The organism is Mucilaginibacter sp. SJ, from assembly GCF_028993635.1.
Classification (GTDB): Bacteria; Bacteroidota; Bacteroidia; order Sphingobacteriales; family Sphingobacteriaceae; genus Mucilaginibacter.
The window spans coordinates 57672-115342 of the sequence record NZ_CP118631.1; the positions used below are offsets into that span (position 1 = coordinate 57672).

Here is a 57671-nt window from a genome sequence, read left to right on the forward strand (position 1 = left end):
ATTAAAATCGCTTTCTTTAAAAGCCTCTACAGTTTTATCATTCCGATCATATCCAACAACAACGCCTTCTTTTAAGGCCAGCAGGTTGCAGGAGTCTGTCCACTGTTCACGGGCATCAAAGGGGAAGGTGTTGTTGCCCGAGTAAATAAACTTGGTTTTTACACCGCTTTTGAGGTCGTTCTCGCTGATGTCAGAAAGCAGGTCCTCAATACAACCAAATAGCCTTGGTTTTTCATCTTTTTCAAACTGTACAATTTCCGCCCGTTCTTTTTGTTTTTTATCGGCAAACCATGATATCGGCTCGCGTTCTTCAATGGGGGCTTCGGCCACCGCAAGCGAGCGGAGTAGTACCCAGGTATCGCGCTTTACCTGCGTAAAAACAGTATCGATATGCATATAATCACGCTTGTTTGGAATTTTTACGATGGTTACCTTCTTCACTACATCGTGCTCAAACAGGAGCCTGATCGCTTCATTAGCACCGCTGACAGATGTCCGCTCGCTGCAGCCAATCACTAAATGATCAGGACTTACCATCATCACATCGCCGCCTTCTAAAGTTGTGCGGCCTTCAGCATCTTCGCCCGGGCGTAAAAAATGCTGCGCGGTTTCAGGAATCTCCAAAATATTATCGCGGTAAGCTTCAAACAGCGGATGATTGAAAAATATGTAACGCATCAGCAAAGTTTCGCGGAAACGGGCTTTCTTTGCCGGCTTGTTGAGCAGCATATGATTATTAACCGCTATACCCAAATCCCTCGAAAAAATAAGATTGGGGATAGGGGCAAAGATCATTTCTTCGGTTGTTAACGAACCCGAAATAAAGATCTTGGCCAGCTCAACCGGGTCAGTATCGGTAAGCTGCCGTTGTAAACGGTAATTGCAGCTTTCAACCGCGCATACAGCAGCTACCAGTTTTTTACGGATATCCGGCTGCTGTAAAATATCGGCCAGCAGGGTTTGGATCTCGATAACCTTATCTGATGAATGGAAGCCTGCATTATCGGGTTTAAAAAACGAACGGCGCGTTGCTTCATCATCAATTTGATGCAGCTTGCCTTTTATTTTATCCGGGTCAAGAAAATAGAGCAACAGCTTTACGTAGTAATCGTATTCATTCCTGCGTACCGTATCCAGGTGAATTATATCTTCAAAAAGCCAGTCCTGCGCCTTTGAAGGCACAACTTTGCCCAAACCGCTATCCGGACTATGAATAAGCAAAGTGCGGAGTGTACCAATTTCGGAGGTTACATCTATTTTAAAATCGGAGTTGGTTATTGTCATAAAACACTATAATCGTAACACAAATCTATCAGAAATTAAATTACAAAACGGGCTTACCCGGCAAAATTAGGCCGGGTAATATTTGCCTGTTCTTTTAATTCAATATAAAACGTTTTATGTGTTGATTATATGTTGCTGCTTTCTAATCGGCAATCTCCCGGTAAGTGTTCCTTTCCATGCTTACGTTTAGCCTTTGCAACATAGCCTTCATATCAAAGCCCTGTTGCTGATATAGCTGCTGCACTGCTTCTTTAGCCTTTTGCAAAACATCCTCATTTTGCCAAATGGCAGTTGTAATGCAAATGAGGTTGCCTTGCTCATCATAACGTTCAAAAGCCCTGTCTTCAGTAAAGCCCTCAAGTTTTTTAATAAAATCCCTGTTGACTTTCATACGTTCTTTAAATTCCTGTTCAGCTGTTGCGGGAACAATAAATTGATCTATAAATATCTGTTTCATGATTATCCTTGTTTTTCTTCAAAAATCGGGATAATGGAAGCTCAATACTTGTAAAAAATCATTGATTTACCAGGCTTGCGGTATTTTAAAGAAATCGGTGGGGTTTAACCCTGTAAACAGTTTAAATTCCTTATTGAAATGCGGCTGATCAAAGTACCCGGCTTCTAAAGCTACCTGGCTGAGCGAACCGTTTTTAGGTTTACTATCAACTATCGACCTGATCTTAATGATATTGGAAAACTGCTTTGGCGAAGTACCAACCACTCGCCTGAAGCGTTTTTCAAATGCATCCTGGCTTATATAATGTGTATCGGCAAGGTCCTTAATTTTGATCATGCCTTTTGATAAGCGGACCTTTTGCAGGGCAGATATGATCAACTGGTCCTGTTTGTGGCTTTCAATATGTTTAAGCAGAAATTGTTCGGTGATGATTACCCGTTGCTGATTATTGGCAGCTTCTGCCAGTTGTTCTTCAATTAACACTAATTCACACCGGTCAATAAAGTTATCAAGCGGCAGAGTTGTTTCAAACAATTCATGAAGCGGATTTTTAAAAAACGCTGTCGCTCCGGCTGCTTTAAATAAAACCAGCATATTGCCTGTGCCTGATGCGTAATTAATTAGCCTGGGCGATTTTTTTAAGCCGGTGATCAAAGAAGAGGGAAGTTTACCGCTATGTGCCTCGGTAATATCGCTAATCTTGCCACCGTACCTGAACGCCATTACCAGCGATGTATCGGGCAAAATACGATTGACCAGATCATTTGCAGTCTCGATAAAAACGTATTGCCGTATAAAAGGCTTTAGTATTTCGCCGGGCGTAAAGCGTTCAATATGCATTTAACTAAGATACAGAATTTGTTGATCAGAAAATTCCCGCCCGGCACGGTTCAGGATTGTATCAATACGGATCAACGTCGGGCTGTACAATACTGCCCGTGCTAAGTTTGGTTGTATAATACTGAGTGATCACATCCCTTAAAACAGTTTTTGCTTTTATGATAGAGATCCCATCCTTCTCAAATTTGAGCATAATGCTTTTAATGTAATAATTGCGGATCCTGCTGATGAGCGGTTGCTCCGGGCCAATCACCCGCTCTCCAAAATGCTCCCGGAGCCGCGCGCCGAGGTACTCTGCCTGGTTATGGAGTACATCAGGATTTTTATGTTTGATATCGAGGTTAATGATGCGGTAGAAGGGAGGGTATTTAAAGCCCTTCCGCTCTTCCATCTCGGTAAAATATAGATCGGCGTAGTTGTTATCGATCACCTGCTTTAACACCCGGTGATAAATATCATAGGTTTGCACAACTACTTTGCCCTGCTTGCCCCGCCGGCCGGCCCTGCCGCTTACCTGTGCAAGTAGCTGATAACCACGCTCGTTTGCCCTATAGTCAGGGAATTTCAGCAAGCTATCGGCGTTAATAATACCAATCAGTGTCACATCTGAAAAATCAAGCCCTTTGGCCACCATCTGGGTACCAACCAGGATATCTATTCTTTTTTCTTCCAGATCGTTAAGGATAGTTTGCAGGGAGTTCCGTGAACGTGTAGTATCCAGGTCCATTCGGGCAATCCGGGCTTCGGGCAGTAAAACGCTCAGTTCATCTTCAATTTTTTCGGTACCGAAGCCTTTATATTCCAGGTGGGTAGATCCGCAGGCGGGGCAAATGGATGGCGTATCTTCCTTGTAACCGCAGTAGTGGCAATGCAGCTTGCCGCTGCTTTTATGATAAGTAAGGCTTACATCGCAGTTGATACATTTAGGAGTATAAGCACATACTTTGCACATCAGGATGGGGGCATATCCACGGCGGTTTTGGAATAAAATTACCTGCTCTTTATTTTCAAGTGCCTGTTTGATGCCCTCCATCAGCACACTGGTAAAGTGCGACTGGATAGTTTTTTGTTTGGTTTCATGAGCTATGCTCACCACCTGCACATCGGGCAGCTCAACGCCGCCAAAGCGTTCGGTGAGCTCTGCAAAACCGTATTTGTGAGTGCGGGCGTTATAGTAGCTTTCAAAGGATGGCGTGGCCGAACCCAAAAGCACTTTACCCTGGTGCATGTTAGCCAAAAAAATCGAGGTGTCGCGTGCGTTGTAGCGCGGCGCCGGATCAAATTGCTTATATGATGTTTCGTGTTCTTCATCAACGATGATCAATCCCAGATCGGCAAAAGGTAAAAACACGGACGACCGCGCGCCGAGCACAATCTTATACTCTCCGCTTAAAACTTTCTGCCAAACCTCCACCCGCTCATTGTCATTAAAACGCGAATGATAAACACCGATATCCGCACCAAAATACATCCGTAGCCTTTCAATAATATGTGTTGTTAGGGCTATTTCAGGCAAAAGGTAAAGTACCTGTCTGCCGCTGCGTACAATCTCTTCTATCAGCCTTACATATAATTGTGTTTTGCCTGATGAGGTTACGCCATGCAACAGCGTTACATCTTTTTCTTTAAACTGCCCGCGGATACTTTGAAGTACCTCTTTTTGCTGTTCGCTCAATTCAAAGTTGTTGCCTTCTTCTCCCTCTTCAAAATGCAGGCGGCTAACGCTCCTGTCTTCCGAAAAGAAGATCTCTTTTTCAATGAGCGATTTAATGCTTGACTCACCTGCACCGCTCTCTTCAATAAGTTCGTTTTTGGTGATGTTTTTTTGATGACGGGAAAGCTTGATGTAAGCTAATAGGGCATCGGCCTGTTTAGGCGCGCGCTTTTCCAATATCGGGAATAGCTCCCGCAGATTATCCTGGTTGTTATAAACCGGGTTAAGCGTAATAAAAGTGCGTTTGCGGGGCTTATAACGTTCGTTCACCTCTTCGGATATGTTGATGATGTTTTTTTCAAACATCAGCTTCAATATCGGCATTACAGTTTTCTGCCCCAAAAGCTTGGTAATATCACTTATAGTAAGCTCCGGCTGAATTTCGAGAGCTTCAACAATTAAAAATTCCTTATCATGAAGCGTGGCTTTATCTATCTCATATTCCCGGTTAAGCATAATGCGGGTTTCGCTGGCCAGTTTCAGTGCCGATGGCAGCGCGGCGTTCATAACTTCGCCTATGTTGCACATATAGTAATCTGCCAGCCATTGCCAAAATTCAAGCTGTTTAAGGGTTACAACCGGCCGGTCATCCAAGATCTCGATGATATATTTGGCCTCGTACTTTTCGGGGGCCAGTTTGCCTATCTCTTTAACAATAGCTGTATAAAGCTTGCTTTTACCGAACTGCACCACTACTCTTTTGCCAATAGCAATAGCATCATTTTGCTCATAAGGAACCCGGTAGGTGTAGTTTTTTGAAATAGCCAATGGCAAAATCACTTCGGCAAAAAGTGTTTCACGATCGGTATGTTCAATTTCGGCAAACTCTAACATTGTTTATTATTTGTTGCGGATAGCAGCTAATGCCAGCATCAGCCAGCCCAAAATGAACAACGAACCACCAATGGGTGTAATTGGCCCCATGGCTATAAGCCAGTTCCAGCCAAGCAGATCGCGGCATGATAACAGGTACAGCGAGCCTGAAAAGAATATAATGCCGAAAGTGAACAGGTAGTAAGCTGCTGATATTAAGCCACCACTCTTTTCCCGCGCAAAAACTGCTAAAAAAAGCAAAGCAAATACATGATAGAAGTTGTATTGTACAGCAGTATGCCAAACCTCAAGCTGGGCCGGAGCAAGCAATGCTTTTAAACCGTGGGCTCCAAAAGCGCCGGTTATAACGGCCAGCATACCAAAAAACGAAGCGGTAATAATTATTTGTTTGTTCATGCGATATAAAAAGCTAAGTTAACCAATTGAAAGTATTACTTTAACGCCGTGGGGTAAAATTCTATATTTGCTGTACGCCCCCTGCTATGAAACGACTGATAGTAACCACTATATTTTTGATTATAGCTACCGTGCTGGTAACGGTGTTATATTTTAAAAATTTAAGTCCGCCGGGAGTGCGTACCGGACAGGTTATGCGTGCCATTCCTGATAATGCGGTGGCAGTATTTGAGTTCGGTAATGAAAAGGGATTTTATGATATTTTTGCCGGCAACCAGCTACTGAGCACATTTGTTGGCCCTGGCAAATTACATGAACTTGATACCTTACGCAAGTTGCTCATTGCTTCTCCGCAGCTTGATCAGTTTTTTACAGGTCAAAACATTTTCGTTTCCCTTCATCCAACAAATAATGATGATATAGACTTGCTGGTAACCACTTCGGCATCAAAAGCTTTTTCGGCAAATATGTTTAATCATTTAACAGGCAGTGCCAAAAGCGCTTTACAAATAGCACCTATGCAAATAGCGACAAGCCAGGGTTATAATATATATGTCAAGCCACTCAACAAACATTTTTACCTCATTAAAACCGGCGACAATATATTTTCGGGCAGTTTTTCAAAGGATTTGGTTGATCATAGCGCCATCTATCAGCAGGATAAAGGCCATAATGGCTTTGTACCGTTGCCTGAGCAGCAAAACGCCAATTCACTTGCCAATCTTTATATTAATTACAACCAGCTTAACCCGTTTTTTGATCAGCTGTTCCTTAATAAAACTACCGATATTTTTAAGAGCTTTAGAATGCTGCCGGCCTATGCGGCATTAAACTTAAATTATAAAAGCGATGCTTTGATGTTTAACGGGTTCACCACCAAGCGAAATAATGCAACCAGTTATTTAAATATTTTTTCGGCCCAGCAACCTGTCGAGAATCATTTAAAAGATATTTTCCCGGCTACAACTGCCTACAGCACAAGCTTCGCCGTTTCAGATCCTAAAAAGTTTGAGGCCGACCTTTCACAATGGCATGATAAAGCGGGAGTGGGCGGGGAAAAGAATGAACTTTTGAACAAGGTAAAATCAGAAGCAGGGCTGTTTGTAAAACCTGAGTTTGAAAAGCTGCTCGGTAACGAGTTCGCGATAGTTACCACGCGGTACTTTGAAAAATTTGCCATCATTTCTGTTAAAGATGGCTCAAAGCTTTTTCCGGTGATGATGAACATCAGTAATATGGTTACTGATAAAGTTGGCCAGTTTAATTATGAAAAACTGCCTTTCTTTTTATTGGGCGATGCATTCAGCGTTTTTCGGAAACCTTACTTTATGATCATTGATAATTATCTCATACTTGCCACATCGGTATCCGAGTTAGAAAGTTATAACGACACCTACTTCAATCGCAAATTCATAGGCAAAGCCGATCAGTATACCCAGTTTGATAACTTGCTGGCCGAAAGGAGCAATGTGGCCTTCTTCATTAACTTTAAAAACATGCAGCCTGTATTAAAGCGCGATTTAAAAAAGCCTTTTTACGATGCTTTTGAAAACAGCGACCCTGGTTGGAAAAATTATTATGGTGCAGCCTTCCAGCTCACCGCATCCGACAAAAACTTTTATACCAATTTTTGTATGCGCCTGAATGTTCCGGATACAAGTACAGTAAAAAAATAAATTTATTTACGTTTACACAACAATACCCGCCCAATTTCGTAGAACATTACAAATAGCAATTTGTAAAAATTTTACAGACAATCAGCTTTGAGTTCTTTTCTTTAAAAAAATTCGGGGCAAGATATGTGGGCCAATTATGAATAAGATCTTCTTTACTATTCTCTTCTTTATCTTTTATTCTTTATCCGTATCGGCTCAACAGTTTTCGCAGTATAATACCGGCACCCTTTATGATTCATTTGAAAATCCTTCACAAAGAGCCTTTATCCCTGATTCGAGCCGGGAAATAGCATTCAATTTTTTCATCCCTAATTTCGATGCTAATTTTTATATAACCGGCGATATACAACGGCCGCTAAAAAGCCGCGCATTTGCAAAGCCTTCGTATTATAATACCTCATCGCTTCGCATCGGCCAAAATGCTTTAAATCATTTCAATGCCAATGCCAATGCCTATGCAGTAATGGTTAAACTTTTCACCAGCTTAAATGGTAATGTTGAAATGGGCTTTTCGGCTCAAACTAAGGTAGAAAGTAAAGGCCTGGTCTCCGATGAATCTATAGCTTTTCTTGATGGCCCATCAAATTTTTCGCAAGACCATTATGATAATATATTCAATAACCATTATAGGGTGCAGATGTATGACCAGTTAAGTTATATCTACCGGGAGCAGGTTAGTAAACAACTCTCCTTAGGCTTTAAGCTGGGCTACCTGTCTGGTATTCAATATAACAAAATAGATGTGGAGGAGTCGAGCCTGCAAATTAACCGCGACCCGGCGAATCCTGACAATGACAATGCCGACGTTTATATGAGGGGACGGTATTACAGGAGCTATGTGCCCGGCAGACTAAACGGGCGCGACTTTTTACCAACGTTTCGCAACCCAGGTGCGGCGATATCAATGGGTGCAACTTACCGAACAGAGGATGGGATCCTGATACAAGGTAACATAAAAGACCTTGGCTTTATTCACTGGAATAAGCGCTCAACCATTACTGATTTTAATAACACAACAAACATAACAGATATTACATCCCAGCATCGTGATGAAAATATATATAATGCCGTATATGACTTGTTCAGGAGCAACGGAGCAGTTACCTCATTTAATACAAAAACCAATGCCAAAGCCGAATTGAGTGTATCCAAAAGCTACTGGCTTGATGATGAAAAAAAAATCAGGTACTTCCCAACAGTTGTAGCCCAAAAAGAAATGTTCTTTTCCGGTTTTACCGGTGCAATGGTTAACTCGGTACAAAAAAACAATCTGATAGCTACCTTAACGGCCACTTATGACGACTATAAATTATTTAATCTCGGCGCTCAAATCATGGTAAAATCGCCCAATGTAGAGTTTTTTATAGGTTCCGAACGCTTACTAAATACAGGTCGCCTTACCTTGGCCGCTTTAAATAATACCAATCAAATAAATCACGTAGGCAATTATAGTGGGGCAGATATCTTCCTGGGTTTTTCACTGAAATTTGGACGGGTAATTGAACATCCCATGAACTCCAGCTATATCCCAATGGGCGAAAAAGGATTTTTGGGCCGTTTATTTGGCCGTATTTTTAAAACCAATAATTAAAGCGCTTTTTTTCCGGCTATAAAATCCTTAAGGTAGTAAGGCTCATAATAAGCTACATCTTCAAATGCGCCATCAGCAAATTTTTGAGCTGCTTTTTGGGTAAGATATGTTGCCGAGTTTACAAAATCATCCAAAAACAAAGCATTTGGGCTTTCACTTAAAACAGCTTTGCATTTTTCGGCACCATCACCAAAAAACAAGATCTGATGATCTTTCAAATAGTTGGCAAAGCTGTTTCCCTCTATGATATCGGCAGCTGTTTCACGCACCCTGTTGCCGGCTGCATCAAATAGTGCTGTGTAAACCTCCATTCGGCGGGCATCTATCATCGGGCATAACAGCGTATTGCCATAGGCAGCAAATCCCGCGCTGTTAATAACACCATAAGCCATAGCTTCAAGTGTTTCAATTGCTATCAGAGGCTTATCAAGGGCGAAGCACAATCCTTTGGCGGTAGATACGCCTATCCGTAAACCGGTGTATGACCCCGGACCGCTGCTCACAGCAATAGCATCAAGCTCGTTATAACTTACTCCCTGGTTATTCAGTAATTCATCGATATATAAAGTAATAACTTCAGCATGGATATTACGGGCGTTTATTTGCTTAAAGTCCAAAACCTTGCCATCGCGGGCAAGTGCTACCGAGCAGGATGTTGTTGCTGTTTCTATTTGAAGTATAAGGCTCATATTATAAATTTATGGTACCGGATCATGCCCATGACCACCCCAGGGATTACAACTGGCAATGCGCTTTATGGTTAACCAGCCACCTTTAAAAGCACCATGCTTCCTGATGGCTTCAATACCGTATTGCGAGCAGGTAGGTGTATACCGGCAGGATGCAGCCGAAAGCGGCGATATAAAATATTGGTAAAATTTGATCAGGATGATGAAAATTCCCCCAACTATTGCTTTTAAAAACCTGGCGATTGTATCCATAAGCCCATTCATGTTAATTAGCTGTGACGGGTATTGCAGCAGTTAACTCACCTGAAAGCTGGGCAAGCATCCTCAGCATTTTTTTTTCGATGAAAAGGTATGGTTCAATTTCTTTGCCTACATAGCCTACCGAAACAATTATCTTTTTATCCGCTTGCTGCAGAATATCATAAAGATGCTGCTGTTTGTGCAGCCTGTACGCTTCGCGCATCAGTCGTTTTACCAAATTACGGTCAATGGCATGCTTATAACGCTTTTTAGGAACGGAAAAAAGAATTTGTGCAGGATAGGGCTGTGGCTCGGGATTGACAAGCCAGGATACCCGGAAGGGATAACATAAAAAAGAAGAACCGTTATGAAAAAGCTTGTCAATAAGCCTTTTGTTACATAACCGTTCTTCTTTTTTAAAAGTATACATAGTTGCCATTTTTGAACCGAAGGATAAAGCAGATAAGCGGTTCCAAACCCTTATAAATAGGGTAGGGCAACCTCAATTATGCTTTGTGCCTGCCTTCGTCAGAAACAGTTAACCTTTTTCTGCCTTTAGCTCTTCTGGCTGCTAATACTCTCCTACCGTTAGCAGTTGACATGCGTTCACGGAAACCGTGTTTATTTCTTCTTTTTCTTTGAGAAGGCTGAAACGTTCTTTTCATGGCTATATTTTATTCTATTCGTCTTTTTAAAACAAGAGCGCAAATGTAGTTATTTTATTTAATAATTCAAACACTATTTTTCTTATTTATAATAACATGTGTACTGCCGCCCGGCAGCCGCAAATCAGCAGCCCTTTTTTCGGAAAACTAATTGTACGCGCAATAATTAAATTCGAAATCCTGTTCGTTATCTGAACGAAATAACAGCGGCAAGCTATCATTCCAAATCAAATTAAATAAAAAGTTAAATTTAACATTAATTATTTGTTACAGATTCAGATTTTGCAACAAGGTGACCCGCGAACTATGGCATTTACTAAAAAACGCTAAATAAACAGTTCTGAATAATTAACAAAGTGTAAATTCAATAGCTTATCCTAACAAATGAAATTAATCCTCTCCGTAATATTCATATTTCTATCGTCTGTTACTATAGCGCAGGAGCTGCCTGCAACCCATTATAAAATTTACAGCACATCGGCGCAAAAGATCATCACGGCCGACGATATTGTTAATGACATGGGCAATGCCGATGTGCTTTTCTTTGGTGAGGAGCATAATGATTCAACGGCGCACTACCTGGAGTTTAGCTTGTTAAAAAAGCTTTCGGAAAAATATCCGCAAAAAACAGCGCTTTCCATGGAGATGTTTCAAACTGACTGTCAGCTGGTGCTGAATGAATATCTCGCGGGGCTTATTCGCGAAAAAAACCTCGTAACAGATGCGCACACCTGGCCAAACTATAAGGATTACAAACCGCTTATTGAACTTGCCAAATCCAACCACCTGCCGGTGATAGCAGCCAATGCCCCAACCCGCTATACCAACATGGTTACACGCGACGGACTTGATGCTTTAAAGCAGCTTGATGCCCAGGCTAAAAGCTATCTTGCGCCACTGCCAATTGATACCGCTACCGGAGCTTATTATGATAAATTTGCTAAAATAATGGGAGGTCATGCCTCAATGCCGGGCATGCAGATCTACCAATCGCAAAGCCTTTGGGATGCTACGATGGGCTGGTCGATAGCGAAATTTCTGAAAAGCCACTCCGGTTTTAAAGTATTACAGCTCAACGGCGGTTTTCACAGTGAGGAGAAACTGGGCGCGGTAGCCCAACTTAAAAAATACGCACCCAAATTACGTGTGCTTAACATAGCAACCTACATGGATGATAGCTTTGACAAGCCCGACTGGAGCAAATTAGCCGGCATGGCCGACTATATCATTTTAACTGATCCTAAGCTGCCCAAAACTTTTTGATAGTTCATGGTTGATAGTTCATAGATCATGGTCGATAGTTCATAGTTGATGGACCATAGTTCATGGTTTTTGTGCTATATGGCTATGTATGAACCATTAACTATTTCCTAACTATCAATCATGGTTACCAAATTTTATGGTTCGCGGTTTTTCTTATAGCTATGAACTATGAACCATCGACTATGAACCATCAACTATGAACCATCAACCATCAACTATGAACTAAATTCCATTAAGCTTTCTTAGCCAGTAAATCGCGGATTTCGGTAAGTAAAACTTCTTCTTTAGTTGGTTCAGGCGGGGCGGCCGGGGCTGCTTCTTCTTTTTTCTTCAACGAGTTGATAGCCTTAACAATTAAAAAGATACAAAAAGCAACTATAAGAAAGTCGATCACGTTGTTGATGAACAAGCCATAATTGATGGCTGTTTCCGGTGTTTTATCAACGGCCGGCTTAAGTACATACTTTAAATCTTTAAAATCAATACCCCCGGTTGCCATGCCAATAGGCGGCATAATAATATCTGCAACCAGCGAGGTAACAATTTTACCAAAAGCGGCGCCAATGATAACACCTACAGCAAGGTCAACCACGTTGCCCCGCATTGCAAATTCTTTGAACTCTTTTACTATTGCCATAAATTAAAGTTTGGTTACTTAAAGTTAATAATATTACTTAAACTATCTATTTATGTAGATTTTTTGTTCGCCCTAAAACAATTAGCATGCCTGAAACATTTAACAACTTTAAAGCAGATACCTCAAGTAATTTTTAGTTAATATTAATTTGATGTATTTTTGGCTACATCTTAATTATGCTTAAACAGAACCTTCAACAAAAACTTTTACAAAAACTTTCGCCCCAGCAAATACAATTTATAAAATTGCTGCAGGTGCCTACTGTTTCGCTTGATACCCGGATAAAAGAAGAACTGGAAGAAAACCCCGCACTTGAAGATCTGAGCCTAACCAACCTAAACGAACCCGAAGAACAATATCCCGACCGTGACCCCGACGAAGATAATTATAACAATGACGAGGAAAAGGGCGAGATGGATGAATTTAATATTGACGACTACCTGCAGGAAGATAACGTAAATGATTACGGATCACGCTATGATCAAAATGGTGATGACGAGGATGAGCGTAAAGAGATCCCTATTGCTGTGCAAAGCTCATTTTTTGAAAGTTTGCAAGCCCAGTTAGACCTGCTTCCCCTGAGTGATAAAGATTTCATGATCGGCAAGCAGATCATAGGCAGCCTTGACGATGACGGCTATCTGCGCCGCCCCATCATGTCGCTAACCGACGACCTTGCATTTTCACAAAATGTATTGGCTGAAGATGACGAAGTAGAAGAGATGCTCAGGGTGATCCAGGGCTTTGACCCTCCCGGTGTGGGCGCGCGCAGCTTACAGGAATGCCTGCTGATCCAGCTTCGCAAAAAAGATGCAAGCGACCCGATCGTAAAAAAAGCCATACAGGTTGTTGAACATTATTTGGATGAGTTTACCCGTAAACATTACGATAAGCTTGAAAAATCATTGAATATGAACTCGGCTGAGTTGCGTGCGGTGGTTAATGAGATCTTAAAACTCAATCCCAAACCCGGCGACTCAAACGAGATCAACACTAAGCAAATGCAGGTGATCCCTGATTTTCATATCACTAACAATGATGGCGTACTCATCCTTACCCTCAATTCAAAAAACGCGCCCGAACTTAGGGTAAGCCGCTCATACCAGGAAATGTTTCAGCATTATGACAAGGCTTCCCAAAAGGATAAAAAACTGAAGGAAGCAGTGCAATTTGTAAAGCAAAAGCTTGATTCGGCCAAGTGGTTTATTGATGCTATTAAACAGCGCCAGCAAACGCTGCTTAAAACCATGAATGCCATTATGCAGTACCAGTACGAGTTTTTCCTTACAGGTGATGATAAAAACCTGAAGCCAATGATCCTGAAAGACATTGCCGACCGTATTGGCATGGATATTTCAACGGTATCCCGTGTAGCCAACTCCAAGTATGTACAAACAGAGTTTGGTACCTTCCTGCTGAAATCTTTCTTCTCTGAAGCCATCCAAACCGAGAGCGGTGAGGAAGTATCCAATAAAGAGGTTAAAAAGATTTTGGAAGAGCATATCGGCAAAGAGGATAAACGTCACCCGCTTGCTGATGAAAAATTGACCGAGATTCTTAAAGACGCCGGCTACAACATAGCCCGTCGTACCGTAGCCAAATACCGCGAACAAATGAACATCCCGGTGGCAAGGTTGAGGAAGGAGTTGTAATTAAATTGTGGGCTGTCACCCTGAGCTTGTCGAAGGGTTGCGCGCAGAGGCCCTGCCCACCATGCTTCGACGGGCTCAGCATGACACCCATCTTTTTTATAGGTACGAACCATTTTTATAAAAAGTAAAACGCCCTAAGAACAGAGTCCTTAAGGCGTTTTTAATATCAGCAATTTCAAAGCTTACACATTCACAGCGCAAAGCTCGCGAACTTTAGCTACTACAAAATCAACTTCTTCTTTTGTATTATACTTTGAGAACGAGAAACGTACCGATGGCCTTGAAGAGCTGGCCCCGATAGCAGTTAATACATGCGAACCAATATCGCTGCCCGAACTGCAAGCACTACCACCCGAAGCAGAAATACCGGCAATATCAAGGTTAAACAGCAGCATATCGCTCATTTCCATCTCGGGGAAAGCCACGTTCAATACTGTATATAAACTTTTTTCGGGGTCGGTTTCGCCGTTAAAGCTTACACCGGGTACGTTTGCAACCAGTTGCTCCATCATGTATGATTTTAAACCCTGAATATGGTTTTTGTGCTGTTCCATTTCGCCGTAAGCAAGTTCAAGCGCTTTGGCCAAACCAACTATACCATAAATATTTTCGGTACCGCCGCGCATGTTGCGTTCCTGGGCGCCACCGTAAATAAATGGTTTTATTTTGATTTTATGATTTATATGCAGGAAACCTACTCCCTTAGGGCCATGCAATTTATGACCGGCACATACCACAAAGTGAGCTTTAAGCTTGCTCAGGTCATGCTGGTAATGGCCCATGGTTTGCACAGTATCGCAATGATAAATGGCATTGTATGCTTCGCACAGGTCACCAATACGTTCCATGTCCGACAGGGTGCCTATTTCGTTATTGGCATGCATTAATGAAACAAAACTGCGTTCATTTTCTTTCAATAATGTTTCCAGGTGATGATAATCGATAACACCCCTGCTGTCTATGTTTACCAGGCTCAATTTAATAATGCCCGATTTTTCCATTGCTTCCAGCGTGTGGAGCACTGCGTGATGCTCGGTGGGGCTGGTGATGGCGTGGGTAATTTTGTGATCAATGATACCGCACCTGATAGCCGTATTATCGGCCTCTGTACCGCTTGATGTAAAAAAGATTTCGGCGGGAGAGGTGTGCAGCAAACCGGCAATTGTTTTCCGCGAACGCTCAATTAAAGTACGGGCTTCCCTGCCGTGGGCATGTATTGACGACGGATTACCAAACTGGCTTTCCATCACCTTATACATCTCCTTCATCACATCCGGATCAAGCGGCGTAGTGGCGGCATTATCAAAATAAACGCGCATTTTTTTTAAATTTATAAATTAATGGATCAGTAAATCAAAACACATGCCCGGTAATTATATATAAGCAAGCAACCAACGGTATTTACCGCCGGTTGCCTGCTATTTTTAATACCAGTAAAATTAACCTTTCAGTTGTAAGATCTCCTTAATATCGATGATGATCTTATTGGCCAAACCGTTTGCCACGGTTTCAGAATTACCTTCAGAGTAGATCCTGATAATGGGCTCGGTGTTTGACCTCCGCAAATGTACCCATTCTTTATCAAATTCTATTTTCAGGCCATCAATTGTTGAGTGGGGTTGCTTGATGTATTTTTCTTCAACTTTCGCCAAAAGGGCGTCTATATCCATTTCGGGCGTTAAAGTGATCTTGTTTTTTGAAATAAAATAACCCGGATATGACGCGCGCAAACTCGAAACCGACTTACCATATTTGGCCAGATGTGTTAAAAACAACGCGATACCAACTAAAGCGTCACGACCGTAATGTAACTCAGGGTAGATAACCCCGCCATTACCTTCGCCGCCAATAACAGCGTTGACTTCTTTCATTTTGTTAACCACGTTAACCTCTCCAACCGCAGCCGCATGATATTCGCCGCCCGCTTTTTCAGTTACGTCGCGCAGCGCACGGGTTGATGATAGGTTAGATACCGTGTTGCCCACATTGTTTTTCAAAACATAGTCGGCTACGGCAACCAGCGTATATTCTTCGCCAAACATGTTCCCATCTTCGCAAACAAAGCAAAGGCGGTCTACATCCGGATCAACAGCAATACCCAAATCGGCGCGTTTACCCACAACCTCTTTTGATAAAGCTATCAGGTTTTCAGGAAGCGGCTCAGGATTATGCGGGAAATTGCCATCTGGCTCACAATATAATTCGTGAACGGTTTCAACCCCTAAAGCTTTCAACAAGGCCGGTACAAAAATGCCGCCTGTTGAGTTTACGCAATCTATTACTACTTTAAAGTTGGCTTTCTTTATCGCCTCAACATCAACCAGCGGCAAGGCCAGTACAAGGTCGATGTGTTTTTGAAGCCAGGTGTCATCATGAGTAACTTTACCCAGATCGTTTACATCAGCATAATTAAAGTCGCTGTATTCGGCAATTGTTAGTACTTCTTTGCCATCGGAATCACTGATGAACTCGCCATCGGCATTGAGCAGTTTAAGCGCGTTCCATTGTTTGGGGTTGTGGCTTGCGGTAAGGATTATACCACCCGCTGCCTGCTCACCGGTAACGGCAACCTCAACAGTTGGCGTAGTTGATAAACCAAGATCAATAACATCAATCCCCAAACCCTGTAGCGTGCCAATTACAAGATTGTTCACCATAGCACCCGATAAACGGGCATCGCGGCCTACTACAATCTTTTTAATCCCTGATTTTTTTACAGCCCATGATCCGTAGGCCGAAGTAAATTTTACAATATCAAGCGGTGTTAAACCATCGCCAACAGCACCGCCTATGGTGCCGCGTATTCCTGAAATAGATTTTATTAATGTCAAAATGCGAAGTTTTTGGTGTGGTAAAAGTAAAAAATATAAGCTACAAATGATATTGTTTTAAGGATTTACGCAAACGCTTGCATATAAGGTTACGGTTAATTTATTGTTTTTTAATACGGTGCAGGGTGGTTTCAATTGTCATCCCTACGCATTATTTTATGCTTAACGGGATAATGCTGCTGCTAAGTATTAAAATTTAAAGGATTTTTTAAGCTATTTGATAACTTTGGAAATTACAGCAAACAAACACCTATAGTAAAAAACAATGCCCAACTATCTTTTAAACCTCGACCGGCATTTATTTTATTTCATTAATCATGACCTGTCCAATTCATTTTTCGACTGGATCATGCCCTTGTTGCGTAACCCCAAATTCTGGATCCCCCTGTATATTTTCATTATCATTTTTTGTTTATGGCGATATAAAAAAACAGGCGCTGTCATTATAGTGCTGCTGGCGGCATCGGCAGGCGTTGCTGATTTCACCAGCGGGGTTATTATCAAGCACAATATTCAGCGGCTTCGCCCTTGCCGTGATCCGGTTGTATCTGCAACCGATATCAGCCGTGTGCCCTGTGGTAGCGGGTATAGTTTCCCATCAACCCACGCCACCGATCATTTTGCCATGGCGATATTCCTTGGCTTTGTGTTTTTCAGAAAATGGAGGTGGATATGGCTTTGGGCGATACTTTGGGCAGGCAGCATTTGCTTTGCACAGGTATATGTGGGGGTGCATTTCCCGGTAGATGTATTGTGCGGTGCTTTATATGGGGCCTTTGTTGGATGGCTGTTTTCATTATTGTTTAAAAAATTACAACCTGCCTTTTAATGGGATATTGGAAAATTCTGCTGCTTTTTTTTGCTGCCTTTTTTGGCGGTACTTCTGTATTTTTATTTAAAGGCGATAACCACAAAACGCTGAAGCTGGTGCTGTCGTTCAGCGGGGCTTACCTGTTTGGTATTACCGTTTTGCACCTGATTCCCGATGCTTACCACGGTAATGATAACTACGTTGGCGTATTCATATTGGTCGGCTTCCTGTTCCAGATTGTGCTTGAACAATTTTCGGACGGGATTGAGCACGGCCACATGCACAAACATCCGCATGATATGGCAGTTTTCCCAATTGGCATCATGGCAAGTCTCTGCCTGCACGCTTTTTTGGAGGGAATGCCGCTTGCTCAGGGCAACCAGGACCAATTAGTTTACGGCATTGCCTTACATCATATCCCGGCGGCATTCGCACTGGCTACAGTGTTGCTCACTAACAAACAAGGTAAAAACAAAACCATACTTTTTGTGGCGGTATTCGCGGTAATGGCCCCGGCAGGATATTTTTTCAGCGATGCGTTAAGCAGCGGAAACATCGGTAACCTGCAACATTATTTTAACAGGATCATGGGCGTTGTTATCGGCATCTTCCTGCATATCTCCACCACTATCCTCTTTGAATCGAGTGCTGATCACCGTTTCAATATGCGTAAAATGATGGCGGTATTGGCGGGTGTGACCATTGCGCTGCTGGGGTTTTTGAAAGAGTTGTAGGTTATTTATCCTATTACTTTATGTAAAATTAATTTCTGGATAAATTTTCTATTTTTCCAGTTCCAGGCCCCAGTCTTTCCCTTTATCAACCGCAGGTACTCCCTTATCCATCCAAACCGGCGTTGGCGCGCCTTTTAAAAAGTGATCGAAGAATTGCTGCTCACGTATAGTAATGTCTTTGCGGTTTTGGCGTAGCACCAGGTTATGAGCCTCGCCATTGTATTGCAGTAACCAAACAGGTTTACCTAAACGGCGTAGAGCTGTAAACATTTCAATTCCCTGGTACCAGGGCACAGCGCCGTCGGCATCGTTACTCATGATCATTACCGGTGTTTTTACTTTAGGTAACTGAAACAAGGGCGAGTTTTCGATATACAGCTCGGGCTTTTCCCAAAGTGTGGCGCCAATTCGGCTTTGTGATTTTTCGTATTGGAATTGCCTGTTCAGTCCCGATTCCCAGCGGATCCCCCCATAGGCCGAAGTCATGTTAGCTACCGGCGCGCCTGCCCAGGCTGCCGCGTACATATTTGTTTGGGTAATGAGGTAAGCCACCTGGTAACCGCCCCAGCTTTGGCCCTGTAAGCCAATATGTGCAGCATCAACCCATGTGTTTTTCTTTAAAGCATCAACACCCGAATTTACAAACTCGACCGCAGATGCCCCGGGATGACCGGTTTGATAGCTGATATCAGGCGCGAACACAAGATAACCGTTGCTTACAAAAAATGAGATGGGCAGGCGGGAAGGGGTAGGAGCAGGTGCAATGTAATTATAAAGCCCGTCAGAAAGTTTCTCATAAAAATAAACTATCATCGGGTACTTTTTGGCCGGGTCAAAATCTTCGGGTTTATACAGGATCCCTTGCGACTGATAGCCTTTAGGTGTCGTCCACCTCACAAGCTCGGCAGTGCCCCAGTTATAATCATTTTGTTGTAGGTTGATGCTGCTCAGCTTGATCTCTTTCTTCAAATCAGATGAAAAGTACAAATCAGGCGACTGTTTATAGCTTGCTTTGGTGTAGATGTAAGCTTCGGCATTTTTAGCTTTCAGCAGGTTATCATAACTCATGGAGGCGATGACCATTTTTTCGGGTTGATTGTTCGCTTCAGGAAGTTTTTGAAAATATCCCCATTGCCTGGTTTCTTCGTTTTGGGTTAACAGCCACATAGGCTCTTTCAGGGGGATGAATTTTTGCTCCGGGTCTGTTTGATCATACCTGATGATCAGTTTGTTTTTGCGCCCGATGCCTTTGGTGAAGTTAAACGCGTCGCCCGTTGCCGGGTCAAAACGCCATATGTCGTACCGGTCATAAATAAATACAGCCTTGTCTCCTGCTAACCAGCCTGCCACACCGTAAGCTGAAGGATACCCTGGCACGTCGTTCAGTTCGTCGCCCATTCTGGTGCCGGTCGCTTTGCTCAGGTTTATTTTTTGCCCGGTTGCAATGGTATAACAGTACCAGGCCTGATCTTTGAGATCAAACCACAGCACATAATTGCCCTGCGGCGAGATATAATAACGGCCCAAAGAGGCATTAATAAACCTGTGATTGCCGCTCCGGGTATCAATTAAAATGGCTTGTTGTTTGGTGCCGCCTTCCCACTGGGCCGACACGCGGGCTCCGGTATCTGTAAGTCCTAATACATAGCGGGCATCTTTATTTTCGGCAGTTAATATTTCTGGGATGGCCTTGCTACCTAATTGAATAATTTTGGCGTTCGTTTCTTCAGGTTTTATGACAGCAAGATAGCTACGCTTTAGCTCGGTTTGCAGGTTTTTGAGCTGCTGGGGCTGCAGGTAATCATCTTTGTAGTTCCAGATATCCAGCTTGGCTACCTCAAAATCAACAAGGGTGGTATCGGCAGGCTTGGGGATAGGCGCAGTGCCAAAGAAAAGGCTATTGCCGCTTTTGCTAAAGCTTACTTTGCCGTCGCCACTTACCGCCCAGTTATCGGGTATGCCTGCAGATCCGGCAGCGGCAATAACTTCCGCGCTATCTTTTGCCGTATTGTAGTAATAAAGCTTAAAGGGTTTTACCAGTGTTTTTTCCGGATTTTTCTCGGCAGTAAAAGCTATCTGGCGCCCGGCATCATCAATACTGATATTATGGTAATTCCCTCTGCCGGTGCTTAACCGTTTGACCGCGTTTTTTTCCAAATCAAATAGATACAGACCAGATACAGTCTCTTTTTGTTTAGCCGGCGCTGTTACAGCAAACGCAATCCATTTTCCATTTTTACTGACCTGGTATTCTGTAACATATTTAAAAGAGCGTTCGGCGGCGGTTTTTAACTTTTTAATAGTTAAATCTGCACCTTCATGTGTAGGCGGGGCTACAGTTGCAGCTATCGCTTTTTTTGTGGTATCGCCTGATGCTGGTTTTTTAAGCGTATCGGCTGTTGCCAGGTAGGCAATAACAGCTGCATCTTCGGCTATTTTAAATGAACGGATAGCCGGGACTTTCCTTACGGATAATGATCCTAAAGTAATTATACCTAATGTATCTTTAGGGAAATCGGCCTGCTTTTTCTTCTTTATTTTGGCCTGCCTGGTATCCTTATAAAAAGGCCGGATAAGGCATACAGCAAATTTTGAATCGCTGCTTATCTTAATTGTGTCAGCTCTCGGAATTTTTACCAAAGTAGCGTTCCTGGCGTCTTTTATAATCAGTTCAGCATCGCCCTGCTGCGGCTTTATGACGTAACCTATCCATTTACCATCATTGCTGATGCGTTGCCCTGCTATACTTTGCCATCCGTCAAACACAGTATGGTCTAAAGGTTTTTTAGCTGTTTTTTGAGCAGATACATGAAACCCAATAGCTAATAACAGGCAGGCTGATAGTAAAAGTTTACGCATACAGGAAAGATGTCAAACCTAAATATGCTGAAAACTTATGGTTAAAAGAAATTAGTTACTGTAAAGTTACAATTGATGTGAAAGGTGAAAGGTGAAAGGTGAAAGGTGAAAGGTGAAAGGTGAAAGGAATTATGTTAAATAACCAAAAACAACCTTTGGCCTTTTAGCTTTCGCCTTTCACCTCAAAAATTAGCACATCGCCTTGTTCAAGGCGCGGATCGCCTCATCGAAATCTTCGCGGGCTATCAAAAACTGGATGTTCACCATTCTTAATGCAAAGCCGCAGCTTTTGATGTTGATCCCTTTTTGGGCCAATGCTGTTGCGGATTTTGCCAGTAAACCCGGCTGATCCATGTTGGAACCTATCAGGCAAACCATCGCCATTTTTTCCACAGCAACTTTTTCGTAATTATCTTCCAGTTCTCCAATCAGTTTTTTATTGTAGTCCTTCTCCCATATCACGATAGAAATGCTGTTGGCGCTGGTGGCCTTAAAGCTATAGCTAACGCCAAACTTGTAAAACAGCTGCATGATATGAAAATCGGTACCTACGTTACCAACCATTGAGGGGTCATAAATATCGATCATGATCACCTTATCGGTGCCGGTGATTACCTCGACACGCTTTTTATCACAAATATATTCGCGGGTTATTAACGTACCGGGATGTTCCGGCTGAAAGGTATTCTTGATTCGCAGGTCGATATCATTTATTTCAAGCGGTTTTGACGCTTTAGGGTGGATAGCCTCCATGCCCACGTCGGCCAGCTGATCGGCAACATCATAGTTGGTGTTACCTACCGGGAAACAGTTTTCAACGCCAACCAACTGAGGGTCGGCAGTGCAAAGGTGGTATTCTTTGTGAATAATGGCTTCCTGCGGCTGTACAGCAACGGCAATTTTACTGAAAGTAACTTCCGAATAGCCGCGGTCGAACTCGCGCATAATACCTTCGGTACCTTTGGCATAGCCGGTAACAATGGTAATGGTTTTTGAAAAATCAATATGGGCAAGGTCTTTCTTAATGCGTTGATCAATGGTTAATGCACGGTGGTCGTGAAAACCGCTCAGGTCGACCAAAGTAGCATTGATACCCATATTTTGCAGGATATTGGTAAAGTTAAATGCCGAATGGCTTTCACCTATAGATGCCAGGATCTCTCTCGCGGCCTGTAAAATACCTTCTTTACCTACATACCCTGATGCCAGAATATTAGCCAGGTTCTCCAGATAGGTTTGAGCATCGTTGATCCTTGTTTCAATGTACTTATCGGCTTCGGCTATGTTCAAACCAAGGCTTTCATAGGTTTTATTGATCTGCTTTAGGCGCGTAATCAATTGTTTTAACGGCGTATGGAAGTCCTTATAATTGGCAAGCTTGTGATATACGCCCGGCGCGCCTGTCTTTTTGTTTTCGAGCAGGAGGTTGGTTACCCCTGAAAATGCCGATACTACAAATATGCGGTTGTAAAGTTGTTCCCCGCTGCGTTCAAACAGGATAATGTTTTTGATCACATCACCCAAAGCGGTCATGGATGTACCGCCAATTTTTTCTACTGTTAACATTTTATATTGAAAGATCAGCAGTCAAATACCATAACCATACCAATTGTTGTAGCTATTTATTAATTGGTTGAATGTAAATAGCTTGTATCTGAACTGCTTTTTTAAAAATAACTCATTTTGATATACGCTATCAAAACGATTGAAATATAATGATTAAAAGCTTTGAGCCTTCGGCCTTAGGCTTTTCGCTTAATTAACTATCCTTTTTATACAAATCACCTGCTTTTTCGGCCGAAAGGCGGATGCCCTTGATCATGGCCGAGCTGAAACCGTGGTGCTCCATTTCATTTAAGCCGGCAATGGTACAGCCGCTTGGTGAGGTTACCTTATCAATTTCCTGCTCGGGGTGCGATGCCAGTTGTAGTAACAAGTCGGCCGCTCCCTTGGCTGTTTGGGCTGCCATCTTTAAGGCGTCATGCGCATGAAAGCCAATCTCTGTTCCGCCTTGTGAAGCAGCGCGGATCGACCTTAAAAAGAAAGCGATACCACAGGCACAAAGAGCCGTGGCCGAGGTCATCAATTCTTCATTGATCTGGATAGTTACACCAACCGTATCAAACAATGATTTGGTCATGTTGATATTTTTATTGGTGCCGTTATCTGTAGCGATACAGGTCATGGAGTGGCCTATCGCAATCGCGGTGTTCGGCATTGCCCTGATCACCTGTACATTGAGGTCAAGGTGCTGGCGGATATCGGCACAGCTAACGCCGGAGATAACAGATATCAATAATTGCTTATCCGGCTTTAACGAAGGTTTGATCTCGTCTAACAGTTTATTAAGTTGTTGCGGCAGTACGGCCAGTACAATAATGTCAGCTTTGCGCACGGCACGGAGGTTATTGTCTGATACATGGTACCCCTGTTCTGAATATTGAGACAATGCGGCTACATTGCGGCGTGTTAATGATATTTGCTGGGGTTTGCAAATACCCGATTTAACCAAACCTTTGGCTAATGACAGGCCTATGTTACCGGAGCCTAATATTGAAATATGCTGTTGTGCGTTCATGCGTTTTTAGTTAAACGTGTTCCAAATGGTTTGTTATCTTTCAATTGACCAAGATCATCTGACTTGCCAATAATTACTGCCTTTACACCACAGGCAATTGCGGTAAAAGCGTTATCAAGTTTAGGTAGCATACCACTGTGTATTATCCTTTCCACTTTTAGTTCCTCGTAGTGCTGCGGGTTAATTTCCCTGATCAGCGATTCTTCGTCATTAATATCTTTTAACACACCTTTTTTCTCAAAACAGTATATGAGGGTGGTTTCATATAATCCCGATAACGATACAGCCAGTGCTGAAGCAATGGTATCGGCGTTGGTATTTAACAGCTGACCTTCACCATCGTGCGTTATAGCACAGAAAACGGGGGTAAAGCCTGCTTCCATCAACCGGCTGATATTTCCGGGGTTGATAGAGTCTTTAACAATATCGCCTACAAAACCATAGTCAATAGTTTTTACCGGCCGTTTAACCGCTTTAATAAAGTTGCCATCGGCACCGGTCAGGCCTATGGCGTTGTTGCCAAAGCGCTGCAACTGGGCTACTATATTTTTGTTGATAAGGCCCCCATAAACCATGGTAACCACCCTCAGCGTTTCAATATCGGTGATGCGTCTTCCATCAACCATTTTTGATTCAATACCTAAATCCTCGGCCATTTGTGTGGCCACTTTTCCACCTCCGTGTACCAGGATCTTTAAGCCTTCAAGCGCTTCAAAGTCCTTTAAAAAATGATACAGGTTTTCAGAGTTATCAATAACGTTTCCACCTATTTTGATTATATAAAGGCCCTTATTTGATGGTAATTTACCTGTTTTGATATGATCTGTATCAATTTTATTCATTCCAGCTGTTAATATAACTCTTTTAGTGCCAAATTTCCACTTTTTTAAACGGAAAACTGTTAAAATTACGAAAATATGGGATGTTTTTTCAAAAATTGATTTAAAAATGAATAATCGGACTTCCAGTTTAAGTTTACAATTTGATTATGAAAGAATTAGTAATATTGGAAAACTTTAAGGCACTATCCTTGCTTATATCTATCTATGGAGCAAAAAAAGAATACCAGGCCACGGGTGGCAATTATAGGGGGAGGATTTGGCGGGATCCATTTAGCTAAAAAACTAAAAGATGCGCCCGTTGATGTACTGATGATTGATAAGCATAATTATCACACGTTTCAGCCCTTGTTGTACCAGGTGGCAGGAGGCTCCATAGCTGCCGATTCAATTGGCTTTCCATTGCGACGGATCTTTACCAGGCAAAAGAATTTTCGCTTCGCGCTTGCTGAAGTGCAAAAGATCAATGCTGAAAGCAATACGCTTGATACTGATATCGGTACCATTTATTACGATTACCTTGCTATAGCTACCGGCTCCAATACCAACTTTTTCGGTAACAAAGAGATAGAGCATTTTGCTATGCCGATGAAGAATATCCCGGAGGCCTTAAATTTAAGAAGCCTGATCCTCCAAAATCTGGAGATGTCGCTCGTATCTAAAGACCCGGAAGAAAAAGCGGCGCTAATGACCTTTGTGGTTGTAGGAGGGGGGCCAACCGGTGTGGAGCTATCTGGTGCACTTGCCGAAATGCGCGAGCTGATATTAATGAAGGATTATCATGGTTTGCGCAAACACAGCATGAGTGTTTACCTTGTTGAGGGTAAAGCGGAGCTGCTGGCCGCGTTTTCGCCGGGGGCGAGGGCCAAGGCCAAAAAGTTTTTGCAGGATATGGACGTAACCATTTATAACAGCGCACACGTGGAAAGCTATAATGGCTATGAACTCAAGATAGATAACGGCACATCGCTGTTAACCCGTAATGTACTTTGGGCGGCAGGAGTAAAGGGAGAATTTCCTGAAGGTATTTCTGCCGGTAATATAGCCCGGGGTAACCGTATCCTGGTTGATGAATTTAATAAGGTGAAAGGTTACGAAAATATTTATGCCATAGGTGATGTTGCCGCCATGATCACCGATGAGTATCCTAACGGGCATCCGGGAGTTGCACCCGTAGCTATCCAGCAGGGACAAAATCTGGGTGAGAACGTTTATCGGATGTTCGACCGTAAACCGTTGGTACCCTTTAAATACAGGGATAAAGGTTCGCTTGCAACCATAGGCCGAAATAAAGCGGTGGCCGACTTGGGGAAAATTCATTTCCAGGGATTTTTTGCCTGGCTGGTATGGGGATTTGTACACATCATGTCGCTGGCAGGCTTTACCAATAAGGGTATCATATTTTTTAGCTGGGCCATCAACTATTTCACCAAAAACAGCGACAACCGACTCATCGTACGCTATTTTGATACCGAAACCCGAATGACGGATCCCGAATCGAGATAAAAACAAACGATAGGCGATTTAATTTTTAAATTTAACAGTAATCACATTCGCTTATAATCAAATTGTTAGCTATAAGCTTTGTGCATTCAGCTTTAAGCTTTAAGTATTTATGGATCTGTTTGTTGTAATTGCTTTGCTGGTTATTGTCAGCGCGATATTCTCGTACCTTAACGCCCGCTTTATTAAGCTGCCGGGCACTATTGGCATTGTACTGCTGGCAACTATTACTTCTATCACCATACTTATTGTAGATAAGATTGATTCGTCGATAGCGGATTACCTGGGCACACTCGCCAAAAATATCAACTTTTCAAAAGCGGTATTGAATGTGCTGCTTGGTTTCCTGCTTTTTTCAAGCTCCTTTAATTTAGATGGCCGGAAGCTTAAGAGGGAAATGCGACCTGTATTTGTGCTGAGCACATTGGGTGTTATTATTTCGACCGCGGTGTTTGGATGCCTGTTATTTTATGTAGCCCCGTTCTTTCATATCCATATGCCGCTGATCTATTGCCTGTTGTTTGGCGCTTTGATTTCACCTACCGATCCGGTGGCAGTTGCAGCCATTATCCGTAATTCAAAGTTACCTGCCAATCTTGAAACTATTATTTCGGGCGAATCCCTTTTTAATGATGGGATAGGGCTGATCTTGTTTGTGATCATCCTGGAGGTGGCGCGGGTGGGAGAAGAGAAAATTGAACTGGCTAAGGTTGTAGTGCTTATTGTTAAGGAAATTATGGGCGGAATATTGGCCGGGGCGGTTTTAGGATATATAGCCCACAGACTAATGCATTCCGTTAAAGATTTCCAGACTATCGTGTTAATTTCGCTGGCGTTGGTGATGGGGCTATCAGTACTTGCTGTTTTACTTGATTTCTCACTTCCACTATCAGTTGTTATAGCTGGATTATTTGCTGGCGGTCAATCTATCAACCAGGATAACAAAGAAAAATCGCATGAGGCATTGGAGAAATTCTGGAAGCTGGTTGATGAAATCCTGAACACTATTTTATTTGTAATGATAGGCCTGCAATTGGTTAACCTGCCTTTTGTAAATAATTACTGGATTACCGGAAGTATTTCTATTGTAACTGTTTTAATTGCCCGCTGGTTGAGCATCATGCTACCACTTACTTTTTTAAGACGTACGCTAAAGATAAACTATAGTAATATCAACGTAATGACATGGGCAGGCTTGCGCGGTGGGATTTCCATTGCTTTGGCGTTGTCGTTGCCTAATACGCCTTACAGGCACTTGATCCTATCGGGAAGTTATTTTATTGTGATATTTTCGGTAATAGTACAGGGGCTAACGCTGAATGTAATGATCAACCGGGCGTCAAAAAAGATTGTAGAATAAAATATTCTGCCGCAGGTTTAGCGCAGAGTAACCTGTGGTAACTGATCTTTGAAGTTTTCAACTTCAGTGGTTAAGTTGGAAACTTAACCGATACATCCCACGGGTTACGCTGCGCTAAACCCGCGGTAGTTAATAGGATATTATTTAAGACGCGACATGTATTTGCCAATCTCCGCTTCAGTAGTGTCCGTACTTTTGCCTAATGCATTGATGATGTTTTCCCGTTCCGTTTCGCTACGGTTTTGACTAAGTTTTTGTTTGCCTTGTAGGTCGTCAACTATGATTTCGAAGGCTACTATACCTTTCATCATCCGTTGTTTGTATTCGTCAGGTAGATTATTCCACTGAGTTAGATATTCAGCCTCATAATTACTGATCATTTGCACTAACAGATCAGCAGTTTGTTCGCCTTCAGGCAGGATTGTTGCTTTGCCGTAAGCGTGTACCGCGATATAATTCCAGGTAGGTACGTTGGTTTCCTTTTCGTAATGTTTGGGTGAGATATAAGCGTGAGGCTCAGTAAAGATCACCAATATTTCCTTTCCAATAATTTCAGCAGCCTGCGGGTTGGCCTTGGCGAAATGAGACGACAAAACAATTTTATCATCGCGTTTGCTTACCAGGAAGGGAAGATGCGTAGCAAACGGAACGTTATCAGTAGCTGTTACAATTGTTGCAAAGCTATAGCGCTGCATAAAGCTGATTGTTTCTTGCTCATTCGTTAACTGGAAATGTTTTGGCGTATACATCGAGAGGAAAGATTTAAGACGGGAAGAAGCAAGAACCAAGACAGATTTGTTTTGACTCTTGCTTTTTATATCAATAACAATTGCTTACAAACTTTCCAGCATCTGTTTCAGTACAGCTTGAGCGGCCCAAACACGGTTGCCGGCTTCGTGTACCACAATTGAGTTTGGCCCGTCTAATATTTCGTCAGAGAGCTCCAGGTTACGGCGTACCGGTAAGCAATGCATTACTTTGGCATTGTTGGTTTGCTCCAGCTTTTTGTTAGTAAGCATCCACTCTTCGTGTTTGCCTAATATATTGCCATAAGGCTCATACGCCGACCAGTTTTTTACGTAGATGAAATCCGCGCCGGCTAAAGCCTCATCCTGATCATAAGAGATATTTGCACCCTGGGTAAAATCGGTACAAAGCTCATATCCTTTAGGTTGCACGATAGTAAAGTCGACATCCGCCTTGCACATCCACTCCGAGAATGAGTTTGGAACAGCTTGCGGCAATGGTTTGATATGCGGCGCCCAGGTTAAAACCACTTTAGGACGCGCTGTTGTTTTCAGCTCTTCAATAGTGATCAAGTCGGCCAAACTTTGCAGCGGGTGGCGGGTAGCTGATTCCAAACTAACAACTGGCACTTTGCAAAATTCAACAAACTTATTGAAAATCATTTCGCTGTAATCTTCCTCACGGTTCCTTAAGCCAGGGAACGAACGAACGCCAATAATATCAGCGTATTGGCCCATAACGCCTGCGGCTTCACGGATATGCTCAACAGTAGTGCCATCCATGATGACGCCGTCGCGCAGTTCAAGTGCCCAGCCTTCTTTATCGATATTGAGCACCATTACATTCATGCCCAAATTGATAGCAGCTTTTTGTGTACTCATACGGGTACGTAAACTTGGATTTAAAAACACTAATGCAAGTGTTTTATTTTTACCAAGCTTTTGGTGGGCAAATGGATCCTGCTTAAGCGCCAATGCCTCTTTTACAAGCGCGTTAACATCAGCAACATCATTAACAGAAGAGAATAGTTTCATGAACTTACAATTTTTGGGTGAGTTGTTCTGCTATTTATTTTTTTAAGTCTCCCCCTTCAGGGGGAGACTTAGAGAGGGCTTATTGATTCAATACATTTACAAAAGCTTCCAGGAACCTATCGGCATGAGCCTTAGTCAAATTTAAAGCAGGTAATAGCCTGATCACGTTTGGTTTAGCTTCGCCGGTAAATATATGGTGCTTGTTTAGCAACTCTTTACGCGCATGGGCCAATTCCTCAGGCAATTCGATCCCGATCATTAAACCACGACCACGAACTTCTTTAACCTGCTCCAGTTTGTTAAGCTCCTTTATTAAGTAACCGCCAACTTCAGCAGTATTTTGCAACAGGTTATCCTGTTCTATAGTTTCAAGTACAGCTAAACCTGCTGCGCAAGCCAGGTGGTTACCACCAAAAGTGGTACCCAACATGCCATAAGCCGGCTGTATTTTTGGCGAAATAATGATACCACCAACAGGGAAACCATTACCCATGCCTTTAGCCATGCTATAGATGTCGGCATCCACACCGGCAAAATCATGTGAGAAGAATTTTCCGGTACGGCCGTAACCGCATTGTACAGAATCGGCAATGAAAACGGCGTTATATTGGTCGCACAACGAACGGATCTTTTGCAGGAAGCCTTCAGGTGCAACCTGGATACCACCAACACCTTGAATACCTTCGATAATTACCGAAGAGATTTCGTTGTTTTTGAATGCTTCTTCCAGTGCTGTTTCATCAGCCCATGGCAAAAAGATCACATTGTCAGTCTCATTGATCGGGGCAACGATCTTAGGGTTGTCTGTAACAGCAACCGCCAACGATGTTCGGCCGTGAAATGATTTGCTGAATGCGATCACTTTCTTCTTCCCGTTATAAAAAGAAGCCAGTTTTAAAGCATTCTCATTGGCCTCAGCACCGGAGTTACACAGGAATAATTGGTAATCTTCTTTACCCGAAACCTTACCTAATTTTTGCGCTAACTCTTTTTGAATAGGAATCTCGATAGAGTTAGAGTAAAAGCCAAGCTTGTGTAATTGATCTTCTAATCTTTTAACATAATGCGGATGGGTATGACCGATAGAAATAACGGCATGACCACCATACATATCAAGGTATTCAGTATCGTGGTTATCGTACACTAAACTTCCTTGTCCTCTTACTATGTTGATCGGATTAATAGGATATACGTCGAACAGATTCATATTATTGAAGCCTCAAAGGCAATTAAAATTAATATTAAACAATTACTCCCCCTTTAGGGGGCAGGGGGGCTAAAACGCTATTCCCTTAAGTCGTAAGCCTGCGCGCTCGTCCAGCCCGAACAATAAGTTCATGTTCTGTACTGCCTGACCGGAAGCGCCCTTAAGTAAGTTGTCCATTATGCTGATAATGAATATTTTGTTGTCGTGTTTTTTTACCTGGATAAAGCATTTATTAGTATTCACAATTTGCTTTAAATCAATGTTGCGATTGGTTACATGCGTAAACGGATGACCATCGTAGTAGCTTTGGTAAAGTGCTAATGCTTCTTCCTCGCTCAAATCGCTCTCAGTATAAATTGAAGCAATAATGCCACGGGTAAAATCACCGCGATAAGGTACAAAATTGATAGCCTTATCAAAGCCGGCTTGCAACTGCCTTAATGACTGACCGATCTCATTTAAATGCTGGTGACTAAATGCTTTGTAAACAGAGAGGTTATCATTACGCCATGTAAAATGCGAGGTAGGCGATAAGCTTTGGCCGGCACCTGTAGAGCCGGTTGTAGCTGTAACGTGAACTTCGTTATTCAGAAAACCTTTTGAAGCCAGCGGAAGTAAACCCAATTGCAAACAGGTAGCAAAGCAACCGGGGTTGGCAATATTAGAGGCTGTTTTAATAGCCTCACGGTTCAACTCCGGCAAGCCATACACAAAACTTTTGCCGTTTAAAGTTGAGTTTTGGTTCAGTCTGAAATCCTGGCTTAAGTCAATGATCTTAACCGAATCGGGGATAACGTTTGCTTCCAGGAACTTTTTGGCGTCACCGTGGCCAACGCAAAGGAAAAGTACATCAATATCTGTAGATAATTCGGCCACAAATTTCAGATCGGTATCACCAAACAGGTCGGTATGTACCTGGTAAACATAGTTACCCGCGTTGCTGTTGCTGTGAACAAAAGCTATCTCCACATTAGGGTGATTGATCAGGATCCGGAGCATTTCGCCACCGGTGTACCCTGCTCCGCCAACTATACCTGCACGTATCGCCCCCCGGCCCCCTGAAGGGGGAGCAAGAGTAGCGTCATTATTATCTTTAAATTCAGTCATAATTTTAACAATTATTCCCCTTTAGGGGGTTAGGGGGCTAAATTTATCCGATCATTATTTGTAGATGGATATGAATATAAAATAAACTCGAGGTCGCTTCGGTCGTTATTGCTGATGAAATGCTTTTGACCCGGATGGATCTCGATACCCTGTTCGGGTTTTAATACGATAACCTCACCGTCTATCGAAAATGTAGCCCGCCCTTTTAAAATAAAAAATACCTGTGTGGCCTTTTCGTGGTAATGCAATTGCTCGGCAGTCTCTGGTGGCATTAACTCCTGTTTAACAGATAACGCTTCTGTATCAATGAAAGTCCAGCCATGGCAATCATCGCCCCAGTTATAGTGCTTTAAGCAGTCACCTTTTGAAAATACGCCCCCTCCGCCCCCTAAAGGGGGAACCGGAACGTTGGATTCATTGATTGGATTAGCCATTCTTTCTTTATTGAGCATTTGCTCCCCCTTCAGGGGGCTGGGGGGCGGCATTTACTTTATGATAGATCATTACCTGGTTACCAAATATTTTAGAGAACCCTTTAACGTCTTCGCCGCTCCAGGCGTTGTTCATTTCGCCGTAGCTGCCAAACTTGTTCGACATCAGATCGTATGGTGATTCAATGCCTACTGCCTGGAAGCGATATGGATGTAACTGAACAAATACTTTACCTGTAACGTTTTTCTGAGTATCGGTTAAAAAAGCCTCGATATTGCGCATGATCGGGTCATGAAACTGACCTTCATGCAGCCAGTTGCCATAGAAAGATGATAACTGATCTTTCCATGAAAGCTGCCATTTGGTTAGCACATGTTTCTCTAAAGTATGGTGAGCTTTGATGATCACCATAGGAGCGGCGGCCTCAAAACCTACACGGCCTTTAATACCGATAATAGTATCACCAACGTGAATATCCCTGCCAATGCCATAAGGCTGAGCAATAGCCTGTAAGGCCTGGATAGCTTTTGTTGGATGATCGTATTTTTCATCACCGATGGCTACCAACTCGCCTTTTTCAAAAGTAAGTACAAGGTCTTTTACTTCAGATGCAGTTACCTGTGTAGGCCATGCTTCTTCTGGCAGGCCAAGGTTTGAAGTCAAAGTTTCTTTACCACCTACCGATGTACCCCAGATCCCTTTGTTGATAGAGTATTTGGCTTTCTCGAAGTTCATATCAACACCATGTTTTTTCAGGTATTCGATCTCTTCTTCGCGGCTTAGTTTCAGGTCGCGGATAGGGGTGATGATCTTTACTTCAGGTACAAGGATGTTAAAGATCATGTCGAAACGCACCTGGTCGTTACCTGCGCCTGTACTGCCATGGGCAACAAATTCAGCACCAATTTCTTTAGCGTAGTTAGCAATAGCTGTAGCCTGGCTTACGCGCTCGGCACTTACAGATAGAGGATAGGTGTTGTTTTTTAATACGTTGCCGTAAATTAAAAAGCGTACGCAGGTGTTGTAAAAGTTTTCAGTTTCATCAACCACATGGTGTGAAGTAACGCCCATTTTATAAGCGCGTTCTTCAACGCCTTTTAACTCTTCCTCGCTAAAACCGCCGGTATTTACAATAACCGAGTGAACCTCATAATCAAGGTCCTGTGTTAAATAAATACAGCAAAAAGAGGTATCTAAACCTCCGCTATAAGCTAATACTACTTTTTTCTTCATGTTTTTGGTGAGCTTAAAGCTAAAGGCACAAGGCTTAAAGCTTTACTTATCAATTATGGTGATCTGTTTTATTAATTTACAGGTGTTAACCTTTGACCTAAATCCTAAACATCATGTTTTATACGTTTCTTTATGGCGTTCTCAATACGCTCAAGCAAAGTCGCTTTATGCGTAATGCGCTGCATTTTTTCTTCGTACTCTTTCTGTTTTTCTGCAGGATCAAAGAGCATGGCTGTGCACATGCAGTTTTTGCGGTTTTTGCTGGTTAAAATGTCAAAGTTTACGCAGCTTTTGCAGCCGGCCCAAAAATTTTCGTCCTGGGTTAGTTCTGAATAGGTAACCGGCTCGTAACCAAGCTCCGAGTTGATCTTCATTACCGCCAGACCTGTTGTTAACCCAAATATTTTGGCATTAGGGTATTTGGTACGCGATAACTGGAAAATGCGGTGTTTAATGGCCTTCGCCAACCCCGCTTTGCGGAACTGCGGATTAACAATAAGGCCCGAGTTGGCAACAAAGTCGCCGTGGCTCCAGGTTTCAATATAGCAGAAACCGGCCCAGGTGCCGTCTTTATGGAGAGCGATGACAGCTTTGCCCTCAAGCATTTTATTAGCAACATATTCGGGCGAGCGTGTAGCTATACCAGTTCCGCGCGCCTTGGCCGATTCGGCCATCTCATCGCAAATCATAGTGGCATAATCTACATGCTGTGCAGTAGCAACCTGAATATCAAAATCTTGTATTGTCATTTAAATAGATAATTACCGTGAAATTAATTGGCTTTATCAGCCTTAAATAATTAGATGGTTTTTTTAAAAAGACGTTTAAAAAACTCTTTTTGTGTGGACAGGAGAAAAATTAATTCAAACCCGCGGCATGTAGGTCCTTCGTCGGAGAGGGCAGTTTAAAAAAACAGTTGAACCCAAGGCAGCAGCAACCGGAGCAAAACTTGCTCTTGTAGCGGGCTTATTTAAGCTTGGTATATTCATTTTTTTTATTGAATTACTGTGTTTTTAATTTCGCTGCAAAATAGGCTATAAAATTTTATTTATACAAGAAAAAAATGCGATTATTTGCGGGTTGGTGAGTGGTTGATTAAGTTTATTGAGTGAGTAGTTTGATTTTGTCCGCAAAGCGTTGTTTCACAAATAGAACCATTCATCCAATCAACCTCATAAACCACTCACTTTTTCAACATAATATCCGTGATAATCATATCAGCATGAACACGCGAGTTTTCGATGAACCAAAGGTGGGTATCCAGGCCGCCGCAAACCACGCCTGCAAGGTATAAACCAGGCATGTTTGTTTCCATGGTTTCGGGGTTGTATTGGGGGATGAATTTATCTTCAGAAAGTATAATACCAAGCTTTTTCAGGAACTCAAAGTTCGGTTTATAGCCTGTCATCGCCATTACAAAATCATTGGGGATGGTGATTAAGCCTTCCGGAGTTTGAATATCCACTTCGTTTTCACGAATGGCCTCAAGATTAGCGTTAAAATAAGCTTTAATGCTCCCTTCTTTAATTCGGTTAATAATATCGGGTCGTACCCAGTATTTAACGCGGTTGCTCACTTCGCTGCCGCGGATCACCAGTGTTACCTCGGCACCTTTACGGTAGGTTTCCAGGGCCACATCAATAGCCGAATTGCTTGAGCCAACTACCACCACTTTTTGCAGGGTATAATAATGAGGGTCCTGGTAGTAGTGTTTTACTTTGGGCAGATTTTCGCCGGGGATATTGAGGTTAACTGCAATATCATAAAACCCGGTTGAAAGGATCACTTTTTTAGCCTGGTAGGTTGCTTTTTTTGTGGTTATGGTGTAAAAGCCATCTTCGGGTTTTACTTCAGTAACTTCTTCAAAAAGATGAATGGGCAGGTTATTTGAAAGTGCTACGCGGCGATAATATTCCAGGGCATCATTACGGGTTGGTTTGTTGTGTACGGTAACAAAAGGAACGCCACCAATTTCAAGCTTCTCGGATGTAGAAAAAAAAGTCATGGTAGCGGGATAGTTGTACAATGAATTTACAAGTGTGCCTTTTTCGACAATTACGAAACTTAAACCGGCTTTTTGAGCAGCAAGTCCGCAAGTTAAACCTATCGGGCCACCGCCAATAATGAATATATCGAGCATTTATATACAGTTAAGAAATTAAAGAAATCCTGAACCGGTGCAGGTTCGGGGCATGTTTGCCGGTGCGGCAAAAATAAGAAAATAAAAAAGGGTAAGCTACTTTTATCGCGCCGCTCAACTCTCTACCCTTGCTGCGTTCCCACCCTGGGGGAGTTCAAGAGGAGCTGGCCGTAAAAGACTTACCCCGGCGCAAATATAGAAAAAGGTAGCGTTTATGGTTAAGAAAATGTTAAAAAAGGCTTATCTGTTGATTTATAGATGGATAATTTTTAATTTGCCTTGCTATAGCTAGGTTATCGTACTTCGTTAACACGTTTTCATCTCCCCGAAATTCAAATTCCCGATAAGTTTTAGCATGTTGGTCAATATCCAGCAACAGATTTTTCAAAATCGTAAGCCGGTTAACAACAAATTTCACCTTCATTTCCCGCTTTTGAAAATGGGGCCAAAGCAGGTTAAATTGTTCGGGAGTGATAGCCCTTGCTACCGTGATATGGGGTATCGTGCTGCTGTCGCCAACAATACCCTTTAGTAATTTGAGCCAGTATTTATTTTGTTCGGTGAGTTTAAGCCGGGCAAAAATGGTTTTGTTATAATCGTTGCTCTCATTGAAGCAATCAAACCCATCTATCTCAAAAACCACAGGAGGCAACAAACTAAGTTTCCGGCTCAGGAACGAAAAGCCCTGAACGTCCACATCCAGTGGTTTGCGCGGATAATTGTTGATAGTGATGTGCGACCGGGCATGCATGCTGGGATAATTACCGATAACACGTTTTGCTTCGCTTTTTAATTTCCGGATCATAACATCTACATGATCAGGTATCGGGAGGATAAAATGATAAAATGCGTAGTCCATGATTGTTAAATTTTAAATGAATAAATTGATCTGATCAGGGTCGCCGGCTTTAAGCAGTTCCAGTTCATCGCGGGTATAACCCGGAGCGGTCATGTTTTTAAATTCAAAAACCTTAAACTTATTCCATTTGGCAAAGGCATCAAGTGTATCACGTTTTAATATGGTAAGTTCTTTAACCCAAAAAGGTTCCACCAATTTTTTATGCTTAAAATGAGGCCAAAGTATATCGAAATCTTTTTCGGCAATATCACGCACAACCGTTATATGTGGGATAATATTCTTTTTAATGCGCAGCTTCTTTTTTAAAGTGTTAAACCATTCGTCGGTAGCGGGTGTTGCACGGATGTTAGCATAAATGGTCATGCAGCTATGCAGATGGGTGAAATGATAAAAACCATCCATATGCAGCAATATCGGTGGCATGGTATTCAGGGCCTGTCCCATCAATTCCAGGTTTTTATCCGCCATAAAGGGCTTTTGCCTTTCCAGGTGCTGAACAGAAATATGAGCAGGCGAATCCATACTTTTATAACTACCGATAAGCCTTGCCGATGCTTTTTTGTAGCGCGCAATCTCATGCTTTACATTTTCGGGGGGCGATAATAACATCAGGTAATCCTCATACATACTCATTTGCTTCACAATTTCTATATGTCAAATATGCTAATAAAATTAGCAAAATACAAAAAATATTAGCATTTTTGGTATGTGGAAGTTAAACGTCATATTGTACACATTGATCTTGATTCGTTCTTCGTTTCGGTAGAGCGGAAGTTTCATCCTGAACTGATCGGTAAGCCTGTGATCATAGGGGGCTCGGCCGAAAGGGGAGTTGTGGCTTCCTGCAGTTATGAGGCGAGGGCTTTTGGTGTGCATTCCGCTATGCCTACCCGGCAAGCTTTAAAGCTTTGTCCGCATGCCATTCTTATTCGCGGTTCGCACGGGCGCTATGGCGAAGCCTCACGCGAGGTTACGCAGATCATTCACGATACGGTGCCCCTCTATCAAAAAACATCGGTTGATGAGTTTTACATTGATTACACCGGTATGGACCGCTTTTTTGATTGTTACTATGAAGCCACTAAGCTTAGGCAGAAAGTAATTAAAGAAACGGGCCTGCCCATATCCTTCGGTATGGCATCGGGCAAAACGATAGCCAAAATGGCCACTAACCAGGCCAAACCCAACGGACAAATGTTTGTAAAGCATGGTGATGAGCTAAAGTTCCTGGCACCGCTTAACATTGGTAAGATACCCGGCCTGGGCGAAAGTACCCGCAATAAGTTATATCAATACGGCATCGAAAAAATAGGTGATCTGCAACGCACCAATATTCGTTTCCTGGAAACTGTTTTTGGTAAATATGGTCATTCCCTTTGGGAAAAAGCCAATGGTATCGATCATAGCGAAATCGTTTCCCATTCCGACAGGAAATCCATTAGCACCGAACATACTTTTCATACCAATGTATCTGATCATCGCACACTTGAAACTACCTTAGTGTCGATGACCGAAGAGCTATCGTCCAAATTACGACGGGAAAACAAGCTTTCATCGTGCCTGGCTATTAAGTTGCGATACGGTAATTTTGAAACCCATACCCAACAACAAAAGATAGCACTTACGGCGGCAGAACATATCCTGATCCCCGGTGTAAAGAACCTGTTTAAAATGGCCTGGGACCAGCATCGGCCCATCAGGTTGATAGGTGTGCGGTTGAGTGATCTTTGTACGGGCAGTTACCAGATCAACCTGTTTGAGGATAATGAAGAGCGCATCAAACTTTACCAGGCCATGGATCAGATCAATTTCAAGTTCGGCGATAAAACCATCTGCCGGGCGGCAGGAATGGAGATTGGTACAAGGAATTTTAATCCGTTTATGCGCGGCTGACCGTTGATTGTTTTGTGACGAGTTAATTGTTTAAAAAAGGCGCAGGATTGTGCGATTCCCTCCCCTGGGAGGGTGTAGGGCAATGTCATTAAGTTAAGAGATTGACAAGCTGCACCAGAGGTGCAAAAGGTTTGTAGAAACCATTTTGAATAGATTTTTGGTGTGCCAGCGGTACACAACTCCGGTGTTCCGTACCTCTGGCACGGTTGTTATCGGTATAATATTTTGCTACAAACCTGTTCCCCCTCTGGGGGATTTTCCTTAACTTAATGACATTGGGGTGTAGGGAGGGGTTTCATTTACAGGTATAGCCGTTTTTGCAAAGGTGCATAAACCCCTCCCTGCCACTACACATTCCAGCCACACCCCTCCCAAGGGAGGGAATTAAAAATCTTCCGAACGCCGCTCGGCTCCAGCCGGGTGGCAACTATCAAACGGCCTCTGGCCGCCGTGGGGAATGTTCTTGTTTTCAACCAATGGTCAAAGGTTTTTTACCATTGGTCAAAGTAATTTTATGGGGCGATGGGTTGTGACTTCTTTTGATAAAAAAAGAAATCATGGAAACCACACAACGTCAAACTTACCTCGATTGGCTGAGGATCTTATCCATATTGGGGGTGTTATTTTTTCATTCGGCAATGCCCTTTGTTGCCGAAGATGGCTGGCACATCAAAAACCACGAAACCAGCAACCTGATGATGGAATCAAACCATTTTTTGCACCTTTTTCGCATGCCGCTGCTCTTTTTTATTTCAGGTACCGTGAGTTACTACATGATGCAGCGGCGCTCTACACTCAGTTTCATCGGCTTGCGTTTCCGCCGGCTTTTTATTCCGCTTTTGGTGGGCATGTTCATCATTGTGCCACCGCAGATCTACATGGAACGATTGGCCAATGGCTACAAAGGCTCATTCCTGGATTTTTATCCCAGTACATTTAACTTTCAGCCATATCCCAAAGGCAATTTCAGCTGGCACCACCTTTGGTTTATTGCCTATCTGTTTCTTTATGATCTCATCTTCGCGCCTTTATTCGCCTGGATGATCTCGTCCAAAAGCAGCGCCTTTAAACAAAAACTGGCGGTCTTGGCCGAAGGGAAATTGGTATATTTACTAATGCTGCCCGGCATCCTGTGGTTTACCTTCACCAGTTGGGACCTGCCCGAAACCAACGACCTGATCCATGATGGCAGTTACTTTGTTTACTGGCTATTATTTTTGCTGGCAGGTTTTATCTGTATCCTGCAGCCTAAACTAATGGACAGCCTTGAGCGCAACCGTCGTTTTGCCCTAACCATAGGCTTTTTAAGCCTGATGACATGGGAAGTCATGCGCTGGAACGGTATCGAACCATTGCATCCTCACTGGCCTTTTCAAAATATCGCTTTTTCGTATGCCTTTACCGCTTTACGGCCAACCATTGCCTGGGGATGGGTGCTTGCCCTGGTAGGATATGGCAAGCATTATTTTAACCGGACCCATCATGTGCTCAATTATTTAAACCAGGCGGTATATCCGTTTTATATATTGCACCAAACCGTTATTGTTTTATTGGCTTATTATATTGTGCAAACGCAAAATGAAAGCATCCTTTCAAAATACATTTATACCGTGGGCATTACCTTTTTTGTAACGGTGCTTATCTATCATTTACTAATACGTCCGTACGCGTTAACCCGGTTTTTATTTGGTATGAAACCCAGGGATACACGTAAATCAATTATTGAACTACCTGCAGAAGAAATAAAGCCTGTTGAAGCGCTTTCTGCATGAAATTTTTAATTTAACGGTATGAAATTTTTCAGGAAGTACATTTTTCCGGCATTGTATGGCTTATTGGTATATTTTACCGTAAGGCTGTTGCATGATACTGACATTGGTCAGCATTTTTGGGAAAGGGATTTTTATGTTAATGCCATTGAAATGGCCTGTTCAATATTGGTGGGCTATTTGGCAATCTATATTTTTGAACGGCTTTTTAAGTACTATGACAGGCACCGGACGGTACAGCTATCCTACGGGGCTGTAGTGCGGGAACTGGCCATATTGGTGGGAGCAAATTTGATATTAGTGAACGTCGTATTTGTTCCGATGGTCATGGCTCTGCACGTAAGCCAGGGCATAGATGAGCTGATACCCTGGGCAGATGTGGCTGATATTAACATGATCCCCACTTTGTACGCTATTGTTTATTATGGAATTGCACGTAGCAGTACCTGGCTAAAGGCTTATGTAAATAATAAGATGCAACTGGAAAAGCTCACCAATGACCAACTGGAAACTGAATTGAAGTTTCTAAAAGCTCAATATCATCCGCATTTTTTATTTAATGCCCTGAATACTATTTATTTCCAGATGGATGAAGATGTGCCCGGTGCCAAAAAGAGTACCGAATTACTATCGAGCCTGTTGCGTTATCAGCTTTATGACCAACACCAGCAAGTGCCCGTTAAGCAGGAGCTGGAGTATCTTGAAAATTATATCCGCCTGCAGCAGATCAGGGCGAGCAGCAAAATGCGGCTCAGTGTTAATTTTGAAGGATGTTTGACGGATCAGCTCATCTATCCCCTGCTTTTGCTGCCACTGGTTGAAAACGCCTTTAAATATATAGGTGGTGAATATAAAATAGCCATTGAAGGCTGCATTATTGACAATAGATTTGTTTTTAAAGTTTATAACGATGTGCCGCCGAATATGAAAGCGCCCGATAATTACAGCGGTATTGGTTTGGAAAACTTAAGCCGCAGGCTGCAATTGCTTTATCCGGATAAACATAAACTAACCGCTGGCCGCGAAGAAGATCATTATACGGCAGTACTTGAATTGAATATATAAAAGATGGCATTAATTAGCTGCATTATTACCGACGATGAACCCTTTGCCCGTAAGGGCCTGGAAGGCTATGTTAAAAAAGCGGGTTTTTTTGACCTGAAAGCACAATGTGAAGATGCAATGGAACTGGGGGCGTTGCTGGCCCGGCAACAGGTAGACCTGCTATTCCTGGATATCCAGATGCCGCATTTAACCGGGGTTGAATTTATTCGTTCGTTGCCCAATCCGCCAAAAGTGATCTTTACTACCGCGTTTAAAGAATACGCTACAGATGGTTTTGACCTGGATGTGCTCGACTATCTCCTTAAACCTATCCCGTTTGAGCGCTTTATGAAGGCAGCTTTTAAAGCCAAGGATTACTTTGATTTAAGAAATAACTCGGAAGTTTCTGATTATCTGTTTGTTAAAAGCAATGGTAAGCTCGAAAAGATAATTTTTGACGAAGTGTTGTTCATTAAAGGCATGGAAAACTATGTAGAGATTTATACCCCTGCACGTAAGATCATAACCCACAGTACCCTGCGGGCCTTTGCTGAAAAATTGCCTGCGCGTAAATTCATGCAAACCCATAAGTCATACATTGTTGCCAACAATAAAATTACATCGATAGAAGGGAATATGCTGCACATTGGCACGTTTGAGGTACCTATTAGCAGGCAGCTTAAAGATCAGGTGATGCATACGTTGATTAATCAGTCCAGGTAGCAATAATAGGATCAAAAATTTTTACACGAATTATTTTTCTCGCTTGCCACAATTAATCGAATTGCACAAATTTTTCAATAGCGTAGATTTGAAATTCGTGTAATTCGATTAATACGTAAAAATTAGTGTGAAAATTTCATATTTCTTCGCTTTTTCTTAGCATAGATTTTTAAAAGTGATTTCCCTGTGGATAATTAAAACTATTTTGTAATATGCATTATTCTTCTGTTGTATTACTTACAAAACCTCATGGGCGGCAAAAAACTGTTCAACGCTTTATCCATTTTTTTAACGGCCGGCCTATGTTTAGCCGGCAATATTTCATATGCTCAAACCGGTGTCGACAGTGTAAAACTGGCCATCGAACCATCTTATAATAATGTAAGCGGTACCCACCAATTTTTTTTAGGCGATAATTACCGTAAGCTTTGGGCGGCACCCGTCACCTTGCCGGTATTTCACCTTACCGCCGAAAAGGGTGGACTTAAAATATTGCAAAGGGGTGGGGGCAAACAAACCAAATCATTACGCCTTCAGGATCCTACCGGCCAGCAATGGGTACTGCGCACCATTCAAAAGTATCCTGAAAAAGGCCTGCCTGTTGATCTGCGGCCAACGGTAGCCAAAGATATCCTGCAAGACCAGGTTTCGGCCGCGCATCCCTTTTCGGCACTTACCGTACCGCCGCTGGCCGAAGCGCTTGGCGTTCCGCATTCCAACCCTAAAATTGTTTATGTTCCTGATGATCCTGCTTTTGGTGAGTATCAAAAGGATTTTGCTAACCAGGTGTTTTTGTTTGAAGAGCGGGAGCCGCTCGATGCCGAAAAAACGGATAATACCGAAAAGGTACAGCGCAAGCTACGGGATGACAATGATAACCGGGTTGACCAGAAGACTGTACTTCGCGCTCGTCTGTTAGATATGCTTTTGGGTGATTGGGACAGGCACGAAGACCAATGGCGCTGGGAAAAAATAGATGGTAAGCACGAAACCGTTTACGAGCCTGTTCCGCGTGACCGTGACCAGGTGTACTATAAAACTTCGGGCGTATTGCCCTGGATAGTAGCACATCAATGGCTCAAATCAAAATTTCAGGGTTACAGTGACGAGATCAGGGATATCAATGGATGGAATTTCAATGCTCGCTATTTCGACCGCTATTTCCTGAACCAATTGAGCGAAGACGATTGGAAAGAACAGATAGCCTATGTGCAAAGCAAACTGACCGATGACCTGATCAAAAAAGCGGTGCATTTAATGCCCGATACTATCTACAAACTTTCGGGGCCTGAGATCATCAGCAAAATGATAGTGAGGCGTAACATCCTGCAAAAACAGGCACTTGAATATTATAAATTCATCTCCATATATGTAGATGTACCAGCGAGTGATAAAACGGACAAATTTACTGTGGCTCATGAAACTAATGGTGACATTACGCTTACTATAAATAAGATAAAGAAAGACGGCAGCGTTGATAAGGTTACCTACCAGCGTACTTTTAAACCAGATGTTACCAAAGAGATAAGAATGTATGGCTTTGATGGCGACGATTTATTTAAGGTGACGGGCTCAACGCCATCGCCCATAACTGTGCGGATGATAGGTGGGGAGGGGATGGATACCTTTGCGGTTGACAGCAGTTTAAATAACAGGGGCAGAATGTATATATACGACCGTTCGGATGAGAAAAATGTACTGCCTTCGTCATCGCTGGCTAAAAACCGTACATCAACAGACACGGCGGTAAATAGCTATGATAAAACTGCCTTTAAGTTCGACAGGTTTGAGCCAATTATCCTGGCCAATTACAGCAATGATATCGGTATTTTACTGATTGGAGGCTTCTCATACGAGCGGCATGGGTTTCGTAAGGAACCGTATGCTTTCCGCGAAGAATTTTTGACCAATTATTCACTGGGGCGTAAATCATTTTTGTTTACCTATACCGCCGACTGGAAAAAAGCAATCGGTGAAAACGACCTGAAGATCAACCTGCTTTCGCGAGGGCCAAGCAACCTGAGCAATTTTTTCGGAATTGGGAATAACACCGTTTTTGAAAATAAGGACGACAGGAAGATCTCGTACTATCGTAACCGCTATGACTATGTTACCGGCGACGTTTCCCTGCACCGCAGTTTTGGAGACCTACATGTAAGCGCCGGCATTGCGGGCCAATTTTACAACAGCAAAGCATCAAACAATACCGAACGATTTTTGAATGGATATAATGCCGCGTTTCCGGATGAGAAGGTATTTGGGACTAAGGTCTACGGCGGCTTAACAGCTAATGCAACGGTTGACACGCGGAATAAACTGATCATCCCAACACAAGGCATTTTGTGGACAACCACCGCAAGCGGCTTTAGCGGCGGCGGTTCTGGAAGTTATAACACCTACGGGCAGGTATTGTCTGAGTTTAGTTTCTATTTAAATCCCGACAAGGACTCGGTATTGGTAATAGCTAACCGAACAGGATTAGGTACTACGGTAGGTAACGCAGCCTATTTTCAGCAGATGAAACTTGGCGGGGCACAAAATTTCCGGGGTTTTCATACCAACAGGTTTACCGGTCGTACCATAGCCTATAACAATCTTGAACTTCGACTGAAAGTGCTTGATTTTACTTCATACCTGCTCCCCGGCTCATTCGGCCTGATCGGCTTTAATGATGTAGGCAGGGTGTGGGTGCCGGGAGAATCATCGGATAGGTGGCATGATGGCTATGGCGGTGGTTTGTATATCATCCCTGCTCAGCTGGTATTGATTGAGGCTGTAATGGGCTTTTCAAAAGAAGGATCGTTGCCTTATATATCTATTGGGTTTAGGTTTTAGATGAAGAAACGCCCGTTCAAGCGTCCACGCTTGAATGATTTTTTTGCAGGAGCGTCCACGCTCGTGGTTAAATGTTAAGCGTGGACGCTCAACATATGGCATGGGTTCAAGCAGAGGACGCTTGAACCTGCTAAGATTGGACATGTTAAAAGCGTTCAGCTTTAGCTAAATTAACCGCATTTTTTGGTGGCTCTGTTCTGTCAGTACCTTTCGTTTAATTTAAAGTTTGAGCAAAAAATCCAGAAAAACAGCCAAAAATCACCAAAAAACAGGGGGAATAAAGTGCTTTTTTGAAACGCATGTTTTTTATTCTTAAAAGTTTTATCCATTGATTATCAGATATTAGTGGTGTTTCGCGAGATATATTAAATCATTGATTTTCAGTTTGTTTCATTTTTAAGGTGTTTCGTGTTTTTACACTCAAAAAATGGAACAGTTAAAAAACGTCGTCTGCATTATTTCATTTTTTTATGGAGAATGGCGATTTTGGGACAGGCTCTTTTTTACAATTCTCCCATAAAAATAATTACACTATCAGTCCCATAGATTACCTGCTTTTATATATTTGCATATGAATCACCTCATAGCACCATCTATCTTAGCGGCCGATTTTGCCAACCTGCAACGCGATATTGAAATGATCAATAACAGCGAAGCCGACTGGATCCACGTTGATATTATGGATGGCATGTTTGTTCCAAATATCTCTTTTGGCTTTCCCGTTGTAAGTGCTGTAAAAAAACACGCCACCAAGCCGCTTGACGTACACCTGATGATAGTTGACCCCGATCGTTACCTTAAGGCGTTTAAAGATGCCGGAGCCGATAGTATTACTGTGCACCAGGAAGCTTGTCCGCATTTGCACCGCACCGTTCAGGCTATTAAGCAATTAGGCTGTAAAGCGGCTGTCGCCATTAACCCGGCTACCCCTGTATTTATGCTGGAGGATATTGTCGCCGACCTGGATATGGTTTTGATCATGTCGGTTAATCCGGGTTTCGGGGCTCAGCACTTTATTGATAATACTTATAAAAAGATCAAAGAACTCAGGACACTAAGTGCCGAAAAAAATCCTGACCTGCTTATTGAGATTGACGGTGGGGTAGATGCCAATAATGTAGCAAAACTGATAGAAGCCGGTGCAAATGTATTCGTTGCGGGCACTTCAGTGTTCTCTTCGGCCAACCAGGTGGCCGCAATTTCAAAACTCAAACATCCCTAAAAGTTATTATAATGATAATAATTAAACCAGCCTTGTAGGGTTAGTTTAATTATTTGCAATCAAAGGCCCGTTTGTTGATTAATTGTATATTTTTTCAAAAAATGTAAATAATGTCTATATATTTTGTCAAATTAATTAACTTCGGCCCAACAAAATACAAACTTCCTAATAGTGTATTTAGAACCTACAATTCGTTAATATTATGAAACATAATTTTGGTGCCGGACCTGGCATTCTACCACACGAAGTTTTAAAGCAAGCTTCAGAAGCAGTTATTGATTTTAATGGTACTGGACTCTCTTTGCTTGAAATTTCGCACCGATCAAAAGAGTTTGAGGCCGTTTTAGACGAAGCTGTTAGCCTGGTAAAAGAATTATTCAACGTTCCTGAAGGTTATTCGGTATTGTTTCTGCAAGGTGGCGCCAGCACCCAATTTGCTTTAGCTCCTTACAACCTGTTACCAGAAGGCGGCAAAGCTGCTTATGTGGAAACCGGTGTTTGGGCTAACAAAGCTTTAAAAGAAGCCAAATATTTTGGCGAAGTACAAATTGTAGCTTCATCAAAAGAGGCCAACTTTACTTACATCCCTAAGGATTTTCAAATCCCGGCTGATGCTGCTTATATTCACATTACTTCTAACAATACCATTTACGGTACACAGTTGCAGGAGTTCTTTAAATCGCCAATTCCGGTGGTTTGCGATATGTCGTCAGATATTTTCAGCCGCGTGGTTAACGTTGCCGATTTTGGTTTGATCTATGCCGGTGCTCAGAAAAACATGGGCCCTGCAGGTGTTACTTTGGTTATCGTAAAGGATGATTTGCTGGGTAAAACCGGTCGCAAAATCCCTGCAATGTTTAACTACCAAACTCAAATTGAAGGTGGTTCAATGTACAACACTCCTCCGGTATTTGCTATCTACGTATCAATGCTTACCCTTAAGTGGTTAAAAGCAAAAGGCGGTGTGCCGGCAGTTGAACAGGAAAACATTACTAAAGCACGTGTACTTTACGAAGAAATTGACCGCAACCCTTTGTTCAAAGCAGTGGCCGCTGTTGAAGACCGCTCAAAAATGAACGTTTGCTTCGTAATGGAAAACCCTGAACTGGAAAAACCATTCCTGAAACTTGCTGAAGAACGCGGTATAGTAGGCATTAAAGGCCACAGGAGTGTAGGAGGTTTCCGTGCCTCAATTTACAACGCATTGCCAATAAGCAGCATCTATGTGCTGATTGACGTAATGCAGGAATTTGCTGAAAAGAATAAATAATTTATTTCATTAGGTCATTGAGTCATTATGTCATTTTTATGGCAATGACTCAATGACCTGATGACTCAATGACCAAATAAGATGATCAAAATATTAGCTAATGACGGTATCGACCCGATAGGTAAGAAAATGCTGGAAGATGCCGGCTTTTTCGTTGATACCAACAATATCCCACAGGACGAGCTTCCTGAAAAATTAAAAAACTATGATGCTATTACTGTACGTAGTGCAACAAAAGTACGTAAGGCATTAATCGATGCTACCCCTAACCTGAAATTGATCGGTCGCGGTGGTGTAGGTGTTGATAATATTGATGTTGATTATGCCAAAGAAAAAGGCATTGGTGTTTACAACACGCCAGCATCTTCTTCATTATCAGTTGCTGAATTGGTATTCGCCAGCTTATTTGGAGCTGTACGCTTTTTGCCTGATAGCAACCGTAAAATGCCTGTTGATGGTGGTACCAAATTTAACGACCTGAAAAAAGCTTATGCTAAAGGCGTTGAGCTTCGCGGTAAAACTTTAGGTATCGTAGGTTTTGGTCGTATCGGCAGGGAAGTAGCTAAAATAGCTATCGGTGTTGGTATGGATGTTTTGGCTTATGACCTTTTTGATTTCAACCCTGAGCTGGATCTTGTTTTAGGCGGTGGCACTACTGTTAAAGTATCTGTAAAAAAATCGACGCTTGAGGAAATCATCACTACTGCTGATTTTATTACTTTACACACTCCATTTATCGACAAAGCTCTTTTTGGTGCTGAGGAATTGGCTAAAACTAAAAAAGGTGTTGGCCTGGTAAACATCTCACGCGGTGGTTTAATTGATGAACTCGCTTTGGTTGACGCTTTAAACAGCGGCCAGGTTTCATTTGCAGCACTTGACGTTTTTGACAATGAACCAACCCCACGTGCCGAGATCTTGACCCATCCAAAAATTTCCCTGACCCCACACATTGGTGCTGCTACCAATGAGGCCCAGGAAAGGATTGGTGTTGAGCTTGCGAGCTTAATTATCGGGCATTTCAAAAAAGCATAACACGAATTTGCTATAATTAGAGCGAATACAAACTATAAAACAAACGGCACGAATTGATGAAATTCGTGCCGTTTGTTTTATATATCTTATGTAATTGCGGGCGTAGCACGGCAATCGCATGCTATACAGGGCCGCTATGCTTCCGTACGATTGCTTCGATCACTGCCGCGGGTTTCGCGCGGCGTAACCCGTGGTTTAAAATAGTTTGAGTTTTCAACTCAAGTGGAAAGGGGCTAAAGTTGAAAACTTTAGCCATAGGCAGCCACGGGTTACGCTGCGCTAAACCCGCGGCAGATATTACTTATAATTTGTGTAATTCGCTTTAATTCGGGAGTGTTCGTGTTATATAATATACGACACACCTTTCTCCGGTAAAGTCACTCCATAACCTTCTTTCTCAAGATCATTGGCTAACAGTTGCATACTTTCACCTTCGCCATGCACCAGGAATATGTGTTTGAGCTTTGCTTTATCAATGGCTTTTACGGTATTCATCAGGTCGTCATGGTCGCCGTGGGCACTTAGTACGTCGGTTTGTTTAATGGTGGCATAAACGGCCAGTTCACGGTCTTTAATGTGGACAATGGAATCTCCCCGCAATAAACGATGACCTAATGTACCTTTCGCACAATAGCCTATGAAAAGAATGGTGGCGTAATAGTTTTGGATATTGTAAAAAAGATGGTCCTGGATGCGGCCGCCTTCAAGCATTCCTGCGGATGAGATAATGACACAAGGCTCCCAGTAATTGGAAATTTGCCGGCTGTCCTTCAGCGTTTCTACATAGGTAAGGTTATCAAACTCAAATTCATCACCGCGTTTTTGGTAAAACTCCTGGGCTTCCTGGTTTACGTGGTTATGGTATTTCCTGAATACTTCGGTAGCCTGTGTAGCCATCGGACTATCAACAAAAACTTTAACCGGCGGCAGTAAGCCGGTACTGAAGACCTTGTTCAACGTATAAACCAGTGATTGTGTACGCCCGATGCTGAATGCCGGAATGATCAAACGGCCCTGCTCTTTAATACAGGCTTTTTCAATAACCTCTATCAGGGTTTGCTCAACCGTTTTATCCTTACTGTGGTAGCGGCCACCATAGGTTGCTTCCGAAACCAGGAAATCAACAGGAGGGAGCGGCTGCGGATCATTCAATACCGGATAATTTTTCCTGCCGATATCGCCGGTAAAGGCTATTGATTTTTCTTCGCCTTTATCATTTACTTTAAATACGGCTGCCGCCGCACCTAACAGGTGGCCTACCGGTACAAAAGTCAATTCGATATCGCCGGTAATTCTAAACGGTTTGTTAAATCCTATGGTAACAAAGCGTTCCACTGTATCCATAACATGTTTTTGCATGTATAATGGTTGGGCATGGGTATTAAATTTGCCCCTGCCGCGTTTGTGATGGCCGCCTTTGCTTGCTGCTTTGCGCATGAAGATATTTACAGAATCGAGCAAAAGTAATTCTGTTAAATCTGCCGTAGGAGGGGTGCAAAGGATCTGCCCTTCAAAACCTAAACGGATCAAGGTAGGCAGGTTGCCTGAGTGATCGATATGGGCATGGGTAAGTACTACCACGTCAATGTCTTCGGGCCGAAAAGGAAAGTTTTCGTTAGATATGATACTGCGGTCTTTTTCATAATCAAGCCCGCAATCCACTAAGATTTTATATTGTCCAACCTCGAGCAAATGCATGCTCCCGGTTACTTGTCGGGCCGCGCCGTGTATAGTTAGTTTCATTGTTTTAAGTCTATAGTCCATAGATAATGGGCCATAGTGCTCTTATTCCTTTATGATTTCGTTAAATATCGATTATTTATTTTAAAATATAGCTATCGACTATTGTCTGTTAGCTGTTTTGAGTCTCAAACTGAAGCTGACTCAGGTAGCGATAAAGGCCCTGTTCATTATTAATAAGTTCGAGGTGGCTGCCGCTTTCAACAATATTGCCTTTTTCTATCACTACTATTTTGTCTGCCTCGCGAATAGTTGAAAGGCGGTGGGCGATGATGATAGAAGTGCGGTCTTTCATTAATTCTTCGAGGGCTTCCTGTACCAGGCGTTCCGATTCTGAATCTAATGAAGATGTGGCTTCATCCAGGATCAGGATGGCAGGGTTTTTAAGCAGGGCCCTTGCAATAGCAATGCGCTGGCGCTGCCCGCCAGATAGTTTAACACCACGCTCGCCCACAATCGTTTCATAACCTTCGGGGAAGGACGATATGAACTGATGCGCGTTAGCTCGTTTAGCAGCCTGTATAATATCTTCTTTTGAAGCATTTAAACGCCCATACGCAATATTTTCCATAATGGTGCCGCCAAATAGCAAAACATCCTGCGGAACGATGGCCACCTGGTTACGGATATCGGTAAGAGAATAGTTATCGGCAGGCTTGCCATCAAATAAAATGCTGCCGCTTTGCGGATGATAAAATTGCAGGATCAGCGAGGCCATAGTTGATTTGCCCGAACCGCTTGGCCCAACAATAGCTACCCGCTGCCCGGCATCGGCATTAAATGAAATTCCTTTTAATACGGTGATCTCCTGGCGGGAAGGGTAGGCAAATACAACATTATCAAAAGCGAGATCACCTTTGATCGGTTGTTTGACATTATTATCGCTCTCGACTATGGAAATCTCTTCGCCCTGCTCGGCAAGGATCTCCAATACACGCTCGCTTGCACCCACTGCTTTTTGCAGGTTGGCGTACAGATCAGGGAAACTGCCCATGGCGGCGCCCGCGAAAATCGAATACATGATGAATTTTGTTAACCCGCCGAAAAGCAATTCGTGATTATGAACTAAAACGGAACCGTACCATATAACCGCCACAAAAGTACCGAATAGGAAAAATACGATAAATGAAGCAAATATTCCCCTGAACTTAGCTCCCTTAACAGCAATATTAACTACCTGTCTTAATATTTTGTCATATCGGGAAGCTTCATATGATTCATTTACAAATGCTTTTACATTGGCGATACCTTGTAAAGTTTCTTCAACAATAACATTTGATTCGCCAAGTTTATCCTGGGCCTGTCTTGATAGTTTGCGTATAAATCTGCCGAATACAACTGCAAAGGCGACTAAAAACGGAAGTATAGCTAATACAGCAAGGGTTAGTTTAGGCGAAACGATAGCAAGAAAAACAACACTGCCAATCATGATCACCCCTTGTCGAACAATTTCGGCAATTGTGGTAGTTAGCGTATCCTGTATTTGAGAAAGGTCCGCTGAAATTCGGCTGTTCAATTCACCAACTCTGCGATTAGCGAAAAAGTTCATTGGAAGGGTAACAAGTTTGAAATAGGTATCGCGACGGATATCAGCCAATGATTTTTCAGAAACTTGCACAAACCATAAGATCCTGAAAAACGAAATGATAGCCTGTATGAACAATAAAATCATACCTGCAAGACCAATAGCGCCTATACTATGCGGCAAAAAAGGATAATCAAATTTATCTTGAGATGCGTTAATAAGAGAACCAAGAATAGTTGGGAATGCTAATCCAACCAGGCTTGATACAAAGAGGAATATCATTCCTGCTATAAATTTCCAACGATAGGGTTTAAGGTAAGTGAGCAGTTTAGCTACGTTACGCAGGCTGCTCCGGTTTATTTTTGCTTTAGGTAATTCTGCTTCGGCCTTGCTGCCACTGTTCAGTCGTCCTCTTGCCATGTATGCGTTTGAATGTTATAAACCGCGAATTTACGCTTTAACACGGTTCTTTTTAACAAGCAGAAACAAAATTGACGCAATCATGAAAAGTATCACTAATACAAATATGTTTTGCCGGGTTTTGAAGTGCTCTTCTGAATTGTTTAACTGTTGTTTAAGATGCGCATTTTGTTGCCTTAACCTGTTAATTACCTGTATATAACCGGCAGCTGTAGTTTCTGCCTCCTTGCTGTGGCTTTGGATCTGCCTTTGCTGAAAATCACGGTATTCAAGCAGTATCTTGAGCTCTTTAAAAATTGCATCATCTGTTTTAGCGATATCCATCAGGATGCCGGCCGAACGTCGGACATCACCTTTGGTTTGAAAGCCGAAAATGCCGGTATGCTGGCCCAGGCTTTGGTCATATTGCCCGAATTTTTGTTTACGGGCCGCCAGCATATTATTTATTTTTTTACGCTGAAGCTGGTAAGCTACCGAATCGGAGTTAACAGAGCTTTGGGCCGATGCCCAACCGGTTGTTATCAAGCAAAATAAAAAAATCAGTACAGTTTTTTTCATTTATATAAATTACCTTATTGAAATTCAATGATCACCTTATCATTCAGGTTCAGGCCCAGAAGGCCACTTGCATTGCCTTTATTTATGGCAATTTCCAAATGGTCGCTGATACCAAACAAACAAAGTTTTTCGCCAACGGGTACTTCATTATAATGCCAGCTTAAATGGTTTATGGTTTCGTTGCGCTTAAAATTGAGCACAAAACGCCTGCCTTGCTGCACACTGTTAAAAAACTCCTTGGTTATATTGGTTATCACATTCTGAAATGAATCGATATAAATTACAACACCTTTGATCATGTTTTTTTCAATAACAGGCTGCAAATTCATTTTGTTTTCAATATCGCTCACCGGCAGGCCTATTTCATCCAGTTTGCCGCCTTTGGCTAAATGACAGGCCGTTTTAACAAAGATATCGGCCAGGGGGAAGTGGAGGAATTTAAGGTCCTGCATAATGTTGATCTCAACTATCTCTTCAGGCTCCTGGTCAAACATCAGCGAAAAAATACCGTTATCAGCCCCCACAAAGTAGTGCTTTTTGTAGCGGATAGCGAGGTATTTGGTATGGTCATTATAAACGGTGTCAATACCTATAAGGTGTACGGTATCTTCCGGAAAATAATGAAAGCTGTTTTTAAGTATAAAGGCGGCCTGCTGTACATTAAAGGCCGCAACACTGTTGGTAATATCAACAATATTTACTGTAGGCAACAATTTGTAGATACTGCCTTTTAACGCAGCCTGGTAAATATCTTTGTCGCCTAAATCAGTAGTTAATGTTATAATTGCCATTAATTTTATAAATATTTATTGCTAATCTTGTAGTAGCATTTGAAGCTACAAATATTCAATTTTTAATTCATAAAAATCCGTAACTAAAAAATCAAATTAGTATTGAACGAACTTAAGCTATCAATTGAAAACGTAAACCCTGCGGTACTGTGGGGGCCTAATAATGATCATTTTGAGATCATTAAGAAACAATACCCCAAGCTTAAAATAGTTGCCCGCGGCAGTGAAGTGAAGGTTTTGGGCGATGATAACGAACTGAATATTTTCCAGGAAAAATTTTCCCATCTGATAAATCATGTTGAGAAATTTGAAAATCTCAACATAACTGATCTCGAGCGGATCCTTGGTTCGAAGGTTAATAATGCAGCTACATCTGAACCTGTTACTGCCGATAAGTTTGCGAGTGGCGAAGTGATTGTGTTTGGGCCTAACGGCGTAATGGTAAGGGCACGTACCACCAATCAGCGCCGCATGGTTGATAGTATTAACAAAAGCGATATCCTTTTTGCAATCGGGCCTGCGGGTACCGGTAAAACGTATACCGCGGTGGCATTGGCCGTAAGGGCACTTAAAAACAAAGAGATTAAACGCATTATACTAACCCGCCCGGCGGTTGAAGCAGGGGAGAACCTTGGTTTTTTACCCGGCGACCTTAAAGAAAAGATCGACCCATACCTGAGGCCTTTATATGATGCGCTTGATGATATGATCCCGGCCGAAAAACTGAAGGTTTACCTGGAGAACCGTACCATTGAGATTGCACCGCTGGCCTTTATGCGTGGCCGTACCCTTGATAACTGTTTTGTTATTTTGGACGAAGCCCAGAATGCCACCGATATGCAGCTTAAGATGTTCCTGACACGTATGGGGCCATCAGCTAAATTTATTGTAACCGGCGACGTAACACAGATTGATTTGCCGAAAAAACAACAATCAGGCCTGCATACCGCACTAAGGATATTGACCGATATCAAAGGTATTGAAATAGTATACCTGAGCGGCGAAGACGTAGTAAGGCACAAATTAGTACGTAAGATATTAGAAGCTTACGGAGATATACAGTAATTTAAGTTTAGTTCATAGTTCATAGTTGATGGTTCATGGTAATAATGCAAATCGGCTATGAACTATGAACTATCAACCATGAACTAAAAAATGAACTCAATAAAAGAAACACATTTCAGCTTTCCGGGGCAAACGGCTTTTTACAAGGGGAAAGTACGCGATGTTTATACGATAGATAATAAATACCTGGCCATGGTTGTTACCGACCGGATTTCGGCCTTTGATGTTGTACTGCCCGAAGCCATTCCTTTTAAAGGACAGGTGCTTAACCAAATTGCGGCCCGGTTTTTAGAAGCGACGGCCGATATTGTTCCCAATTGGGTTATTTCGGTTCCGGACCCAAGCGTTACTATTGGCCGCATTTGCGAGCCGTTTAAGGTGGAGATGGTGATCCGCGGTTATCTTGCCGGTCATGCCGCTCGGGAGTATAGCACAGGCAAGCGCCACGTATGTGGTGTATTGTTGCCCGAAGGTTTAAAAGAAAATGATATCCTGCCCCAACCTATTATTACGCCAACCACCAAAGCATCAGTAGGGCATGACGAGGATATTTCACGCGAGGAGATCCTGTCGAGGGGTATCGTATCCGAAGAAGATTATGTAAAACTTGAAGCTTATACTCAGGCGCTATTTAAACGTGGTACCGAAATAGCAGCCAAACAAGGCTTAATACTGGTAGATACTAAGTATGAGTTCGGTAAGGTTGACGGTCAGATTTATCTGATCGATGAGATCCATACACCCGATTCATCAAGGTATTTTTATAAAGAAGGCTACGAGGGGCGCCAGCAAAAAGGCGAGCCTCAAAAACAGCTTTCAAAAGAGTTTGTACGCAAATGGCTTATCGAAAACGGTTTCCAGGGCAAAGATGGACAGGTAGTACCTGTTATGACCGAAGAGATTGTTAATTCGATATCTGAGCGTTATATAGAGCTTTATGAACAGATCACAGGCGAGGCATTTGTTAAGCCTGCCGAAGGGAATGTATTAGCCCGCGTTGAAACAGCAATTAATAACGCGTTGAGCGTTATGTAATTTTAAAATATCCATAAAATATTTATCTTAGCTTATTAAATTTAATAAGAATGAAATTTACTGTAGATAAACATGAGAAATATATATTATTGAAACTTAATGAATCAAAATTAAATTCAATAGTAACGCCTCAGTTAAAATCAGAACTGATTTTGATCAATACAGAGGGGCAGCGCAACATCATTCTCGACTTGTCGCAGGTGAAATATGCCGATTCATCAGGCTTAAGCAGTTTGTTGGTTGGTCACCGCTTGTGTAAAAATGCTACGGGTTCATTTATTTTGGCGGGTTTAAATGACGCAGTTGCGCGTTTAATAACCATATCACAATTGGATAATGTATTAACCATTGTCCCAACCGCCGAAGAGGGCGTCGATCTTATTTTTATGGAAGAGATTGAAAAGGAATTAAAAAAGGAAGCAAGATAAACCATTTGATTGTTTACCTATTATGAAATTTGAGGTAACAATACTTGGCAGCAGCTCCGCAACCCCCATCTTTAACAGAAATCCTACTTCACAGGTGCTCAATATCAATGAGCGCCTGTATTTAATAGACTGCGGCGAAGGCACTCAGCAACAAATGCTCCGTTTTGATATCAAAGCCAGTCGCATTGATCATATTTTTATAAGTCATCTTCACGGCGATCATTATTTAGGCCTGGTTGGTTTATTATCATCCATGCACCTTAACGGTCGTAAAAAGGCGCTTAAACTGGTATGCCCCGTGCAGTTGAAAGAAATAATTGATCTGCAATTAAGATATTCAGATACCGAACTGCAATTCCCTGTTGAATATATATTTACCAATGCCCAACAAAGTGAAGTGGTGATCAATAATAGTGATGTTGTAGTTGAAACGATACCACTTGATCACCGCATTGCCTGTACCGGCTTTTTGTTTAAGGAAAAGAAAAGACTTCGTAAACTTATTAAGGAGAAAATAGAAAGTCTCGACATCCCGGTTGCTTATTATTCGGTATTGAAAAAAGGGGGGGATTATACTGATGAAAAAGGCAAAGTTTACAAAAATGAAGAGCTAACTATCGATTCGGCCGAGCCTAAAACCTATGCCTACTGCTCCGATACGATGTATAATGAAAACTATTTCGGCCAAATCGCCAACGCCACATTGCTTTATCACGAGGCTACTTTTTTAAATGATATGCTCGACCGGGCAGTTATAACCCATCACACCACCGCGTTGCAAGCCGGAGAGATAGCACTGAAAACCAACGCCAAAAAACTGCTCATAGGCCATTTTTCGGCCCGTTATAAAACCCTGAATGAGTTACTGGATGAGGCTAAAATAAATTTCCCCTCAACTGAACTTGCAATTGAGGGGAAAACCTTTTTTATAGAATAAAGCTAAAAGCTTAAGGCAGAAAGCCAAAAGCAGGCTTTTAGCTTTCCTTAATCCTTCTTACCACCAAAAACAGAGAAGCTCACATAACGTTTTGGATGTGCCTTCAGATCAATAAACAGGTTATTGAGGTTGTTTGATGCATCTGTAAGGTTTTTGTACATTTTATCGTCGTTAAGCAAAAGGCCCAAAGAACCCTGACCGGAGTTGATTTTGGCAATAGTTGCCTGCAAATCGGCCATAGCTTTATTTGCATTATCAAGTGTTTGTTTCAGGTTAGCAGCAGCAACGTCATTACTTACTTTTTCAAAGTTAGCTGTCATTCCGTTTAGGTGTGCTGTGCTTGTCTTTAAGCTGCCTGATACTTCCTCGGCATTGGTAAGTATGGCGTCGATATGTCCGGTTTGCGAACCTACCAGGTGGTCTATTTTTTTGGTAGTGCCTTCAAGCGTTTGCAATGAATTGGCAATGCTCATGAAACTGCGGTCGATGTTTTTCTGAAAGTTAGGATTCAGGATCTTGTTAACAGCGCTCAGTGACGAATCGAGTTTAGACATCAGCATCTCTGCCTTTTTTTGTATGGGCTGCAGGCTTTCCGCAAGGCTGCCCTGGATATCAGCTTTAAGCGTATCCTGGTCTTCGGCGGGCACATTGCTGTTGCCTAACTCAAATACAATAGCTTTGCTGCCCAGCAGATCGGTACTTTCAAGCTTGGCAAGGGTATTTTTAGGCACAACCACATCCGGTTCAATTTTAAATTCAACCACGGTACGCCCGTCTGGCTGAAGCTTCATTTTAGAGATGCGGCCTATCTGGTAACCGTTTACCAATACAGGTTTTGAAACGGTTAAACCTTCAACGCTGTTATAAATAGCGTAGTATTTATTTGATCCTGAAAAAACATCATTACCGCGTAAATAACTGTAACCTAATATGAGTATGGTAATTGCTATTGCCGTAAGTGCACCAATTTTGGTTTCGTTAGAGATTTTCATTAAGTAGAGTTTATGCGTTAATTGTGTTTAAGGCTATAAACCTGCAACCAGGCTTATATGTTTTATGATGTACGTTTTATTTGCCAGGAAGGTAACAGTTTGGCTTTTATAATTATTGCGAAATCTGTTCCATTTCTTTTTTATAGGTTGTTAATGCACGGATAATTGAAGCTACAA

At 42.4% G+C, this 57671-nt stretch carries 52 protein-coding genes and 1 other RNA gene (2 of these 53 cut by a window edge); 20 read left to right on the top strand and 33 right to left on the bottom strand.

Going from position 1 to position 57671, the window contains the following annotated elements; translation table 11 throughout:
• The 5 genes from MusilaSJ_RS00250 to MusilaSJ_RS00270 all read right to left on the bottom strand — a co-directional run.
• Window positions 1–1284, bottom strand: partial view of an arginine deiminase family protein gene (locus MusilaSJ_RS00250; RefSeq protein ID WP_274988082.1) — the 5' portion only. 162 nt of this gene lie to the left of the window's left edge; the window shows 1284 of its 1446 coding nt (coding positions 1–1284); the start codon lies at window positions 1282–1284; its stop codon lies beyond the left edge, outside the window.
• A gap of 142 nt (window positions 1285–1426) precedes the next feature.
• Window positions 1427–1741: a hypothetical protein gene (locus tag MusilaSJ_RS00255; RefSeq protein ID WP_274988083.1), complete on the bottom strand. Its 315-nt coding sequence runs from the start codon at window positions 1739–1741 to the stop codon at window positions 1427–1429.
• A gap of 66 nt (window positions 1742–1807) precedes the next feature.
• A complete protein-coding gene (locus MusilaSJ_RS00260; RefSeq protein ID WP_274988084.1) occupies window positions 1808–2581 on the bottom strand; it encodes a helix-turn-helix transcriptional regulator in 774 nt (257 codons plus the stop codon).
• Window positions 2582–2642: 61 nt separating this feature from the next.
• Window positions 2643–5129, bottom strand: a complete 2487-nt coding sequence (priA, locus tag MusilaSJ_RS00265; protein WP_274988085.1) for a replication restart helicase PriA — start codon at window positions 5127–5129, stop codon at window positions 2643–2645.
• Between the two features lie 6 nt (window positions 5130–5135).
• Complete coding sequence (locus tag MusilaSJ_RS00270) at window positions 5136–5525, bottom strand: DUF423 domain-containing protein (RefSeq protein ID WP_274988086.1); 390 nt, start codon at window positions 5523–5525, stop codon at window positions 5136–5138.
• An 86-nt stretch (window positions 5526–5611) separates the two neighbouring features.
• On the opposite strand from MusilaSJ_RS00270, the gene MusilaSJ_RS00275 reads away from it, so the two are divergent.
• Both MusilaSJ_RS00275 and MusilaSJ_RS00280 read left to right on the top strand, forming a co-directional pair.
• Complete coding sequence (locus MusilaSJ_RS00275) at window positions 5612–7201, top strand: hypothetical protein (protein WP_274988087.1); 1590 nt, start codon at window positions 5612–5614, stop codon at window positions 7199–7201.
• Between the two features lie 136 nt (window positions 7202–7337).
• Window positions 7338–8792 carry a DUF5723 family protein gene (locus MusilaSJ_RS00280; protein WP_274988088.1) on the top strand — a complete coding sequence of 485 codons (1455 nt, stop codon included), beginning with the start codon at window positions 7338–7340 and terminating at the stop codon, window positions 8790–8792.
• Here MusilaSJ_RS00280 and tsaB read toward each other — a convergent pair.
• From tsaB to rpmH, 4 genes are all read right to left on the bottom strand, one after another.
• Window positions 8789–9481, bottom strand: a complete 693-nt coding sequence (tsaB, locus tag MusilaSJ_RS00285) for a tRNA (adenosine(37)-N6)-threonylcarbamoyltransferase complex dimerization subunit type 1 TsaB (RefSeq protein ID WP_274988089.1) — start codon at window positions 9479–9481, stop codon at window positions 8789–8791. The genes MusilaSJ_RS00280 and tsaB overlap by 4 nt on opposite strands.
• A 9-nt stretch (window positions 9482–9490) precedes the next feature.
• Complete coding sequence (gene yidD, locus MusilaSJ_RS00290; protein WP_274988090.1) at window positions 9491–9733, bottom strand: membrane protein insertion efficiency factor YidD; 243 nt, start codon at window positions 9731–9733, stop codon at window positions 9491–9493.
• A gap of 13 nt (window positions 9734–9746) precedes the next feature.
• Entirely contained in the window at window positions 9747–10151 is a 405-nt protein-coding gene (locus MusilaSJ_RS00295) for a ribonuclease P protein component (protein ID WP_274988091.1), read from the bottom strand.
• A 76-nt stretch (window positions 10152–10227) separates the two neighbouring features.
• Window positions 10228–10386, bottom strand: a complete 159-nt coding sequence (gene rpmH, locus MusilaSJ_RS00300) for a 50S ribosomal protein L34 (RefSeq protein ID WP_083878950.1) — start codon at window positions 10384–10386, stop codon at window positions 10228–10230.
• Between the two features lie 384 nt (window positions 10387–10770).
• On the opposite strand from rpmH, the gene MusilaSJ_RS00305 reads away from it, so the two are divergent.
• On the top strand, window positions 10771–11649 hold the full coding sequence (locus MusilaSJ_RS00305) for a ChaN family lipoprotein (RefSeq protein WP_274988092.1): 879 nt from the start codon (window positions 10771–10773) through the stop codon (window positions 11647–11649).
• A 232-nt stretch (window positions 11650–11881) separates the two neighbouring features.
• Here the strand turns inward: MusilaSJ_RS00305 and mscL are convergent, their stop codons facing one another.
• Complete coding sequence (mscL, locus tag MusilaSJ_RS00310; RefSeq protein WP_274988093.1) at window positions 11882–12286, bottom strand: large-conductance mechanosensitive channel protein MscL; 405 nt, start codon at window positions 12284–12286, stop codon at window positions 11882–11884.
• Between the two features lie 176 nt (window positions 12287–12462).
• Between mscL and rpoN the strand changes: the two genes are divergently transcribed.
• The gene (rpoN, locus tag MusilaSJ_RS00315) at window positions 12463–13938 is read left to right on the top strand and encodes an RNA polymerase factor sigma-54 (RefSeq protein ID WP_274988094.1); all 1476 of its coding nucleotides are present in this window, start codon (window positions 12463–12465) and stop codon (window positions 13936–13938) included.
• 182 nt (window positions 13939–14120) lie between these two features.
• On the opposite strand, the gene MusilaSJ_RS00320 is transcribed toward rpoN, so the two are convergent.
• Window positions 14121–15257, bottom strand: coding sequence for a cysteine desulfurase family protein (locus MusilaSJ_RS00320; protein ID WP_274988095.1), 1137 nt, complete (start codon window positions 15255–15257; stop codon window positions 14121–14123).
• A gap of 120 nt (window positions 15258–15377) precedes the next feature.
• On the bottom strand, window positions 15378–16769 hold the full coding sequence (gene glmM / locus MusilaSJ_RS00325; RefSeq protein ID WP_274988096.1) for a phosphoglucosamine mutase: 1392 nt from the start codon (window positions 16767–16769) through the stop codon (window positions 15378–15380).
• Between the two features lie 265 nt (window positions 16770–17034).
• Here glmM and MusilaSJ_RS00330 point away from each other — a divergent pair, with 265 nt between their 5' ends.
• Window positions 17035–17598: a phosphatase PAP2 family protein gene (locus MusilaSJ_RS00330; protein WP_274988097.1), complete on the top strand. Its 564-nt coding sequence runs from the start codon at window positions 17035–17037 to the stop codon at window positions 17596–17598.
• The gene (locus MusilaSJ_RS00335) at window positions 17598–18314 is read left to right on the top strand and encodes a ZIP family metal transporter (protein ID WP_274988098.1); all 717 of its coding nucleotides are present in this window, start codon (window positions 17598–17600) and stop codon (window positions 18312–18314) included. The genes MusilaSJ_RS00330 and MusilaSJ_RS00335 overlap by 1 nt, the downstream gene beginning before the upstream one ends.
• A 48-nt stretch (window positions 18315–18362) precedes the next feature.
• Here MusilaSJ_RS00335 and MusilaSJ_RS00340 read toward each other — a convergent pair whose 3' ends face one another.
• The 4 genes from MusilaSJ_RS00340 to argB form a co-directional block, all read right to left on the bottom strand.
• Entirely contained in the window at window positions 18363–21173 is a 2811-nt protein-coding gene (locus tag MusilaSJ_RS00340) for a S9 family peptidase (RefSeq protein WP_274988099.1), read from the bottom strand.
• Window positions 21174–21362: 189 nt separating this feature from the next.
• Window positions 21363–22739, bottom strand: a complete 1377-nt coding sequence (locus MusilaSJ_RS00345) for an aspartate kinase (protein ID WP_274988100.1) — start codon at window positions 22737–22739, stop codon at window positions 21363–21365.
• A 193-nt stretch (window positions 22740–22932) separates the two neighbouring features.
• Window positions 22933–23751: a pyrroline-5-carboxylate reductase gene (gene proC / locus MusilaSJ_RS00350; protein WP_274988101.1), complete on the bottom strand. Its 819-nt coding sequence runs from the start codon at window positions 23749–23751 to the stop codon at window positions 22933–22935.
• Window positions 23748–24593, bottom strand: a complete 846-nt coding sequence (gene argB / locus MusilaSJ_RS00355) for an acetylglutamate kinase (RefSeq protein ID WP_274988102.1) — start codon at window positions 24591–24593, stop codon at window positions 23748–23750. The genes proC and argB overlap by 4 nt, the downstream gene beginning before the upstream one ends.
• Window positions 24594–24797: 204 nt before the next feature.
• On the opposite strand from argB, the gene MusilaSJ_RS00360 reads away from it, so the two are divergent.
• Window positions 24798–26096, top strand: coding sequence for an NAD(P)/FAD-dependent oxidoreductase (locus tag MusilaSJ_RS00360; RefSeq protein WP_274988103.1), 1299 nt, complete (start codon window positions 24798–24800; stop codon window positions 26094–26096).
• 109 nt (window positions 26097–26205) lie between these two features.
• Window positions 26206–27453, top strand: coding sequence for a cation:proton antiporter (locus MusilaSJ_RS00365; protein ID WP_274988104.1), 1248 nt, complete (start codon window positions 26206–26208; stop codon window positions 27451–27453).
• A 140-nt stretch (window positions 27454–27593) separates the two neighbouring features.
• Here the strand turns inward: MusilaSJ_RS00365 and MusilaSJ_RS00370 are convergent, their stop codons facing one another.
• The 11 genes from MusilaSJ_RS00370 to MusilaSJ_RS00420 form a co-directional block, all read right to left on the bottom strand.
• Window positions 27594–28202, bottom strand: coding sequence for an FMN-binding negative transcriptional regulator (locus MusilaSJ_RS00370; protein ID WP_274988105.1), 609 nt, complete (start codon window positions 28200–28202; stop codon window positions 27594–27596).
• 84 nt (window positions 28203–28286) lie between these two features.
• The gene (locus tag MusilaSJ_RS00375; RefSeq protein ID WP_091162677.1) at window positions 28287–29234 is read right to left on the bottom strand and encodes an N-acetylornithine carbamoyltransferase; all 948 of its coding nucleotides are present in this window, start codon (window positions 29232–29234) and stop codon (window positions 28287–28289) included.
• Window positions 29235–29313: 79 nt separating this feature from the next.
• Window positions 29314–30441 (bottom strand): aspartate aminotransferase family protein, encoded by a 1128-nt coding sequence (locus tag MusilaSJ_RS00380; protein ID WP_274988106.1) that lies wholly within the window; start codon window positions 30439–30441, stop codon window positions 29314–29316.
• Window positions 30442–30510: 69 nt separating this feature from the next.
• Entirely contained in the window at window positions 30511–31548 is a 1038-nt protein-coding gene (gene argC, locus MusilaSJ_RS00385; protein WP_274988107.1) for an N-acetyl-gamma-glutamyl-phosphate reductase, read from the bottom strand.
• Window positions 31549–31577: 29 nt separating this feature from the next.
• A complete protein-coding gene (locus tag MusilaSJ_RS00390) occupies window positions 31578–31982 on the bottom strand; it encodes a cupin domain-containing protein (RefSeq protein ID WP_274988108.1) in 405 nt (134 codons plus the stop codon).
• Between the two features lie 7 nt (window positions 31983–31989).
• Window positions 31990–33213, bottom strand: coding sequence for an argininosuccinate synthase (gene argG, locus MusilaSJ_RS00395; protein WP_274988109.1), 1224 nt, complete (start codon window positions 33211–33213; stop codon window positions 31990–31992).
• Window positions 33214–33317: 104 nt separating this feature from the next.
• Window positions 33318–33962 (bottom strand): N-acetyltransferase, encoded by a 645-nt coding sequence (locus MusilaSJ_RS00400; protein ID WP_090527097.1) that lies wholly within the window; start codon window positions 33960–33962, stop codon window positions 33318–33320.
• Window positions 33963–34396: 434 nt separating this feature from the next.
• Window positions 34397–35353, bottom strand: a complete 957-nt coding sequence (locus MusilaSJ_RS00405) for a YpdA family putative bacillithiol disulfide reductase (RefSeq protein ID WP_274988110.1) — start codon at window positions 35351–35353, stop codon at window positions 34397–34399.
• 86 nt (window positions 35354–35439) lie between these two features.
• Window positions 35440–35538, bottom strand: an RNA gene (ffs, locus tag MusilaSJ_RS00410) — signal recognition particle sRNA small type.
• Between the two features lie 44 nt (window positions 35539–35582).
• Window positions 35583–36212 carry a 2'-5' RNA ligase family protein gene (locus tag MusilaSJ_RS00415; protein WP_274988111.1) on the bottom strand — a complete coding sequence of 210 codons (630 nt, stop codon included), beginning with the start codon at window positions 36210–36212 and terminating at the stop codon, window positions 35583–35585.
• A 12-nt stretch (window positions 36213–36224) separates the two neighbouring features.
• Window positions 36225–36845: a 2'-5' RNA ligase family protein gene (locus MusilaSJ_RS00420; RefSeq protein ID WP_274988112.1), complete on the bottom strand. Its 621-nt coding sequence runs from the start codon at window positions 36843–36845 to the stop codon at window positions 36225–36227.
• Between the two features lie 75 nt (window positions 36846–36920).
• Here MusilaSJ_RS00420 and dinB point away from each other — a divergent pair, with 75 nt between their 5' ends.
• The 8 genes from dinB (at window position 36921) to MusilaSJ_RS00460 (ending at window position 48003) form a co-directional block, all read left to right on the top strand.
• Entirely contained in the window at window positions 36921–38105 is a 1185-nt protein-coding gene (gene dinB, locus MusilaSJ_RS00425; RefSeq protein ID WP_274988113.1) for a DNA polymerase IV, read from the top strand.
• Window positions 38106–38662: 557 nt separating this feature from the next.
• Entirely contained in the window at window positions 38663–39877 is a 1215-nt protein-coding gene (locus MusilaSJ_RS00430; protein WP_274988114.1) for an acyltransferase family protein, read from the top strand.
• 18 nt (window positions 39878–39895) lie between these two features.
• The gene (locus MusilaSJ_RS00435) at window positions 39896–40939 is read left to right on the top strand and encodes a sensor histidine kinase (RefSeq protein WP_274988115.1); all 1044 of its coding nucleotides are present in this window, start codon (window positions 39896–39898) and stop codon (window positions 40937–40939) included.
• Between the two features lie 3 nt (window positions 40940–40942).
• Entirely contained in the window at window positions 40943–41641 is a 699-nt protein-coding gene (locus MusilaSJ_RS00440) for a LytR/AlgR family response regulator transcription factor (protein ID WP_274988116.1), read from the top strand.
• Window positions 41642–41890: 249 nt separating this feature from the next.
• On the top strand, window positions 41891–44476 hold the full coding sequence (locus tag MusilaSJ_RS00445; RefSeq protein ID WP_274988117.1) for a BamA/TamA family outer membrane protein: 2586 nt from the start codon (window positions 41891–41893) through the stop codon (window positions 44474–44476).
• 571 nt (window positions 44477–45047) lie between these two features.
• Complete coding sequence (gene rpe / locus MusilaSJ_RS00450) at window positions 45048–45698, top strand: ribulose-phosphate 3-epimerase (RefSeq protein WP_274988118.1); 651 nt, start codon at window positions 45048–45050, stop codon at window positions 45696–45698.
• Window positions 45699–45900: 202 nt separating this feature from the next.
• Window positions 45901–46968: a 3-phosphoserine/phosphohydroxythreonine transaminase gene (gene serC / locus MusilaSJ_RS00455; protein WP_274988119.1), complete on the top strand. Its 1068-nt coding sequence runs from the start codon at window positions 45901–45903 to the stop codon at window positions 46966–46968.
• Between the two features lie 81 nt (window positions 46969–47049).
• Window positions 47050–48003: a D-2-hydroxyacid dehydrogenase gene (locus MusilaSJ_RS00460; RefSeq protein WP_274988120.1), complete on the top strand. Its 954-nt coding sequence runs from the start codon at window positions 47050–47052 to the stop codon at window positions 48001–48003.
• Between the two features lie 342 nt (window positions 48004–48345).
• Here the strand turns inward: MusilaSJ_RS00460 and MusilaSJ_RS00465 are convergent, their stop codons facing one another.
• The 4 genes from MusilaSJ_RS00465 to MusilaSJ_RS00480 all read right to left on the bottom strand — a co-directional run bounded on the left by MusilaSJ_RS00465 (window position 48346) and on the right by MusilaSJ_RS00480 (window position 53037).
• Complete coding sequence (locus tag MusilaSJ_RS00465; protein ID WP_274988121.1) at window positions 48346–49746, bottom strand: MBL fold metallo-hydrolase; 1401 nt, start codon at window positions 49744–49746, stop codon at window positions 48346–48348.
• 109 nt (window positions 49747–49855) lie between these two features.
• Window positions 49856–51688, bottom strand: a complete 1833-nt coding sequence (locus MusilaSJ_RS00470) for an ABC transporter ATP-binding protein (protein WP_274988122.1) — start codon at window positions 51686–51688, stop codon at window positions 49856–49858.
• Between the two features lie 30 nt (window positions 51689–51718).
• A complete protein-coding gene (locus MusilaSJ_RS00475; RefSeq protein ID WP_274988123.1) occupies window positions 51719–52246 on the bottom strand; it encodes a hypothetical protein in 528 nt (175 codons plus the stop codon).
• A 14-nt stretch (window positions 52247–52260) separates the two neighbouring features.
• A complete protein-coding gene (locus tag MusilaSJ_RS00480) occupies window positions 52261–53037 on the bottom strand; it encodes an SAM hydrolase/SAM-dependent halogenase family protein (RefSeq protein WP_091162693.1) in 777 nt (258 codons plus the stop codon).
• Window positions 53038–53139: 102 nt separating this feature from the next.
• On the opposite strand from MusilaSJ_RS00480, the gene MusilaSJ_RS00485 reads away from it, so the two are divergent.
• From MusilaSJ_RS00485 to MusilaSJ_RS00500, 4 genes are all read left to right on the top strand, one after another.
• A complete protein-coding gene (locus MusilaSJ_RS00485) occupies window positions 53140–54102 on the top strand; it encodes a PhoH family protein (protein ID WP_274988124.1) in 963 nt (320 codons plus the stop codon).
• Between the two features lie 90 nt (window positions 54103–54192).
• Window positions 54193–55137, top strand: a complete 945-nt coding sequence (locus tag MusilaSJ_RS00490) for a phosphoribosylaminoimidazolesuccinocarboxamide synthase (RefSeq protein WP_274988125.1) — start codon at window positions 54193–54195, stop codon at window positions 55135–55137.
• Between the two features lie 50 nt (window positions 55138–55187).
• Window positions 55188–55565, top strand: a complete 378-nt coding sequence (locus MusilaSJ_RS00495; RefSeq protein ID WP_090527130.1) for an STAS domain-containing protein — start codon at window positions 55188–55190, stop codon at window positions 55563–55565.
• 22 nt (window positions 55566–55587) lie between these two features.
• Window positions 55588–56502 carry a ribonuclease Z gene (locus MusilaSJ_RS00500; RefSeq protein WP_129571694.1) on the top strand — a complete coding sequence of 305 codons (915 nt, stop codon included), beginning with the start codon at window positions 55588–55590 and terminating at the stop codon, window positions 56500–56502.
• A gap of 47 nt (window positions 56503–56549) precedes the next feature.
• On the opposite strand, the gene MusilaSJ_RS00505 is transcribed toward MusilaSJ_RS00500, so the two are convergent.
• Both MusilaSJ_RS00505 and MusilaSJ_RS00510 read right to left on the bottom strand, forming a co-directional pair.
• Window positions 56550–57494 carry an MlaD family protein gene (locus tag MusilaSJ_RS00505; RefSeq protein WP_090527134.1) on the bottom strand — a complete coding sequence of 315 codons (945 nt, stop codon included), beginning with the start codon at window positions 57492–57494 and terminating at the stop codon, window positions 56550–56552.
• 112 nt (window positions 57495–57606) lie between these two features.
• Window positions 57607–57671: the end of an N-acetylmuramoyl-L-alanine amidase family protein gene (locus MusilaSJ_RS00510; RefSeq protein WP_274988126.1), read on the bottom strand. It continues 868 nt past the right edge of the window; the window shows 65 of its 933 coding nt (coding positions 869–933); its start codon lies beyond the right edge, outside the window; the stop codon is at window positions 57607–57609.

Bases quoted from the DNA above. Each gene is read 5' to 3' on its own strand.
- MusilaSJ_RS00255 (WP_274988083.1), bottom strand. From the start codon at position 1,741: ATGAAACAGATATTTATAGATCAATTTATTGTTCCCGCAACAGCTGAA.
- MusilaSJ_RS00260 (WP_274988084.1), bottom strand. From the start codon at position 2,581: ATGCATATTGAACGCTTTACGCCCGGCGAAATACTAAAGCCTTTTATA.
- priA (WP_274988085.1), bottom strand. From the start codon at position 5,129: ATGTTAGAGTTTGCCGAAATTGAACATACCGATCGTGAAACACTTTTT.
- MusilaSJ_RS00270 (WP_274988086.1), bottom strand. From the start codon at position 5,525: ATGAACAAACAAATAATTATTACCGCTTCGTTTTTTGGTATGCTGGCC.
- MusilaSJ_RS00275 (WP_274988087.1), top strand. From the start codon at position 5,612: ATGAAACGACTGATAGTAACCACTATATTTTTGATTATAGCTACCGTG.
- MusilaSJ_RS00280 (WP_274988088.1), top strand. From the start codon at position 7,338: ATGAATAAGATCTTCTTTACTATTCTCTTCTTTATCTTTTATTCTTTA.
- tsaB (WP_274988089.1), bottom strand. From the start codon at position 9,481: ATGAGCCTTATACTTCAAATAGAAACAGCAACAACATCCTGCTCGGTA.
- yidD (WP_274988090.1), bottom strand. From the start codon at position 9,733: ATGGATACAATCGCCAGGTTTTTAAAAGCAATAGTTGGGGGAATTTTC.
- MusilaSJ_RS00295 (WP_274988091.1), bottom strand. From the start codon at position 10,151: ATGTATACTTTTAAAAAAGAAGAACGGTTATGTAACAAAAGGCTTATT.
- rpmH (WP_083878950.1), bottom strand. From the start codon at position 10,386: ATGAAAAGAACGTTTCAGCCTTCTCAAAGAAAAAGAAGAAATAAACAC.
- MusilaSJ_RS00305 (WP_274988092.1), top strand. From the start codon at position 10,771: ATGAAATTAATCCTCTCCGTAATATTCATATTTCTATCGTCTGTTACT.
- mscL (WP_274988093.1), bottom strand. From the start codon at position 12,286: ATGGCAATAGTAAAAGAGTTCAAAGAATTTGCAATGCGGGGCAACGTG.
- rpoN (WP_274988094.1), top strand. From the start codon at position 12,463: ATGCTTAAACAGAACCTTCAACAAAAACTTTTACAAAAACTTTCGCCC.
- MusilaSJ_RS00320 (WP_274988095.1), bottom strand. From the start codon at position 15,257: ATGCGCGTTTATTTTGATAATGCCGCCACTACGCCGCTTGATCCGGAT.
- MusilaSJ_RS00330 (WP_274988097.1), top strand. From the start codon at position 17,035: ATGCCCAACTATCTTTTAAACCTCGACCGGCATTTATTTTATTTCATT.
- MusilaSJ_RS00335 (WP_274988098.1), top strand. From the start codon at position 17,598: ATGGGATATTGGAAAATTCTGCTGCTTTTTTTTGCTGCCTTTTTTGGC.
- MusilaSJ_RS00340 (WP_274988099.1), bottom strand. From the start codon at position 21,173: ATGCGTAAACTTTTACTATCAGCCTGCCTGTTATTAGCTATTGGGTTT.
- MusilaSJ_RS00345 (WP_274988100.1), bottom strand. From the start codon at position 22,739: ATGTTAACAGTAGAAAAAATTGGCGGTACATCCATGACCGCTTTGGGT.
- proC (WP_274988101.1), bottom strand. From the start codon at position 23,751: ATGAACGCACAACAGCATATTTCAATATTAGGCTCCGGTAACATAGGC.
- argB (WP_274988102.1), bottom strand. From the start codon at position 24,593: ATGAATAAAATTGATACAGATCATATCAAAACAGGTAAATTACCATCA.
- MusilaSJ_RS00360 (WP_274988103.1), top strand. From the start codon at position 24,798: ATGGAGCAAAAAAAGAATACCAGGCCACGGGTGGCAATTATAGGGGGA.
- MusilaSJ_RS00365 (WP_274988104.1), top strand. From the start codon at position 26,206: ATGGATCTGTTTGTTGTAATTGCTTTGCTGGTTATTGTCAGCGCGATA.
- MusilaSJ_RS00370 (WP_274988105.1), bottom strand. From the start codon at position 28,202: ATGTATACGCCAAAACATTTCCAGTTAACGAATGAGCAAGAAACAATC.
- MusilaSJ_RS00375 (WP_091162677.1), bottom strand. From the start codon at position 29,234: ATGAAACTATTCTCTTCTGTTAATGATGTTGCTGATGTTAACGCGCTT.
- MusilaSJ_RS00380 (WP_274988106.1), bottom strand. From the start codon at position 30,441: ATGAATCTGTTCGACGTATATCCTATTAATCCGATCAACATAGTAAGA.
- argC (WP_274988107.1), bottom strand. From the start codon at position 31,548: ATGACTGAATTTAAAGATAATAATGACGCTACTCTTGCTCCCCCTTCA.
- MusilaSJ_RS00390 (WP_274988108.1), bottom strand. From the start codon at position 31,982: ATGGCTAATCCAATCAATGAATCCAACGTTCCGGTTCCCCCTTTAGGG.
- argG (WP_274988109.1), bottom strand. From the start codon at position 33,213: ATGAAGAAAAAAGTAGTATTAGCTTATAGCGGAGGTTTAGATACCTCT.
- MusilaSJ_RS00400 (WP_090527097.1), bottom strand. From the start codon at position 33,962: ATGACAATACAAGATTTTGATATTCAGGTTGCTACTGCACAGCATGTA.
- MusilaSJ_RS00405 (WP_274988110.1), bottom strand. From the start codon at position 35,353: ATGCTCGATATATTCATTATTGGCGGTGGCCCGATAGGTTTAACTTGC.
- MusilaSJ_RS00415 (WP_274988111.1), bottom strand. From the start codon at position 36,212: ATGGACTACGCATTTTATCATTTTATCCTCCCGATACCTGATCATGTA.
- MusilaSJ_RS00420 (WP_274988112.1), bottom strand. From the start codon at position 36,845: ATGAGTATGTATGAGGATTACCTGATGTTATTATCGCCCCCCGAAAAT.
- MusilaSJ_RS00430 (WP_274988114.1), top strand. From the start codon at position 38,663: ATGGAAACCACACAACGTCAAACTTACCTCGATTGGCTGAGGATCTTA.
- MusilaSJ_RS00435 (WP_274988115.1), top strand. From the start codon at position 39,896: ATGAAATTTTTCAGGAAGTACATTTTTCCGGCATTGTATGGCTTATTG.
- MusilaSJ_RS00440 (WP_274988116.1), top strand. From the start codon at position 40,943: ATGGCATTAATTAGCTGCATTATTACCGACGATGAACCCTTTGCCCGT.
- MusilaSJ_RS00445 (WP_274988117.1), top strand. From the start codon at position 41,891: ATGGGCGGCAAAAAACTGTTCAACGCTTTATCCATTTTTTTAACGGCC.
- rpe (WP_274988118.1), top strand. From the start codon at position 45,048: ATGAATCACCTCATAGCACCATCTATCTTAGCGGCCGATTTTGCCAAC.
- serC (WP_274988119.1), top strand. From the start codon at position 45,901: ATGAAACATAATTTTGGTGCCGGACCTGGCATTCTACCACACGAAGTT.
- MusilaSJ_RS00460 (WP_274988120.1), top strand. From the start codon at position 47,050: ATGATCAAAATATTAGCTAATGACGGTATCGACCCGATAGGTAAGAAA.
- MusilaSJ_RS00465 (WP_274988121.1), bottom strand. From the start codon at position 49,746: ATGAAACTAACTATACACGGCGCGGCCCGACAAGTAACCGGGAGCATG.
- MusilaSJ_RS00470 (WP_274988122.1), bottom strand. From the start codon at position 51,688: ATGGCAAGAGGACGACTGAACAGTGGCAGCAAGGCCGAAGCAGAATTA.
- MusilaSJ_RS00475 (WP_274988123.1), bottom strand. From the start codon at position 52,246: ATGAAAAAAACTGTACTGATTTTTTTATTTTGCTTGATAACAACCGGT.
- MusilaSJ_RS00480 (WP_091162693.1), bottom strand. From the start codon at position 53,037: ATGGCAATTATAACATTAACTACTGATTTAGGCGACAAAGATATTTAC.
- MusilaSJ_RS00490 (WP_274988125.1), top strand. From the start codon at position 54,193: ATGAACTCAATAAAAGAAACACATTTCAGCTTTCCGGGGCAAACGGCT.
- MusilaSJ_RS00495 (WP_090527130.1), top strand. From the start codon at position 55,188: ATGAAATTTACTGTAGATAAACATGAGAAATATATATTATTGAAACTT.
- MusilaSJ_RS00500 (WP_129571694.1), top strand. From the start codon at position 55,588: ATGAAATTTGAGGTAACAATACTTGGCAGCAGCTCCGCAACCCCCATC.
- MusilaSJ_RS00505 (WP_090527134.1), bottom strand. From the start codon at position 57,494: ATGAAAATCTCTAACGAAACCAAAATTGGTGCACTTACGGCAATAGCA.